The organism is Planococcus sp. ISL-109 (assembly GCF_018613655.1).
GTDB lineage: Bacteria > Bacillota > Bacilli > Bacillales_A > Planococcaceae > Planococcus.
Genome location: NZ_JAGGPW010000005.1, coordinates 1 through 57,671, shown reverse-complemented (window position 1 = coordinate 57,671; position 57,671 = coordinate 1). Strand labels below are relative to the sequence as shown.

The 57,671-nt window shown below is 44.2% G+C and carries 48 protein-coding genes and 1 pseudogene; 39 read left to right on the top strand and 10 right to left on the bottom strand.

The features are described from left to right. Positions 1 to 21 precede the first annotated feature (21 nt). The 3 genes from J7E21_RS07575 to J7E21_RS07565 are packed head-to-tail and all read left to right on the top strand — an operon-like array spanning position 22 to position 2,889. A complete protein-coding gene (locus J7E21_RS07575; RefSeq protein ID WP_215106271.1) occupies positions 22 to 756 on the top strand; it encodes a (Fe-S)-binding protein in 735 nt (244 codons plus the stop codon). Positions 757 to 758: 2 nt separating this feature from the next. Then, on the top strand, positions 759 to 2,195 hold the full coding sequence (locus J7E21_RS07570) for a LutB/LldF family L-lactate oxidation iron-sulfur protein (protein ID WP_215106269.1): 1,437 nt from the start codon (positions 759 to 761) through the stop codon (positions 2,193 to 2,195). Then, positions 2,188 to 2,889, top strand: a complete 702-nt coding sequence (locus J7E21_RS07565) for a LutC/YkgG family protein (RefSeq protein WP_215106267.1) — start codon at positions 2,188 to 2,190, stop codon at positions 2,887 to 2,889. The genes J7E21_RS07570 and J7E21_RS07565 overlap by 8 nt, the downstream gene beginning before the upstream one ends. Before the next feature lie 104 nt (positions 2,890 to 2,993). Here the strand turns inward: J7E21_RS07565 and J7E21_RS07560 are convergent, their stop codons facing one another. Continuing rightward, positions 2,994 to 3,866, bottom strand: a complete 873-nt coding sequence (locus tag J7E21_RS07560; protein WP_215106265.1) for a CPBP family intramembrane glutamic endopeptidase — start codon at positions 3,864 to 3,866, stop codon at positions 2,994 to 2,996. A gap of 442 nt (positions 3,867 to 4,308) precedes the next feature. Here J7E21_RS07560 and J7E21_RS07555 point away from each other — a divergent pair, with 442 nt between their 5' ends. The 3 genes from J7E21_RS07555 (at position 4,309) to J7E21_RS07545 (ending at position 7,418) form a co-directional block, all read left to right on the top strand. Beyond that, positions 4,309 to 5,292, top strand: coding sequence for a ketoacyl-ACP synthase III (locus tag J7E21_RS07555; protein ID WP_215106263.1), 984 nt, complete (start codon positions 4,309 to 4,311; stop codon positions 5,290 to 5,292). A gap of 286 nt (positions 5,293 to 5,578) precedes the next feature. Further along, positions 5,579 to 6,598 (top strand): ATP-binding cassette domain-containing protein, encoded by a 1,020-nt coding sequence (locus J7E21_RS07550; RefSeq protein ID WP_215106261.1) that lies wholly within the window; start codon positions 5,579 to 5,581, stop codon positions 6,596 to 6,598. Continuing rightward, positions 6,576 to 7,418 carry an ABC transporter permease gene (locus J7E21_RS07545; RefSeq protein WP_215106259.1) on the top strand — a complete coding sequence of 281 codons (843 nt, stop codon included), beginning with the start codon at positions 6,576 to 6,578 and terminating at the stop codon, positions 7,416 to 7,418. The genes J7E21_RS07550 and J7E21_RS07545 overlap by 23 nt, the downstream gene beginning before the upstream one ends. Positions 7,419 to 7,625: 207 nt before the next feature. Here the strand turns inward: J7E21_RS07545 and J7E21_RS07540 are convergent, their stop codons facing one another. Next, complete coding sequence (locus tag J7E21_RS07540; RefSeq protein WP_215106257.1) at positions 7,626 to 8,471, bottom strand: SDR family oxidoreductase; 846 nt, start codon at positions 8,469 to 8,471, stop codon at positions 7,626 to 7,628. 217 nt (positions 8,472 to 8,688) lie between these two features. Between J7E21_RS07540 and J7E21_RS07535 the strand changes: the two genes are divergently transcribed. From J7E21_RS07535 to J7E21_RS07515, 7 genes are all read left to right on the top strand, one after another. Further along, complete coding sequence (locus J7E21_RS07535; RefSeq protein ID WP_215106255.1) at positions 8,689 to 9,222, top strand: AAA family ATPase; 534 nt, start codon at positions 8,689 to 8,691, stop codon at positions 9,220 to 9,222. A 287-nt stretch (positions 9,223 to 9,509) separates the two neighbouring features. Next, complete coding sequence (locus J7E21_RS16240; protein WP_251047888.1) at positions 9,510 to 9,884, top strand: DUF5996 family protein; 375 nt, start codon at positions 9,510 to 9,512, stop codon at positions 9,882 to 9,884. Beyond that, positions 9,862 to 10,032 (top strand): hypothetical protein, encoded by a 171-nt coding sequence (locus J7E21_RS16235; protein ID WP_251047887.1) that lies wholly within the window; start codon positions 9,862 to 9,864, stop codon positions 10,030 to 10,032. Before J7E21_RS16240 ends, J7E21_RS16235 begins: the two co-directional genes overlap by 23 nt. A gap of 17 nt (positions 10,033 to 10,049) precedes the next feature. Continuing rightward, positions 10,050 to 10,310, top strand: coding sequence for a DUF5996 family protein (locus J7E21_RS16230; RefSeq protein WP_353047745.1), 261 nt, complete (start codon positions 10,050 to 10,052; stop codon positions 10,308 to 10,310). A gap of 290 nt (positions 10,311 to 10,600) precedes the next feature. Then, positions 10,601 to 13,627: a cell wall-binding repeat-containing protein gene (locus tag J7E21_RS07525; protein WP_215106253.1), complete on the top strand. Its 3,027-nt coding sequence runs from the start codon at positions 10,601 to 10,603 to the stop codon at positions 13,625 to 13,627. A gap of 81 nt (positions 13,628 to 13,708) precedes the next feature. Continuing rightward, positions 13,709 to 13,924, top strand: coding sequence for a hypothetical protein (locus J7E21_RS07520; RefSeq protein ID WP_215106251.1), 216 nt, complete (start codon positions 13,709 to 13,711; stop codon positions 13,922 to 13,924). A gap of 110 nt (positions 13,925 to 14,034) precedes the next feature. Next, positions 14,035 to 14,574 carry a GNAT family N-acetyltransferase gene (locus J7E21_RS07515; protein WP_215106249.1) on the top strand — a complete coding sequence of 180 codons (540 nt, stop codon included), beginning with the start codon at positions 14,035 to 14,037 and terminating at the stop codon, positions 14,572 to 14,574. Positions 14,575 to 14,618: 44 nt separating this feature from the next. Here J7E21_RS07515 and J7E21_RS07510 read toward each other — a convergent pair whose 3' ends face one another. Together J7E21_RS07510 and J7E21_RS07505 are read right to left on the bottom strand one after the other, a co-directional pair. Further along, complete coding sequence (locus J7E21_RS07510; RefSeq protein ID WP_215106247.1) at positions 14,619 to 16,232, bottom strand: sensor domain-containing protein; 1,614 nt, start codon at positions 16,230 to 16,232, stop codon at positions 14,619 to 14,621. 108 nt (positions 16,233 to 16,340) lie between these two features. Continuing rightward, positions 16,341 to 18,395 carry an EAL domain-containing protein gene (locus J7E21_RS07505; protein WP_251047886.1) on the bottom strand — a complete coding sequence of 685 codons (2,055 nt, stop codon included), beginning with the start codon at positions 18,393 to 18,395 and terminating at the stop codon, positions 16,341 to 16,343. Positions 18,396 to 19,522: 1,127 nt separating this feature from the next. Here J7E21_RS07505 and J7E21_RS16225 point away from each other — a divergent pair. The 8 genes and pseudogenes from J7E21_RS16225 to J7E21_RS07470 all read left to right on the top strand — a co-directional run. Further along, positions 19,523 to 19,935: pseudogene (locus J7E21_RS16225) on the top strand (helix-turn-helix domain-containing protein); the annotation flags it as partial. A gap of 104 nt (positions 19,936 to 20,039) precedes the next feature. Continuing rightward, on the top strand, positions 20,040 to 20,144 hold the full coding sequence (cydS, locus tag J7E21_RS16645; protein ID WP_483313487.1) for a cytochrome bd oxidase small subunit CydS family protein: 105 nt from the start codon (positions 20,040 to 20,042) through the stop codon (positions 20,142 to 20,144). Between the two features lie 108 nt (positions 20,145 to 20,252). Next, complete coding sequence (locus tag J7E21_RS07495) at positions 20,253 to 21,656, top strand: MBL fold metallo-hydrolase (protein WP_215106243.1); 1,404 nt, start codon at positions 20,253 to 20,255, stop codon at positions 21,654 to 21,656. A gap of 52 nt (positions 21,657 to 21,708) precedes the next feature. Continuing rightward, positions 21,709 to 22,902, top strand: coding sequence for an NAD(P)/FAD-dependent oxidoreductase (locus J7E21_RS07490; RefSeq protein WP_215106241.1), 1,194 nt, complete (start codon positions 21,709 to 21,711; stop codon positions 22,900 to 22,902). A gap of 22 nt (positions 22,903 to 22,924) precedes the next feature. Then, positions 22,925 to 23,491, top strand: a complete 567-nt coding sequence (locus J7E21_RS07485) for a hypothetical protein (protein ID WP_215106239.1) — start codon at positions 22,925 to 22,927, stop codon at positions 23,489 to 23,491. A gap of 121 nt (positions 23,492 to 23,612) precedes the next feature. Beyond that, positions 23,613 to 24,647: a sensor histidine kinase gene (locus J7E21_RS07480; RefSeq protein ID WP_215106237.1), complete on the top strand. Its 1,035-nt coding sequence runs from the start codon at positions 23,613 to 23,615 to the stop codon at positions 24,645 to 24,647. Continuing rightward, positions 24,644 to 25,285, top strand: coding sequence for a response regulator (locus tag J7E21_RS07475; RefSeq protein WP_215106235.1), 642 nt, complete (start codon positions 24,644 to 24,646; stop codon positions 25,283 to 25,285). The genes J7E21_RS07480 and J7E21_RS07475 overlap by 4 nt, the downstream gene beginning before the upstream one ends. A gap of 93 nt (positions 25,286 to 25,378) precedes the next feature. Beyond that, positions 25,379 to 26,038 carry a peroxiredoxin gene (locus tag J7E21_RS07470; protein ID WP_215106233.1) on the top strand — a complete coding sequence of 220 codons (660 nt, stop codon included), beginning with the start codon at positions 25,379 to 25,381 and terminating at the stop codon, positions 26,036 to 26,038. 265 nt (positions 26,039 to 26,303) lie between these two features. On the opposite strand, the gene J7E21_RS16220 is transcribed toward J7E21_RS07470, so the two are convergent. From J7E21_RS16220 to J7E21_RS07455, 4 genes are all read right to left on the bottom strand, one after another. Next, entirely contained in the window at positions 26,304 to 26,504 is a 201-nt protein-coding gene (locus J7E21_RS16220) for a type 1 glutamine amidotransferase family protein (RefSeq protein WP_251047885.1), read from the bottom strand. Further along, positions 26,494 to 26,913, bottom strand: a complete 420-nt coding sequence (locus J7E21_RS07465; RefSeq protein ID WP_251047884.1) for a DJ-1/PfpI family protein — start codon at positions 26,911 to 26,913, stop codon at positions 26,494 to 26,496. The genes J7E21_RS16220 and J7E21_RS07465 overlap by 11 nt, the downstream gene beginning before the upstream one ends. Before the next feature lie 63 nt (positions 26,914 to 26,976). Beyond that, on the bottom strand, positions 26,977 to 27,270 hold the full coding sequence (locus tag J7E21_RS07460; protein ID WP_251047883.1) for a hypothetical protein: 294 nt from the start codon (positions 27,268 to 27,270) through the stop codon (positions 26,977 to 26,979). 411 nt (positions 27,271 to 27,681) lie between these two features. Continuing rightward, complete coding sequence (locus J7E21_RS07455; protein WP_215106229.1) at positions 27,682 to 28,053, bottom strand: hypothetical protein; 372 nt, start codon at positions 28,051 to 28,053, stop codon at positions 27,682 to 27,684. Positions 28,054 to 28,220: 167 nt separating this feature from the next. Here J7E21_RS07455 and J7E21_RS07450 point away from each other — a divergent pair, with 167 nt between their 5' ends. From J7E21_RS07450 to J7E21_RS07440, 3 genes are all read left to right on the top strand, one after another. Beyond that, a complete protein-coding gene (locus J7E21_RS07450) occupies positions 28,221 to 28,511 on the top strand; it encodes an RNA polymerase alpha subunit C-terminal domain-containing protein (RefSeq protein ID WP_215106228.1) in 291 nt (96 codons plus the stop codon). Between the two features lie 377 nt (positions 28,512 to 28,888). After that, positions 28,889 to 29,356, top strand: a complete 468-nt coding sequence (locus J7E21_RS07445) for a hypothetical protein (protein ID WP_215106226.1) — start codon at positions 28,889 to 28,891, stop codon at positions 29,354 to 29,356. A 167-nt stretch (positions 29,357 to 29,523) separates the two neighbouring features. Then, positions 29,524 to 29,910, top strand: a complete 387-nt coding sequence (locus J7E21_RS07440; protein WP_215106224.1) for an iron chaperone — start codon at positions 29,524 to 29,526, stop codon at positions 29,908 to 29,910. Positions 29,911 to 29,989: 79 nt separating this feature from the next. Here J7E21_RS07440 and J7E21_RS07435 read toward each other — a convergent pair whose 3' ends face one another. After that, positions 29,990 to 31,168 carry a macrolide family glycosyltransferase gene (locus tag J7E21_RS07435; protein WP_215106222.1) on the bottom strand — a complete coding sequence of 393 codons (1,179 nt, stop codon included), beginning with the start codon at positions 31,166 to 31,168 and terminating at the stop codon, positions 29,990 to 29,992. Positions 31,169 to 31,927: 759 nt separating this feature from the next. On the opposite strand from J7E21_RS07435, the gene J7E21_RS07430 reads away from it, so the two are divergent. The 3 genes from J7E21_RS07430 to J7E21_RS16535 all read left to right on the top strand — a co-directional run bounded on the left by J7E21_RS07430 (position 31,928) and on the right by J7E21_RS16535 (position 36,456). Further along, positions 31,928 to 33,745, top strand: a complete 1,818-nt coding sequence (locus J7E21_RS07430; protein WP_215106220.1) for an AAA family ATPase — start codon at positions 31,928 to 31,930, stop codon at positions 33,743 to 33,745. Next, positions 33,738 to 35,003 (top strand): hypothetical protein, encoded by a 1,266-nt coding sequence (locus J7E21_RS07425; RefSeq protein ID WP_215106218.1) that lies wholly within the window; start codon positions 33,738 to 33,740, stop codon positions 35,001 to 35,003. Before J7E21_RS07430 ends, J7E21_RS07425 begins: the two co-directional genes overlap by 8 nt. A 232-nt stretch (positions 35,004 to 35,235) precedes the next feature. Further along, on the top strand, positions 35,236 to 36,456 hold the full coding sequence (locus tag J7E21_RS16535; RefSeq protein WP_353047744.1) for a thermonuclease family protein: 1,221 nt from the start codon (positions 35,236 to 35,238) through the stop codon (positions 36,454 to 36,456). Positions 36,457 to 36,668: 212 nt separating this feature from the next. On the opposite strand, the gene J7E21_RS07415 is transcribed toward J7E21_RS16535, so the two are convergent. Beyond that, positions 36,669 to 37,559: a hypothetical protein gene (locus tag J7E21_RS07415; RefSeq protein WP_215106216.1), complete on the bottom strand. Its 891-nt coding sequence runs from the start codon at positions 37,557 to 37,559 to the stop codon at positions 36,669 to 36,671. Between the two features lie 422 nt (positions 37,560 to 37,981). Here J7E21_RS07415 and J7E21_RS07410 point away from each other — a divergent pair, with 422 nt between their 5' ends. From J7E21_RS07410 to J7E21_RS07355, 12 genes are all read left to right on the top strand, one after another. Continuing rightward, positions 37,982 to 38,380, top strand: a complete 399-nt coding sequence (locus J7E21_RS07410) for a (deoxy)nucleoside triphosphate pyrophosphohydrolase (RefSeq protein ID WP_215106214.1) — start codon at positions 37,982 to 37,984, stop codon at positions 38,378 to 38,380. Between the two features lie 25 nt (positions 38,381 to 38,405). After that, positions 38,406 to 41,297, top strand: a complete 2,892-nt coding sequence (locus J7E21_RS07405) for a DEAD/DEAH box helicase (RefSeq protein ID WP_215106212.1) — start codon at positions 38,406 to 38,408, stop codon at positions 41,295 to 41,297. A 211-nt stretch (positions 41,298 to 41,508) separates the two neighbouring features. Continuing rightward, the gene (locus J7E21_RS07400) at positions 41,509 to 41,793 is read left to right on the top strand and encodes a hypothetical protein (RefSeq protein ID WP_215106210.1); all 285 of its coding nucleotides are present in this window, start codon (positions 41,509 to 41,511) and stop codon (positions 41,791 to 41,793) included. A gap of 141 nt (positions 41,794 to 41,934) precedes the next feature. Continuing rightward, a complete protein-coding gene (locus J7E21_RS07395; protein ID WP_215106208.1) occupies positions 41,935 to 42,648 on the top strand; it encodes a DUF211 domain-containing protein in 714 nt (237 codons plus the stop codon). 675 nt (positions 42,649 to 43,323) lie between these two features. After that, positions 43,324 to 43,539: a hypothetical protein gene (locus tag J7E21_RS07390; RefSeq protein WP_215106206.1), complete on the top strand. Its 216-nt coding sequence runs from the start codon at positions 43,324 to 43,326 to the stop codon at positions 43,537 to 43,539. Positions 43,540 to 43,580: 41 nt separating this feature from the next. Continuing rightward, positions 43,581 to 44,033 (top strand): BREX-3 system P-loop-containing protein BrxF, encoded by a 453-nt coding sequence (gene brxF, locus J7E21_RS07385; RefSeq protein ID WP_215106204.1) that lies wholly within the window; start codon positions 43,581 to 43,583, stop codon positions 44,031 to 44,033. 5 nt (positions 44,034 to 44,038) lie between these two features. After that, positions 44,039 to 47,749: a DUF6079 family protein gene (locus J7E21_RS07380; protein WP_353047743.1), complete on the top strand. Its 3,711-nt coding sequence runs from the start codon at positions 44,039 to 44,041 to the stop codon at positions 47,747 to 47,749. A 10-nt stretch (positions 47,750 to 47,759) separates the two neighbouring features. Next, positions 47,760 to 50,522 (top strand): DNA methyltransferase, encoded by a 2,763-nt coding sequence (locus J7E21_RS07375; RefSeq protein ID WP_215106200.1) that lies wholly within the window; start codon positions 47,760 to 47,762, stop codon positions 50,520 to 50,522. A gap of 12 nt (positions 50,523 to 50,534) precedes the next feature. Next, entirely contained in the window at positions 50,535 to 52,439 is a 1,905-nt protein-coding gene (gene pglZ / locus J7E21_RS07370) for a BREX-3 system phosphatase PglZ (RefSeq protein WP_353047742.1), read from the top strand. Positions 52,440 to 52,455: 16 nt separating this feature from the next. Beyond that, complete coding sequence (locus tag J7E21_RS07365) at positions 52,456 to 53,187, top strand: hypothetical protein (protein WP_215106198.1); 732 nt, start codon at positions 52,456 to 52,458, stop codon at positions 53,185 to 53,187. Positions 53,188 to 53,209: 22 nt separating this feature from the next. Further along, positions 53,210 to 56,401 carry a DEAD/DEAH box helicase gene (locus J7E21_RS07360; RefSeq protein ID WP_215106196.1) on the top strand — a complete coding sequence of 1,064 codons (3,192 nt, stop codon included), beginning with the start codon at positions 53,210 to 53,212 and terminating at the stop codon, positions 56,399 to 56,401. 184 nt (positions 56,402 to 56,585) lie between these two features. Then, positions 56,586 to 57,473 carry a tyrosine-type recombinase/integrase gene (locus tag J7E21_RS07355; protein WP_215106194.1) on the top strand — a complete coding sequence of 296 codons (888 nt, stop codon included), beginning with the start codon at positions 56,586 to 56,588 and terminating at the stop codon, positions 57,471 to 57,473. The last annotated feature ends 198 nt before the right edge of the window (positions 57,474 to 57,671 follow it).

The window sequence follows — 57,671 nt, the reverse complement described above, 5'->3', positions numbered from 1 at the left end:
TTAAGAAAAGAGTGGATGAGCATGAAAGTATCCTTATTTGTCACTTGCCTCTCAGAGATGTTTTATCAGAACGTGGCGAAAGACGTAGTGGAAGTGTTGGAACGGCTCGGCTGCGACATCGATTTTCCAAAAGGGCAAATATGCTGCGGGCAGCCCGCCTATAACAGCGGCTACCGGAAAGACGCCCAAAAAGCAGCCAAACAGATGATCGACAGCTTCGAGAACTCGGAATACATCGTCACGCCGTCCGGTTCCTGTGCAGCGATGTTCAAGGAGTACCCGGAACTGCTCAAAGACGACCCGAAATGGCATGCGCGTGCACAGGCGACAGCGGATAAAACTTATGAATTCACCCAGTTTATCGTCCATGTGCTGAAAATCGAAGACGTCGGGGCGGAGTATCCGGCTAGGGCGACCTATCACACCTCCTGCCATATGACGCGGTTGTTGAAAGAGACGGATGCGCCGTCCCTGCTATTGGCGAATGTCAAAGGGCTCTATATGCTGCCGCTTGCGAATAATTATGATTGCTGCGGATTCGGCGGCACATTCGCCGTGAAGATGGCACCGATTTCTGAGCAGATGGTCGATGAAAAAGTACGCCACATCGAAGAGTCGACGGCTGATCTGCTGATTGCGGCGGATAACGGCTGCATGATGAATATCAAAGGGCGCATCGACCGAACAGGCAAACCAATTGAAGTAAAGCACATTGCACAGATCCTGAATTCGCAAACAGCAGAAGGGGGGAATTAACGATGGCGATGAAAATTGGAGACAAGTCGTTTTTCGGACGTGTAGACGACGCCCTGCAGGATGATTTCATGAGGCAGGCGATGAGTTCCGCACAGGACCGCCTGCGCGGCAAAAAACAGGCGGCGACGGTCGAGGATGAACTGGTCGGGGACTGGGAAGAGTGGCGCAGTGCAGGCGAGGAAATCCGCCAGCACACGCTCGATAACTTGGATTTCTATTTGGAGCAGCTGAGCGAAAACTTCACGAAGCGCGGCGGCCATGTCTATTTCGCCAAAACCGCAGAAGACGCTACACGCTACGTACAGGAAGTGGCGAAGCGGAAAAACGCCAAAAACGTCACGAAAGCGAAGTCGATGGTGACGGAAGAAATCGGCCTCAACGAAGCGCTCGAAGAAATCGACTGCAATGTTTACGAGACGGATCTCGCGGAGTATATCCTGCAAATCGACGACCACGACCGGCCGTCCCATATCGTCGTGCCCTCTTTGCATAAAAACAAAGAGCAGATCCGCGACACGTTCCGCGACAAAGCCAATTACACCGGCACGGAAGAACCGAAGCAATTGGCGGCCTTTGCGCGCGCCCAGCTGCGGGAGACGTTCATGCAGGCAGATATCGGTGTGACCGGCTGCAATTTCGCGGTCGCACAATCAGGCTCGATTTCGCTGGTGACCAATGAAGGAAACGCCAATATGGTCACCACCTTCCCGGAGACGCAGATCAGCATCATGGGGATGGAGCGACTCGTCCCGACATGGGAAGAGCTTGACGTCATGACCAACCTGCTCAGCAGAAGTGCAGTCGGGCAGAAAATCACGACTTACGTGACGAACTTGACGCCGCAATTAGTCGAAGACAGTGTCGATGCGCCGAAGGAATTCCATCTGGTCATTTTGGATGCCGGCCGCTCGAATGCACTCGGCACCGAGTTCCAATCGGCGCTCCAGTGCATCCGCTGCGCCGCTTGCGTCAATGTCTGTCCCGTATACCGACATATCGGCGGCCATGCGTACGGCTCGATCTACCAGGGGCCGATCGGGGCGGTATTGTCCCCGATACTCGGCGGCTATGAAGAATACGGCGAACTTCCGTATGCATCGAGCCTGTGCGCGGCCTGCACGGAAGCCTGCCCGGTCAAAATCCCGCTCCACGAACTGTTGATCCGCCACCGGGAAAATTACGTGAAAGACTACGGGAAAACGGCTGAGAAGATGGCGATGAAGACTTTCGGCGTCGGAGCGAGCTCCCCGCTGCTGTTCAAAATGGCCGTCAAAGGCATGCCGGCAGCGATGAAGCCATTCGTTAAAGACGACCATATCGAAAACGGGCCGGGCCCGATGAAACTGTGGACAGAAGTCCGCGATTTCCCGGCACCCGGCAAAGGCAATTTCCGCAACTGGTTCGACAACCGTAAAAAGGGGGGCGGAGCACATGACTGAAGGTTTGGTCCATAACCAGGAAGAGTTTTTGAACAATATTTCCGCGCGACTCGGCAGGGAGCGGAAACAGCAAGTGGTGAAACCCGTCTGGAAACACCGCCCGCAATGGGAAATCCTGAAAGATGCGGCGCCGGAGGAACTGGCTGCGCAATTTAAAAAGAATAGCCTCGAAAAAACGACGGCAGTCATCGAAACGACGGCCGCCGGGCTTGCAGAAACCGTACGTGGCGCCATCAGCCAATACGGCGGCGGACGCGTCGTCACGACAAAAGACGCGCGCTTCGGCGATTACGGCCTGGAGCCGGTTCTTGTGGAAAGCGAAGCGCACGTATGGAACGCGGAGCTGGGTGAAGAAAACATCGACATCGCCAAACGCGCCGCGGTCGGCGTCTTCTTCAGCGACATCAGCCTGGCTGAATCCGGCACGGTCGTTCAGTTCAACGGCAAAGATATTGCGCGCTCGGTCAGCTTGTTGCCGCTCGCGTATCTCGCAATCGTGCCACAGTCGACCATCGTGCCGCGCATGACGCAAGCGACACATCAGATCCAGCAATCCGTCGAAGCAGGCCAAGAGCTCTCGACCTGCATCAACTTCATCTCAGGACCGAGCAACAGCGCCGACATCGAGATGAACATCGTCATCGGCGTCCACGGCCCGGTCGAAGCGTTGCATGTTATCGTGACGGACCGGTGATGGTTGAAGTTGTGTAAGGGAAATAATGAAAACCACAAAAACCGCTGCTTCGAGGGATCGATTCCTCGAAGCAGCGGTTTTTTTGAATATAATACTCTCGCCAGTCAGCTTGTTTGAGTGCTCAGCTTTTCCTTGCCGTATTTTTTCACCAAATAGTCGGCGAGGAGCCACGTGCCGATCGCGACGGCGATGGGTGTCAGGAGCGGAACCGGTGACGCTGCGAGCAAATAGGCGGATACCGTGTTGGCCCAAGCGTGCAGGATGACGCATAGCCAGACATTTTTCGTACTATTGTAAAGCCAGCCGAGGATATAAGCTTGCGGAATGGTCAGTAAGGTGAATCCGACCAGCGACAGCAGTGCCACTGGAATTCCATTCGCGTAGTTCATGTAAATGATGATGGGATAATGCCAGATGCTCCACAGCACCCCCACCCGGAAACAGGCTTTTTCTGCTGTGTATTTGGTCTGCAGCAATGGCTGCAAATATCCGCGCCAACCGAACTCCTCCATGCCGCTCGTCAAACACTGGAACAGGAAAAATACCGGGATGAACCAGAGAGGCAGCGCCGGCCAGTTGAACTCCGCAGTGAATCCCGACACAATCCACGTAACGAGCAGCGCCGCTGAAAAGAGAATGATGGGATAGAGAAAGATGAACAATAGCCAGCCGCCGACTCTGGTTTGCCGGATTTTTTTGGCAGGCTTCGTGGGCATTCGTGCTTTTTCGTTCTTCATCAACAGGCCTACTGCAAACACACCGAAGAGTGGGCCGTAAACTGCAGCCGTAAAAAAGAGAAAAACGATCAGCTGCGGCAGGCTTTCCACGCCTTCTGTCAGAATGGTATAGACCCCTTCATTATAGAGAATCTCCACACCGCTAAGCATGGAAAATAGCATGATCCCGATCCACAAAGTCCAGGAAAACAAAATAGCACCACTATAGTAAATCGTGACTTTCTTCGCTATGCTTTCCATCACAATTACCCCCACTCATTTTTAGTTTCGGCAATTAGTGCTGGCGACTATCAATCCTGACTGCTTCATCAGCTCATCTCAGCGGGCACAGGCTGCAGTTTCAATATCCATCAAGTATTCATGTATATAATTTAACTGAAAATTCAGCAAACAATCAAGAGAGACTTTTTTCATTGGAATATCTATAAGGCCATCAGTGCCCGAAAATGAAGAAAAGCCAGGAATTACTGAAAGAGCTGTGTCCTGATAGGGGAGCAGAGCTGTTTAAAGTTATCATTAAGAAGTGGACCGTGAAAAGCGACTATAAGCAAAACGAAAGATGACTTGTTTTGTAGCAGGACGCTGAATCTTTTGAACTGAAATCACCTTAAACCTAAAAATTAGTACCTAATAATAAAACAAGGTGCTAAAATGGAAAGAGTACCGTAAAAGGGGTGTATGAATGACCAAATCAACAGCAAGAATTACAGCCATCGGATCATATGTTCCTGAAAAGAGGCTGACGAATCGTCACTTGGAAGAATTAGTGGACACTAACGATGAATGGATCCTACAGCGCACCGGCATCAGAGAGCGCCGCATTGCGGGAGACCATGAATTTACGAGCGATATCAGCGCGAACGCCGCGCTAGATTTGGCGGAGCGCTACGGCAAGACGTTTGAAGACGTCGATTTGATAATCGTCTGCACGATGACGCCCGATTTTAAAACGCCGGGCGTGGCGGCACTGGTCCAAGCAAAACTCGGCATCCAAAATACCGGCGCGATCGACTTGAACGCTGCCTGTGCCGGCTTTTCCTACGGTTTGCAGATGGCGAACGGCTTGATCACCTCCGGATTGCATAAAAAGATCCTCGTCATCGGTGCGGAAACTTTCTCAAAGATACTCGATTACACCGATCGCTCAACGTGCATCCTGTTCGGCGACGGCGGGGGCGCGGTCTTGGTCGAATATGACGAACAGCAGCCGAGTTTTATCGAATCTCATATGGGAACGAACGGCGGCTTGGCGAATAATTTGTACTGCACGGACCTGGCGGGTGAAATGTTCGGTCAGGAACTGGCCGCTCGCAACGTTGTCGCACAAAACGGCCGCGAAGTGTATAAATGGGCGGTCAATACCGTGCCAAAAGGTGTCACGGCTTTAATGGACAAAGCAGGCATTTCCGCAGCGGATATCGATTGGTTCGTGCCGCACAGCGCCAATTTGCGGATCATCGAATCGATTTGCACAAGAAGCGGGTTGCCGCTCGACAAGACGATCTACTCACTTGAATATTACGGCAACACATCTGCAGGGTCGATTCCGCTATCGCTCGCAGAAGGCGTGAAAGACGGCCGCATCAAAGCAGGCGATCAATTGCTGCTGTATGGATTCGGCGGCGGGTTGACGCATGCTGGCATGCTGGTTAATTGGTCGATCTGATTCATAATAAAACCGCTTTTACAACTCCTGCTGCTGCGGGAGTTTTTTTCTTTTCTAGGAATTAACTTGTGGAAAAATTAGAACATTTGTTCTATAATAGAAGAACAGCTAGAACTCAGGCTTTTTCTTTAATACATATTTTTTGTTTCATTTGCTAGCCAATGAGGCGTCCATCCATTCTGGGATTAGATGTTCGAATATTTCGTTAATTTTAACCAATCAGTTATAATGAAAAACATAATTAAGCACTCGTTTGTGCATCCTTCAATAGAAAAAGGTGAGGATCATGGATAATGAAAAGCTGAATCGACAGTCAAACGGCGTGGCTGTGGAAGCGACCGGGCTTGTCAAAGTATACGGCAAAGAACGTGCTGTGGATGGTGTAGATTTGGTGATCCCAAAAGGAACGGTGTACGGTTTTTTGGGACCGAACGGTGCAGGGAAAACGACGACGATCCGCATGCTGGCTACACTCATTCAGCCGGACAGCGGAACTGCGTCTATTTTCGGCCATGATTTGAAGACGGAGAGCGCGACAATCAAAAGTCGCATCAGCTTGACTGGCCAGTATGCTTCCATCGATGAAGATTTGACCGGCACGGAGAACTTGATTCTGATCTCGAGGCTAATGGGCTATACGACCAAGCAGGCGAAACAAAGGGCCTCAGAATTGCTTTTGGCATTCGGCTTGCAAGATGCAGCAAAACGTCAAGTGAAAAAGTATTCGGGTGGCATGAGGCGGCGGATCGATATTGCGGCGAGCATCGTCGTGACACCGGATCTGCTGTTTCTGGATGAACCGACGACCGGATTGGATCCACGGAGCCGCAACCAAGTGTGGGATATTATCCGCGCGCTCGTGCATAACGGGACGACCGTGTTGCTGACGACTCAAAACTTGGAAGAAGCAGACCAGCTGGCCGACCGGATTGCGGTTATTAACCGCGGCAAAATCATCGCGGAAGGCACGAGCAGTGAATTGAAGGCATCGGTCGGTAGTGGGACCTTGAACGTACAACTACTGGATGCATCAGACACAAAGCGTGCGACAGCCATTCTGGAACGCAAGCTTGGCACGTCGGTTCACATCGCTACGGACGGACTATCATTGAGCATGCAGGCGCAAGACTCATCTCTTGTCGCTGAAGCACTCGGGGAGCTCGCACGCGAGAAGATCGCCATCAGTGATTTTTCGCTCGGGCGCCCGAGCCTCGATGAAGTATTCCTGACATTGACCGGACAATCCGCAGACGAACAAGCGAACGTGGAGGAGGGGGGAACTCATGAGCGTGCAGGTAGAACATGATAAGTCGACTTTGGAAGAGGTCCATCCCTTGAGTGCCATCGCGACCGGTAGAAGGCCCGATCCGCCGAATGCTTTCGCTTCGACGATGGCATTCGCGCACCGGGCGCTGTTGCGGATTAAGCATGTTCCGGAGCAGATGTTTGATGTCACGGTGTTTCCGATTATCTTTTTGCTGATGTTTACCTATTTGTTCGGGGGCGCCATCGCGGGATCTACAGGGGAGTATCTGCAATTTCTGTTGCCTGGGATTTTGGTCATGACCGTCTCGCAAATCACGATGTACACAGGGATCGATTTGAACAATGATATCCGAAAAGGCATATTCGATCGCTTCCGCACATTACCGATCTGGCTGCCTTCTGCGCTGATCGGCGCGTTGCTTGTCGATGTCATCCGCTATTCACTGGCGTCCGCCATTATGATCGGTTTGGGGCTGGCGCTCGGATTTCGGCCGGAAGGCGGGGCCATCGGCGTATTCGGTGCCGTCCTTGTCATCTTGCTGTTTTCGTTCAGCTTTTCCTGGATTTGGACAGCCGCCGGCATCGTTATGCGTTCAGAAAAATCCTTGATGATGGTCAGTTTTTTGGTGATTTTCCCGCTGACTTTCGTCAGCAATGTGTTCGTCGATCCAGCCACGTTGCCGTCCTGGCTTCAGGGCTTCGTCAACATCAACCCCATTTCCATTCTCGCGACCGCTGTCCGCGGATTGATGCACGGCAACGGCACGTGGGAGCAAATCGGCTGGGTGTTCGTCGTCTCCGCTGGTTTTGTGGTGATCTTCGCGCCGCTGACGATGTACTTGTACCGGAAGAAAGAATAGCGAATAGCTCATCTACCGGATTTCTAACATTGAGCAATCAAGCTACCAGCGCACACAGCAAACCCCGAACGAGGACGCTTGAGAAAAGTGAACTCGTTCGGGGTTTTGTTGAGAAGTTTTTTTAAGAACGCGAGCGCCTATAGCTCTTGGGTGATAGCTGCTCCTGATATATGAATGAAGGTTCCTGACGCAGAGTGAAGCGCTGCATCATTCCCAAAAACGCCGATAATCGTGAAGGTATGCTTCGATGTTACGAGGCTTGTGGCCGGTCAGTTTCTGGTAATCAGTGGTTACGCCTTTGGCCAAGCCCAATTTGGTCGGGAAGTGGATGCCGATGACGACGTTGATGAACCCTTTGTCTTTTCCTCGGCCAACCATATACTGTTTAAACTCTTTTGCCGATGGATTCGCATAGGCAATCGGTTTGCCGAGAACCTCGCTCATCTTTTCTGCTACTTGATAGAAGTCCAGCGCTTCCTCGCCCGTGATGACGTAAGCTTTCTGTTGATGCAACTGCGGATATTGGAACGATAAAGCCACGATTTCCGCCAAATCACGGACGTCGACAAAGCTGGTTTTGCCCTTGCCGGCTGGAACATAAATGCGTTGGTGCTGTTTGATTTCCTCGCACAGAAAATCGTTCAGATTCTGCATGAAATAGCCGGCGCGGACAAACGTAAAGGGAAGTCCCAGTTTCTTGATGAGCTTTTCGTTTTTGAAATGATGGATAAACGGCAAAAACTGTGCGTCTTTTACAGACAAGTAAGTGATATGCTCGACGCCCTGCTTTTTGGCTTGCTCCAGGAACTTCGCAAATTGCAGATCGCCGCCTGGCGGGTACATGAGGAAAAGTTGAGTGATTCCTTGTAAGGCCGACGCAAAAGTCGCTGGATCCGCAAAATCCAAGCGGATATAATCATATGCATCGCCAGAGCGCTTGGTGGCTTTTCCCACATTGCGGACAGCGCATTTGAACGGAATGCCTTTGCTTTTTAAACTTTGGGCCACTTCATAGCCTGCATTGCCGGTAAATCCGGTCACCAGAACAGTCATTATCTTCACCGCTTTCTCTCGAAATGTTCAAGCTTTTTCAGTATACCACGTGAAAATGCGCAAGTTCCGGGCGTCCTTTTTAGTTTGTTAATGTTAAGGCTCATCTTTTGATGTGCAATGAGTAACATCCTCTTCCGGGTTCTCGTTCGCGTATACTGATATTACAAGTTTTGGAGTCTTTGATATGAAATAGTTAGGGAGACAAGAGGTGAATTCAATGAAAATCCAAATCATCGGCGGGTCAGGAACGGGCAAGAGCACTCTCGCGAAATACATCAGCGAACAGCAAGCGATCAAATGGATCGATACCGACAACTATCTATGGAAAGACAACACGTTCACAGAAAACCGTCCCGTAGAAGAGCGGAAGAAGATGTACGCGCAGGATATGGAATCAACAGACAGTTACGCAGCGTCAGGGTCTGTTTTTTCATGGCTACCGGAAGGCTTAAATGCTCGTAATCTGCTCGTATTCCTCTATCTCACTGAACCCGTGCGGATGGACAGGCTGCGGAAACGGGAAAAGGAGCGGAATAGCAGGTTATGGAAGGACACAAACGGGGAAGACATGAACGATTTCCTGGAATGGTACAAAACTTATTTAACAGAAAAAGATAAAAACATGGCGGGCACCTACGCTGAGCATGCCCATCAAATGGAGATATCGAAGAGTCCCGTGTTGAAGCTCGACAGTTCACAAACTGTGGAAAGGTTGTACGGGGAGATTTTGAATAGCTTCACAGTTCATTAGATCAACATTCATCCATGATCGGAGGAGAAAAATGAAGAAATGGACAAGTTGTTTAGCGATCATGTAAAAGCCGCTCCGGCAAAACTAGCTGGAGCGGCTTTTTCTATTAAGACCCGATTCCCTATTCGCTGACCTCGGACTTCTCTTGCACAATTGGATAGGAAAGTATGGAAGCATGTCGAATAGAGAGAGAGATGGAGTTTTCCGAATGTTTCCTCTATTCCCCGGAAGTCTCAGTCGCTGCATCTGCTCGCGTATTTCGAAAGACAGTTAATGAGGAGAACGCAATGAAGATTGACGTGATCAGGCATTCTGAATGGGCGCATGTCACGCTCGCCGTGACGCCGAACGGTTTTTCGACAGGCTTGTTGTTTCACCGAGATAAGGCTTTTCAGGTTGACTTGGATGTTTATGAAAGCCGGATCCTCTTGAACGTAGAAGGGAATCTTCACGCTGTGCCGCTGGAAAATTCCAAGTCGATCAAAACTTATTTCGAAGAGATATTCGAAGGCCTGGCATCGAAAGGAATCGATGTGACGATCAATCCGAAACCGCAGGAGATGACTTATAAGACCAATTTGAACGAAGGACGACACGCCGCTTATGTTCAACTGGAAAGACGCAGTAAGAGGATTGAAGTTGTTCCAGTTTGCGCTGCGTGAACAATTGAAGTTCGTCGGGCCGCTGCGCTGCCGGAAAATGAAACCGGCGCTTTTCTGGGGAACGTTTGACGTGTCGCTGCTCATTCTGCATGGCATCCGCGAGCCGTTTCCGCAAGACAAAGTCATCGAGAAGGCGGCTTTTGGCTAGGCGATGACAAAGTCGACGTGCCGTCATTTTTCGTTTTGCCTTATCCCTTTATCAACAGAGCGCTCGACAGCGCCCATCTAAAACCAGTCGAAGCCTATTTCGATGCCTCGCTGAGCGAATATTTCCTGAAGCTCGAAAGCGTCGCAGCATCCGAAAACCCGAGTAATGCGATGCAAGGGTTTTTCCGCTCCACCTTCGACATCTTGAGCGAAGAGCTGAAATGGCAAGGCTGTGCATACTACTTCACTCCGTTGGATATGCCAAAGCAGAAAGCTTAAGTCTATGGAGATTCACTTTTCAACGGAGAAAAAAGAGCTACTCTGCGTTTCCACTAAAAGAGATATGGAGCAAAACCGCGAAGACTCCCGTGGAATATCGCCCACCACTATGAGAAAAATTAAGTATGCCGACTCAAACAAATTGTTCACACATCACTTTTCTGACAACGTAAAATGGCGTTCCGAAACGGCAACGAAAGACCTAGGGGAATATTTTCAAAACAATCTATTTTTATGTAATAGGATGTGTTTTAATAGAATTGTAAATAACTTGAAATGGGGATGGTAGGATGGATCGCGCGTTCAAGATTGCGACGAGTTTTTTGATGGGTATATCGCTTTTAGGGGTTTTACCGGCAACACAAACGGCAAATGCCGAAGATTTGGTAGATGCAGATCTATTAGAAGAAGGGGTGGACGTGACCGAAACGTTTTCTGCAGATGATGCGGAACACTGGTACCGGATCGACGTCGAGCCTGGACAAGTCGCTGCACATTCACATTTTGAAGTGTCACTTCAGTCGGACCAAGAACTGACGTTCACGGTCTACCCGGACGCAGAACGCGCGACCGTCGACAAGCCCTTTGACCCTTTCAGCAATTATTCATTTTTGGAAAGAAAATCAGTGGTGAAATTCCCAATCGCCTGGGAAGGACCATTTTATATCAAGGTCTCTTCATTTGCAGAAGAGCTCCCGATTGAAGTGGGAGATGGCGAAGAAGCAAGCTACACACTCGGTTTTGACGGCACGACAGTGAAAGCGTCGAAACCGACAAACAACGAGCAATGCCCGGCAGAACTCGTGTTGGATAACCAGAACCTGCTCGACCAATTGCGGATGATCCGCGGTGACGTGCTGGCACAAACCGAAAGTGGCCGAGAGCTGACAAAGCTTTACTACAAGCTTGCACCGTTCATCGGCTACCAGGCCGTGACGGAGGCAACGGTTCGCGACTCGCTCAAGAAAAATCTTAAGCAGCTCGACGGCTTGATTGACAGCATCGCGAAAAATGGACTTCAAAGTTCAAAAACAATCACTGCAGCTGACCAAAAAGCCATCAATGAACTATATGCCTTGGCTTTGAAGACGGCGCCTGAGAAATTGAAAGGTGAAGTAGAAAAAGCAGGGAAATCAATCGGCATCAGCAAGCTTACAGGCAAATCAGTCCTGCTCGCGATGAAATCGACCGATTATATGATCAAAGACGCATCAGCGAACAAAGTCATCGTCAAAGTGAAAGACGGCGTGACGTTGAGCAAGGCAAAAACTTCAGGAGCCGGCATCCAGTCAGTTTCTGAATTCGAAGTCGAAGCACCGAAATTCGACTCATTCTACGTCGTCGACTTGAAATCAGGTATGTCTACCTCAGCGGCGAATCAGACGCTGCAGACGCTTGAAGCGCTGCCGGAAGTGGAATTCGTCGAACCCGTGCAGCAGTATTCTCTGCATTCAGAAGACATCTACTATAACGAGCAATGGTCACTTGAAAATGCCGGAGAAGGTTTCGGCATTGAAAACGCGGACATCGATTTTGAACAAATGAAGGCACTCGCCGCACAGAAAGATCAGGCGGAAACCATCACAGCGGTCATTGATACGGGCGTCGATTACAGGCTTGCAGACCTCAAGAACCAGATGGTCAGCACAGGTTATGACTTCGTCAATGATGACGATAAAGCGCTCGATGACCAAGGGCACGGTACGCATGTCTCGGGCATCATCGCCGCACAAGGCGGCAATGACTATTCGATGACCGGCATCAATCAGTCGACGAAGATCCTGCCGATTAAAGTGCTCGACGCCTCAGGATTCGGCGACACCGAACAGATCGCATACGGCATCATCTATGCGGCGAACGAAGGCGTAGATGTCATCAACATGAGCCTTGGCGGCGGCTACAGCCGAGTGCTCGAATACGCCATGAAATACGCCAGTGAGCGCGGCGTGACGATTGTCGCCGCTTCCGGCAACGACGGCTGGGAAGAATTGTCCTACCCGGCATCATCGAAATACGCCATTGCTGTCGGCGCGACAAACCGGCTCGATCTCGTATCGGATTATTCCAGCTACGGTGAAGGCCTTGACCTTGTTGCACCGGGAACGGATATCCCAAGTCTCTTGCCGGACGGCAATGTGACGCTCATGTCCGGAACGTCGATGGCGGCTCCGCACGTAGCAGCCGTTGCAGGCGTACTGAAATCGATCAACCCGTCATTGTCGCCGGAACAGCTCCGGTCTCTGCTGACGGTATCGGCCGATGACATCGCCTTTACGGAGGAAGACCGTCCGATTTTCGAAGATCCATTTTTTGAGGAAGAATTCCCGTATGAAGTGGAAGAATTGGCACCAGGTTACGACCAGATCTCCGGCTGGGGACGTTTGAACGGTGCGGAAGCCATTTTGGCCATGTCCGATAAATGGAATCTGGCCGAGCGCATCAGCGGGGCGAGCCGCTACGACACGGCAGTTGAAGTGTCGAAAAAAGGCTGGATCACTTCCGGCAAAGCGGTACTGGCAACCGGCGGCGATTTCCCGGATGCTTTGAGTGCAGCACCGCTCGCAGCGTATCATAACGCACCACTGCTTTTGACGAAAACCGATTCGATCCCGAAAGCGGTGCAAGATGAACTGAAACGCCTGAAAGTGACAGATGTCACCTTGATCGGCGGACAAGGCGCCATCAGCCCGCTCGTCGAAAAAGAATTGACAGCTCTTGGCATCAAACAAACGGGCATCAAGCGCATCAGCGGCAAAAATCGCTATGAAACGTCTGTCAACATCGCCAAAGAAATGAAGACTTCGACACAAGCAGTCGTCGCAACAGGCACGACATTTGCGGATGCCTTATCGATTGCACCGGTCGCAGGCAACCAGAAAATGCCAATCCTTCTGACGAAGCCTAACGCTTTGTCACCGGAAGTGAAAGCGCATTTAGGCTCGAAAACCTACACGAAAACCTTCATCATCGGTGGTAAAGGCGCTGTTTCAGACAGTGCCGCAAAAGAAATCAAAAACCCGGTCCGCCTAGCGGGTGCATCGCGATACGACACGAACAGTGCCGTCATCACATATTTTAAAGCATCGTTCGATCCAAAGAGCATGTACTTGGCGACCGGCACCAACTATCCGGACGCTCTAGCGGGATCCGTCTTGGCTGCGAAAAATAAGGCGCCGCTCGTCCTCACATCACCGAAATCGCCGAACGCGGCAACGGTGAAAACAGTTCAGACTCAGCTGAAGACCGTCAGCAGCATTTACATCCTCGGCGGTGAAGGCGCATTGCCGACTGACAGCATCAAGCAATTGTTCGAGTAAACACACAGAAAACAGGCGTTTCGAATATTTCGGACGCCTGTTTTTTCATACCTAAATGGCTAGCGAAAGGATGGAATCGGAATGAAACATATTATTGCAGGCGGTATTGGGGTTATATCGGGTATCGTGCTGTTCGGGTTCACATTGGTTGCAGCCGCGATTTACGCGCTGGAGTTATCGTCGATCGGCTATTCGGGGAAATGGGGGCTGTACGGTTCGGCGCTCATCGAAATCGGGATCGTGCCGCTGCTTATCAGCGCCAGTCTGTTCCATCGCCGGGCTCGTGTTTCTCTATAAGGCCGTGGACAAGGAATGGAAAGTGAAATATTTTCTAGTCGACGGCACACCGAACGAACTGGTACAGGACAAAGAAAACAACTAGCAGTCCAAGCAGAAGGGAAGTTCTTATGACTAACGACTATGTATTTGAAACCGAACGACTCGGCTTCAGAAGGTGGAAACCGTCGGACCGGGTAGCGTTTGCATTGATGAACGCCAACCCTGACGTTATGGAGTTCTTTCCGAAAACCTTGACGCGGGAGGAGTCGGATGAGCTGGTTGACCGGATTGAAGACCATATCGAGCGAACAGGCTACGGGCTATGGGCGGTTGAAGTAAAGGGAAACCGCACATTCATCGGTCTGATCGGCTTGCTCAAAGTGGATTTCGACGCCGGATTCCAAGGCGCAATTGAAATCGGCTGGCGTTTAGGCAAAGAGCATTGGCATCATGGCTACGCCACAGAAGGCGCGACAGCGTGTCTCGTCTATGGTGCTGGCGTGCTGAAGTTGAATGAGATTTATTCGTTCACTTTGCTCACCAATACGCCGTCCGAGGCGGTCATGAAGCGGATCGGCATGAAAAAAGTGAAGGAATTCGACCATCCGCGCGTGGAAGACGAAAGCCCGCTGAAGCGGCATGTGCTGTATAAGTGGGAGGGAAAATAGAAGAGGCCGAACTGATTTTCTCAGTTCGGCCTCTTTTTACCTGCTTAAAAACGGGAAATCCGGTAGGTGTTGCGGCCGGCTTGCTTGGATTCATACATCGCCAAATCGGCATTCTTCAAGACGGACGAAACGGTCGCGCCGGCCTTTTTGATCAGCGCGATGCCCATGCTGGCGGTGATGTTGACAGGGCCGTCTTCCAAGTCCCAAGGCATATTCATCGCGAGTTTGACGGATTGTGCGATGGACACGGCTTGCTCTACCGTTTTCACTTCCGGCAACAGCAGCACAAACTCATCACCGCCGAGCCTGGCCGCTACATCGTGGCTCTGAATGCTTGCCTGCAGCCGTTTCCCGAACTCTGCGATGACCGCATCACCAGTTTCGTGCCCGAACTCGTCGTTGATTGTTTTAAAGTGATCGATGTCGAGCATAATGACCGCCAACATATCGTTTTCGTCTTGGGGGCTGCATAGTTCTTCCAAGATCCGGTCTTTCAAAAAACGCCGGTTGGATAAGCCTGTCAGCGAATCGTGGTACGCGTAATGGTGCAATTGGTTTTCCTTTTCTTTGTACAAAGTGATATCTTGTGTGATCGTCAGCATATGGACAAACTGGCCTTGGTCATCAAACACCGGCGTGCCTTGTATTTCGGTCCAGATCCAGCCTTTCGTTTTGTGTTTCAGTTGCACTTCCAAAATATACGTTTTGGCTTCTTCAATGGCCATCGAAAAGGCCTTCTTAAGCTCCGGTACATTGTCGGGGTGGACCGCATCAAAAGGCGGCGTCCCCATATACTCTTCGGGGTCCACGCCATACACCCGCTTGCTCGAAGGGGAGACGTACAGCGGCTCGCCTTGATGGTCCATCAAAACGATGACGTCATGAGCGTTTTCCGCAATGATCCGGAAGCGGTTTTCACTTTCGACATACTGGGCGATCATCTGGTCAAGTTCCCGCATATCCCTCAGCGTGGCATAGACGCCGACGATCTCGTTTTTGACTTCTACGGGAGCGAAGTGGATCAGGATGCCGAACGGTTTTCCGGACGCCCCGATGAACTTGGTCCGAAAATCATGTGAAACCCCTTCAAGAGCCAATTGGAAATAGACCCTCACCAATTCGCAGTCTTTCGACAGGATATGCTCGCTCAGCCCCTGGTCGACCAAGTCGGCGAGCCGGTATCCGGTCAACTGCTCGACGACGGAATTGCCGGCCAAAATCCGCCCGTTCAAATCCAGCGAGAAAATGGCGTCCGCGTTGTTGTCATACAAGGAGCGGTAGCGCGAGCGGCTTTTTTTCAGCTGTTCCCATGCTTCATTGCTGGCTTCTCTGGCCAGTCGCTCGTTGGTGATGTCAGTGGTCAGGGCGATGATGAAATTGCAGTTGCCGTCCTCGCCGAACAGCGGCGTCAACGTAGTTTCCGAATAATAAGGCTCCCCCGAAGGCGTGGTGTGCAGATCCTTATAGGTAGTGGCTTCTTGTGTCAGCAACACTTGCTTGTACTGCTCATTCAAAAGCTTGGCGGCATGCGGATTGTGGGTTTCGCTGAAGGTTTTTCCCAGGTCATCTTGAGTCAGGTGCGTTTTTTTCAATGCGGCCTGATTAAAAAATTGGTAGGTAAACACGGTGTTTTCCCCGACACTCACGATAAGTATCATATCTTTAATGGCTTCCATCAATACTAAATCTAAAGGGAGTGTGCTTGTATTATTCACGTGTCCATTTCCTCTCTTGGGTAAATGTGGTTAACGGATAACATAGCAATTTCAGTAGGAGCGGGTAGAACGGGAGGTGCTAGAGAACCGGCTTTCTGCACCGTGCAGATATTTCGCTTCAAAATCGGCGACTTTCATCGGTCTGTCGTAAAGGTATCCTTGGTAAATGTTGCAGCCGTTCGCCTTGAGGAATTCAGCTTCCTCAGGCTTTTCCACCCCTTCGGCCACGAGTTCGCATTCAATGCTGGTGGCCAAGTTGATCAGCGATTTCAACACAGCTTCAGATTTCGCATCCTGGCCAATCTTCTGGATAAAGGAGCGGTCGATTTTAATTTTATTGATCGGGAAATTGGTCAAATAGGAAATCATCGAAAAGCCGGTGCCGAAATCGTCGATGGCGATCGACATCCCTTTGTTCTTGCAGATCAGCAAATTTTTCAGTGTCTTAGGTGAATAGGTCAGTTCGGCTTGCTCGGTGATTTCGATTTCAATCAAGCTCGGATGAACTCCGTAAAAATCAAGCAACGCGAAAAAATCATCGAAGAACTTGCTGTTGCTGATAAGTGATGGGGTCATATTGATCGCTGTCCGCACATTCCACCCAAAGCGCTGTTCCCAATCTTTGATCTGAGTCAGCACTTCCCGCGTCAAATGGATCATCAGCGGCACGATGTTCTCCGTTTCTTCGGCGACTTCTATAAACTCCAGCGGCGACAACTCACCGAATTCCGGGTGCGCCCAGCGCGACAACACTTCCGCGCCGACGATTTCTCCCGTTGCCCCGTCTATTTGAGGCTGCAACGCATAGTAAAAGCCGCTTTCCTGTAGATCTCCACGGAGCCCTTTTTCGATGACCGAATTGCGATTACGCTCCATTTTCATGTTGGGGAGGAAAAAAGTATAGCAAGAGCCGCGCAGGTTTTTCGCTTCGCACATGGCGATTTCCGCATAGGAGAGCAGTTCTTCCAAGATTTTGGCGTCAAAAGGATAACAGGCAATGCCGATGCTGGCACTGACGCTTACTTTATGGGCCGTATCCAGCGTAATCGGCATGTAGAAAATATCTTCAATCTGTTCCGCGCACACTTCCAAGTTTTCACCTTTTTGGGGTTTCCGAACAATGATGAACTCGTTGCCGTCCAAACGGCCGACGTGGCATGTGTCACTGGCGAGCGCTTTCAGCTGTTGGGCGATTTTGATCATGATCGTTTCGCCGGCATGATGGCTGTGCACAGCGTTGATGAAGTTCAAGTTATCGATATGGATATGGAATACCGAAAACGCGATATTTTGCTCGATTTGGGATTGCATCGTTTGAACGAGGGACCGCCGATTCGGAAGTCCGGTCAAGTAATCATAATTGGCGTATTCCATCAGCTGGGCTTCGGTTTTTTTCTTTTCGCTGATGTCTTGGAAGTACAAGGCCAAGCCGCCTTTTTTCAACGGGCACGCCTTCACTTGGTACCAGGTGTCCATTCCGGTATAGTAATCGACCAGTTCCACGACCGTCTGCTCGCTCAACGCCCGCTTAAAAGCGGTATGAAAGGACGGATTGGATTCTTCAGGAAACCACTGCGCAAGTTGCGATCCGACGATGTCTTTTCGTGTGCAGTTCAACAGCTTCCCGCCGATTTCATTCATGTAGATGATTTGGAATTCATCGCTCAACAAAATAAATCCGTCGGTCATGCTCTCGAGTACAACTTCTGCCGTGATCTCCTGTGTGGAATGGTGCGGCGTGGCCTTATGGTAGATGATGGCGCCATACGAAAAGTCCGAAGTCAATTGGATCCGCCTGACCTTCACCTGCATCCACTGCGTCGCGCCGCTGCTCAGGTGAAAAGGGTACATCTGTTTATGCTCATGGATTTCGTTTGCCAGCACTTGTTGGATGGCGAGCACTTCTTGTTGTTTTCCACGAGCTTCCATGTCCTCGAAGTAATTGCTTCCGGACTGCCATAAGGATTGCTGGACTTCGTTGATCACACAAAAATCAATCCAAGCTTGGTTGACTCGTTGGATAATGCCGTTTTCATCGATGACGATCAACAACTCGTCCACGGTGTTCATTAATTCCTGCACTTGTTTTTTCTCGTTCTCCAACATTGAGCCCTCCTTGCCTTGTTTCTGAATTTCAGTTCCACAAACGGTATCCAGGTGGAAAGCCAAGTGCATGCATTGACCTTGCTGTAGTTTTTTAATCATTCTGAAATAGTTTTAGAATTTTTTTGTGAAATGATCGCTTGAAACGGGGGTTGACGGGTGAATTGAAAATGGAGCAAACTCTCACTTCCACATGCACTGGCCTTCAGTGGAAGGGCGCCTATGGATATGGATGGAGGAGTCGCTCGGGTATTTGGTGGCGGTAATCCAGGCGGAATGTGGAACAAAAAAGCATCGTTTTGCCTTTTTGATGGAATTTCGGTCTGTTTTCTGTGTCATTTGGATTAAAAATGGGAAATGATTCCTTTTAATTAATCATTTTTACTGTCAAAGAGTATTATAGGGGCAGTAGTGAGGGGTATTATATAGTCCCATATACTCAACTCGGTTCTATTGATAATGTTCCAATATACAGATTCCTTTTAGATAAGTTTTAGTGGGCAATTATAAATAATGATTTCGAATCCTTGTAGTTTCAAGAAAAATAACATGGAAGCCAATGTGAATAGGAAAGGACAGCTGCTGAGTGATTTGAACATCCGTTGTCCTATTGTTGGCGGTTCCCGCATTCCTGCTGTTCGGAGCGGCGCCGGGAGACGTGTTCAATATTTCCCTGGCGACAATATATAGCGATTAATACTCGGGGGCAATACCCGCCGATTACCGTTATGATAATTACGGCGTTAGAGGTTGAGAGTCTGAAAGAAGGTCCGGTACCTGGTGAAGGGGTGTCGGAGCATCATCACTAAAATTCGGGTGCGAAAAAAAGCCAAGTCCATTCAACAAAATGGATTGGGCCTTTTTTAATTTAGCGGGATTTCTCTAGCCCTGCTTAGAGCTTAGGTGGGGAGTAGATCCTTTTTGGGTTCTTTCTTCATATATTCTCCTTCTTTTGCTAATGGATAAAATGCATCGCCATGACTCCGTCATCCTGCAATTTTTATCATCACTAGCGAGAAGACCCCTGCTTCAATGCATTGGGTAGGTGGGGGATGAATCGCTTTTTTTTCGTTTTCACGGTTAAAAGAACATCTGTTCCGGGTGTGGTGCTTGTAAGGAGGTGACCCATCGTGATGGTCCACAAAGCCTACAGGTTTCGACTCTATCCCAACAAGAAACAGCAAGTGCTCATCGCCAAAACGATCGGCTGTAGCCGCTTTGTGTTCAATCACTTTCTGGATTACAGGAATACCACTTTTGAAGAGACCGGAAAGGCTTAGGCTACCTCCACTGTTCTGCACAGCTCACTCAACTGAAGAAAGAGCTGCTTTGGCTGAGGGAAGTCGACAGTATCGCCTTGCAGTCTGCCCTCCGTCATCTGGATGAGGGGTCCAAGCGATTGTGGAACAAGCAAAACCACCAGCCGCGCTTCAAGTCGAAAAAGAATCCGATCCAGTCCTATACCACCAAGTTCACGAACGGCAATATCGCGCTTGATGGACAGAAGGTCAAGTTGCCGAAACTGGGCTGGGTCCGTGTGGCCAACTGCTTTTGCCGTCCTTGTATCTGTTGTTCCGCCTGTTCCTGTTCGACAAGGATTATGTCAAAGGGAAATCGGATTACCACGCCTAAAGGAGGCCCACAAGCATGAGTGGTTTTTTCATTTTCTATGCCCCGTTTCTGGTGATCATTCTGGCGATTGCCGTCGGTTTTTGGGTATCGCTGATTGATTCTCCTATTGTCAAAAAATAGATAGGGGAATCACCCTATAGAACGGTGGATAGTTTCACGTTAGGGTTGAGTGGAACCAGCAAGGCTGCTGAAACGGCGATTTTATTAACAGAATAGGGAGGGTTTTAGATGTTACTGAAATATTTTTATGATTCCAATTTAGCTCAAGCTTCATATATGGTGGGTTGCCAGCAATCCAACGAAGCGGTGATTATCGATCCGGCGAGAGACATTGCCCAATACGTGGATGCTGCAAACCGGGAAGGGTTGAAGATCATCGGTTCACTAGAAACCCATATCCATGCCGATTTTGTGACAGGATCCAGAGAACTCGCCGCACAAGAAGGCGCTAAGATGTATCTGTCAGACGAGGGCTCGGCCGAATGGAAATATCAAAACTTGGAAAACACTCCGCATCAGCTAGTGAAAGACGGGGATCAAATCAAAGTCGGCAATTTAATATTTACCGTGCTGCATACGCCGGGCCATACACCGGAAAGCATCTCCTTCACATTGATTGACGGCGGCATACCGGCGGACGAACCGATGGGCATCTTCACAGGCGATTTTGTTTTTGTCGGAGATGTGGGGCGGCCGGATTTATTGGAGAAGGCCGCGAAAATGGAAGGCACTGCAGCGGTTGGCGCGAAACAAATGTTTGAGTCCTTAAAAAAATTCAAGCAACTTCCGGATCATTTGCAGCTATGGCCTGGGCACGGAGCAGGAAGCGCTTGCGGCAAAGCTTTGGGAGCCGTTCCTTCTTCAACAGTCGGTTATGAAAAAAAGTATAACTGGGCGTTGCAATTCGAGGATGAAAACGACTTCTCGAAAGAACTGCTGGCCGGACAGCCCGAACCGCCGACTTATTTTGCGGTAATGAAGCACGTCAATAAAGTGGGGCAACAGCTGGTTAAAGAGCTGCCGCCAGTCAAAAAACTGAAGTCCCTGTCGGAAATGGAAGCCCTGATTGAAAAAGGGGTTCAGGTGATTGATACTCGAACGGCTGATATGTTTGCCGAAAAGCATATCCCTGGCACCATCAATATTCCGTTTAATTCTTCTTTCACCAATTGGGCCGGATGGCTTGTGGACTATAACCGCCCGCTTAGCTTGATCACCGGCTCCACAGAAATAGCAGAAGTGGAAAAAGCGCTGCAATCTGTAGGAATTGACCAGTTGGCTGCCTATCTGGACGCGCAATCGATTGAGCAATCCGAAGGGGATTTCGGTTCGTATCCGTCGATCAAACCAGCAGAAGCCAAGCGATTGCTCGACGATGAAAAGGTGAATATTATCGACGTTCGCAGTGCAAGCGAATGGAACGAAGGCCATATTGAAGGCGCCCAGCATATTATGCTCGGCACTTTAATGGAACATTTGGAAGAGGTGCCAACGGACAAGCCGGTCGCGGTGCAATGCGGATCCGGTGTCAGGTCGGCAATCGGCGTTACTGTCCTGAAGAGCAACGGTTTTGAAGAAGTGCTGAATTTGACAGGCGGCTATGCCCAATGGGTCAAGGAAGTCGGAAATTGATCCGCATTCACCAGATGGATATTGGACAAAATCATCATATGGAGGGGTTAGATTGAACACGAATAACGAAATTGTCATTGTAGGCGGAGGCTCAGGCGGCATTTCTGTCGCTTCGAGGCTGCTGAGAATATCTCCGGAACTGAAAAACCATATCACTATCATTGATCCGGCACAATTCCATTATTACCAGCCGTTGTGGACATTAGTAGGGGCAGGGGTTGCCCGTAAAGAGTCGAGCGAGCGCACGATGGCTTCTGTCATTCCGGAAGGAGTCAAGTGGCTTCAGGAGAAAGTAGTGCGTTTCATGCCGAAAGAGAACTTAGTGAAACTCGGCAATAATGAAACGATCCCTTACGATTTCCTTGTGGTGGCTGGGGGCATTGAAATCAATTGGGACGGCGTCAAAGGCTTAAAGGAAACCATCGGAAAAAACGGCGTTTGCAGCAATTATTCCTATGAACACGTGGATTACACATGGCAGCTCATCCGGACGTTCCAAGGCGGCAATGCGGTGTTTACACATCCTGCCACACCCGTGAAATGCGGAGGCGCCCCGCAAAAAATCATGTACCTTGCGGAAGATTCGTTTAACCGGACAGGCGTGCGGGATAAATCCAATGTGATCTTCGGTTCCGCCAACCCGGCGATCTTCGATGTGCAAAAGTACCGGGAAGCACTGGAGAAAGTCGTGGAACGAAAGAAAATCGATGCGCGCTTCCGCACCAATTTGATCGAAGTAAGAGGCGAAGAAAAACAGGCCGTATTCGAGAATTTGGATACGCATGAGAAAGAAGTCGTTTCTTACGACATGCTGCATGTGACGCCGCCGATGCAATCGCCTGAATTTATCCGTGAAAGCCCACTAGCGAACGAGGCGGGCTGGGTAGACGTCCATAAATATACATTGCAGCATAATAGTTATGAAAATGTTTTCGGATTAGGCGACAGCAGCGGACTGCCTACTTCAAAAACAGGCGCAGCAATCCGCAAGCAGGCACCTGTCGTGGCGAAGAACCTGGCAGCGGCGCTGAAGCAACAGCCTCTCGCCGCTATTTACAACGGCTATAGTTCATGCCCATTAGTGACAGGCTACAATAAACTGATTCTTGCCGAGTTTGACTATGACAAAAACCCCGATGAATCAATGCCGTTCAACCAGGCGGTAGAGCGCAGAAGCATGTATGTCATGAAAAAAGATTTGCTGCCAGTCATGTATTGGGACGGCATGCTAAAAGGAACGATGTAACAGAAAAAAGGAGGACCCGTTCATGACAAGTTCATATGAACACATAGAATCCGTTGATAGTTTGTCAGCGGCATTGGCCGACCCGGAAGTAAAGCAATCGATCGCCAATTTACTGCACCGCTTGCCTGAGCTCGAAAAAGGGATCGGCTCGCTTGAAGACGTCGTTGATTTCGGGCAAACGCTGCTGGACGATCAGCCTTTCATCGACGGTGTGGAAAGCAAGCTGGCGATTCAGCAGCTGGACATGGAAACCTTGGCTGCTTTGCTTGCCCTATTGGAAAAACTGCCTTCACTTATTGCGGCCATCAATAAAGTTGAAGAGTCGTTGGCTTTTGTGACCGCCATCAGCCAGGATTCCGAATCTCTCGATTACCTGACCGAGCAAGCAAATGCCTACGCAGCACCGGTCATGGAAGAAGGCAGAAAAGGGCTGACTTTTATCGCTGCTGTCAAAAACAAAGCGGAGCAGGACCACCAGCGGTATTCGATCTTTTCCATTTTTAAATGGCTGAAAGATCCGGCAGTCCAAAAAGGATTTCGTTATATAAACGCCACCTTGGAGACGCTGAACGAAAAGCAAGCCAGATGAGCGTGTTGCGCGTTAAGCTTCCGTCAAGGACGATAAGTCCAATAGCTGTTAAAATAATGAAGAAAGACTGATTCTATAGGGTCGGTCTTTCTTCATTATTGACTGTAAAGTGGTGAAACTAATGAGCGATCAATTTATTGAAAATAAATACTCCCACCAGGTTTTCCAACACATACACGATGGCATTATTGTCATGAACAATGAACGTTCCATCGTTCTGATGAACCCGGCTGCTGAAGCTTTGACGGGCTGGAAACAGGACGGGAAAGTTCCATACTGCAGCTATTGTGAAAACCGCAATAAGGCAGAAGGCGAAAACAAATGCTACCTCATCCAAAACGATGAAGTGCCGTATTTTTTATCGGAAATGCCCACCTACCACGGCAACCAAATCAAAGTGGAGATGAGCACGGCTTTAATGTTCAACGATGAGCATTCCGGCGAAAAAGAATACCTATTAGTATTGCGCGACCAAAAGCTGAAAGAAAAAGAAGAAGAAGCCCGCATCGCGAAGCTGATATTAAAACAAGTGATCGAAGCCCAGGAAAATGAACACAAGCGGCTCGCCCAGGAATTGCATGATGGGATCGGCCAATCCTTGTACACGATTTCACTGGCTTTGCAATCGATCGAATCCAGAGTGGAAGATACAAAGCTATTGGATTATATGAACGATGTCCGGGCAGAGCTGGATCATGCCATGAATGATGTCAAATCCTATTCGCAGCGGCTGAGGCCCCAAAGCCTTGACCGTTTGGGTTTGGTCGCCAGCGTCCAAAGCCTGGCGACTTCCTTCCATGCCGTCCATCCCACTCTGGACATAAACCTGGAAATCAATCAAGTGGACCGCTTGCCCTCACTAGTTGAGATCAATGTCTACCGCGTCATCCAGGAAGCTTTGCACAACGCCATCAAATATTCCCTTGCCAGTTCCTTGTGGATCAGAATGGAAGTAGAATACGGATATTTTCTATTGTCTATAGAAGACAATGGCGTCGGCTTCGATGCAGGAAAGTTGGCTAATGAAGGGCTTGGGCTGCGGCATATGAAAGAAAGAATCGAACAATTGGGCGGGGAATTCGCATTGAGCAGCCAAGTGAATAAAGGCACCCGCATTCGCGTGAAAATTCCATTGAGGGATGGGGAACAACAGTGATTAAAGTATTGGTAGTAGATGATCATGTCCTGATTAGAAAAGGATTGGTTCTTTTATTGGAATCCTATCCCGACATCTCGATCATCGGAGAAGCCGGTGAAGGGGAAGAGGCAGTCAGACTGGCGTTAAAAGAAGAACCGGATGTCATTTTGATGGACATCTCTATGCCGAATGGGATCGATGGGATTGTGGCTACGCAGGAGATTTTGAGGCATTCAAAAAACATCAAAGTGATTTTGCTGTCGATGCATGACGAGGAAGGGTATATCCAGGAAGCGATTGAAATCGATGCGGACGGATATGTTTTGAAAAACAGCCAAGGCGGGGAATTGTACCACGCGATTAAACAAGTCCATAAAGGCGAAAAATACTATAAAGTCGGGCTGCCGCCTGAACAGATCGACAGGCTGTTTGAGAATAAAGGCAACAAGCAAGCTTCCATCTTGACCTTAAGGGAACAGGAAGTGCTGCGGCTGGTGGTGTACGGATATACCAACAAGCAAATTTCAGAAAAGCTGTCCATCAGCCCGAAAACGGTGGAAAACCATAAATCCAATATCATGGCAAAGCTCGAACTCAAGCAAAAATCAGAGTTGATCCAATACGCCATCGCTAACCATTATATTGATTCGCAATAGCGGGCGCTTAGGATAGGGGAAAACCCCTATAGGATTGCACTCCCTAAAATGTAATAATTACAATATAATAATAATTCTAAGGAGTTGTTCAAAATGGAAATGCAAAATCGAGAAGTCGAATCAACGTCTATTCCGCGGATCGGCGAACCGGCACCGAGCTTTGAAATTGAAACAACGCACGGCATGATTTCGAGTGAGTCTTATAAAGGGAAATGGTTTATCTTGTTCTCCCATCCATCAGACTTCACCCCTGTATGTACGACAGAGTTTATCGGATTCCAACGGATCTACCCTGAACTGAAACAGCTGAATACGGAGCTGATCGGGTTGAGCATTGACAGTGTCCATTCACACATTGCCTGGGTAAGAAATATCGAAGAAAAATTCAATGTGAAAATCGAATTTCCGATTATCGCGGATCTCAACAAAGAAGTCGCGATCAAATATGGGATGCTGATGGCTGGAAACCAAAGCACCGAAGCATCAAGAGCGGTGTTTGTGGTCGACGAAAAACAAGTGATCCGTGCAATGATCTACTACCCGCTGAGCACAGGAAGAAATATGGACGAAATCCTGCGCTTAGTGAAAGCTCTTCAAACGGCAGATGAATACGCAGTGGCGACACCGGCCGACTGGCTCCCTGGCGAAAAAGTGATCGTTAAGCCGCCAAGAACGCAGCAGGAAGCCGAAGAGCGTGCGAACAGCAGTGAGTACGAATACGTCGACTGGTATTTCAGCAAGAAAGACCTTTAATAATAGAACCGCAGTTGCAATCTGCGTGTGTTGAATCTCGGGTGTGGACATTTCAACGTGTTCACATTCGAGGTTTTTTAATGGAGTTGCTGAACCGAGATTTGGAAGCAGGCCGAAAGTGCAAGGATGATGGTTGAGTGCTTGAGGAGGCTTTCTCTTTGCAGAGGGGGAGTCGGCCGATCATTTGGTCTATTAGTTGAATACAATATAGAACATAAAAATGCTGTCCCCTAGTCTAGAAGAGGACAGCATTTTTTAAGCTAACTTAGTGTTTGGAGTTCATATAGTCGTGGAATCCTTGCTTGTAGAAACTATACCATTCGTCGATTTCAGGCTGCGGCGCCGCCTGGAGCGCCTCTAGCACTCTTTTTCCGAAATCGAGAAATGCCGAGCCGTTGGCGGTGATGATCTGTCCGCTTCGTACGGCCTGCTGGTGGACATAGCCGGTTTCATTGCTAGCTGTCACCCGCAGTTTCCTTCAAGTCTTCCAGGTCATTGCTCGTATGCGGAATGTCGTTTAATAGGCCGTTCATTCCTAAAAATACCGTCGCATCGCAAATTGCCCCGAGTACAGCCTGTTTTTCCATGGCTTTGTCGACCAATTCCATGACCCGCTTGCTGTCTTCTTTACGCCAGGAGTTGCCGCCGATCAGGATCAAACCGGCAAAATCCTCCGGTGCATCGTCCAGGCCGTAATCCGGCAACACCGTAAAGCCGCCGATCGATTTGATCGGATCCTTCGTCAAGGACACTGTCTGCACATCAAATTTTTGCCCCTGTCCTTCCGGCTCTTCGTTCAGTGCCGCCGCGAGGGATCCGGCTTCCCAATCCGCATAGTCATCCAACAGCACAAAAAGAACTTTTTGGTAGCTCATGTTCCTCACACCCTTCATTTGAATACTCACTAATCTTTAGGTGGATTAATGGTAATGGCCTGCCTATGCAAGGTAAAACACCATGCACAGACTAGTTAGCGCGACGAGGCTCATCGCAATATAGACCCGGCTTCTCCAAGTATCACCTTTAAAATAGAAGTTCACCATGAGGAAATACAGCATCCCGGTAATCAGGACGAACGACATGAATCCGCTGATGTCTTCGATGCCGTGGGTGAAAATCGACAGCAGCAGCCCCGAGAACAGCAAGACGCCGTAAAGGTACATGACGTTTTGGACGGATGCTTCACGCTTAGTTTCCGTTTTCGTGCTTTGCAGCGTGTATGAATTGGTCAAAACGTGTTCACCTCCTGACTGATCAGTCCTATTCATCGCGATGTCATTTCACTTTCTTTTTTCTCAACAAGTAGATCACCAGCAAAATCGCCAGGATCGGCACACCGTAAACAAAGACAGTAACCAGCGCATCAACAATATTGATATTCGTTTCGTTCATAACCCGTCAGCTCCTTTTGAGGTTCTGTGTTGCTTGTATATACTTGCTTAGTTCCGCTATGGTTTCATTATTCTGTGAATTAACGAAACTATTCCCGATCAATCAAGATTGTATGCATTCTTTCCGGCGAAAATTCTCTATGTGCCCATCGCAGAGAACGCATGGAAAGCGAGGTCAATAACAGGGGGAAAACTATAGATGAAACACAAAAAGGCCCTTCCGCTTGGAAGAGCCTTTTTCAATACTGCGAGTTATGCGCTTTCCGCATCCTGTGACGCTTTCCGGTACGTGCGGCGGAATGTGGCGAGCGTCACGAGCACGCCGATCCACAAAATCGGGCTCGTCAGCGAGAAGCCGCTTTTGGACTCACCGCCGAGCGCCGTCAAAACGAACAGCAACAGCAGCGGGTAGACGACCGCGATAAGCGGGAACAGCACAAGGAAATGCTTATCCCGCTGCGGCTGCAGGCGCAGGGCGATGAGCACGATCATGGCGGCCATCACCGCAAACAGCATCAACGGCGGAATGCCAATCTCAGCGAGCGTGCCGGGGAAATAATCGTTGACCAGAAGCAGCGATACATTGGTGAGCAGGACAATCGAGATGAGCCAATAGGTTTTCAAAAAAAAAATCCTTTCCGTGATTGTGCGATTTGCTTTCTTCAGTGTAACAAAAACTGCCTATCGGTTAAGGGATGAAAACTTATTTAGGCGCAATCGTTTCAGGAAACTTAGTACTTAAAGGGTCCTCGGCTGTTTTATAATGGAAGAAAAAGACGGGAGCGATTTAAATGGAAGCGGAAAAGAATAGGAAGGTGTGCGTCAAAGGCCATGCGTATTACAAAAGCAGCGACTGCCCGACCTGCCCATTCTGCAACAAGGAAAACAAGCCAGCCAGCGGTTTTCTATCACAGCTCAGTTCACCGGCGAGAAACGCCCTGCTCCATGAAGAAATCGACACCTTGGACAAGCTGTCGGCCTACAGCGAAAAGGACATCCTCAAGCTCCACGGTGTCGGCTCGGCATCTTTGCCTGTGTTGAGGGCGGTGCTCGAACAAGCGGGGCTGTCGTTTAAGGCCTAACCGCGGGAGTTATGGAGATGAATGGATCAGGAAATTGAAGAAAAGGGAAAGGCTTTCCCCATTGGAAGAGCCTTTCCTTTTCAAGTTCACTCGCTTCCGGCTTTTTGTTGGAAAGGCATTTTTTCTATTATTAGAATGTGTCGCTATTTGAAGCTTGCGTGACTATCAAGTCCTTTTATTTTGCATCCAACACCTATACAATTAATTTACGGAATATTCCGAAATTTACTTGTAGAAGAGTGGTTCTCTCATGTCTTAAGTGGTTCTAAAAATTGGCATGGGTGGTTCTATTAAATCGCTGAATGTAGTTATTGAGTTGAGTAAAGGTTCTGCGTTTTTAAGTGATGCAAATACCTATAGGGAGAAGGAGGAAGGGAATGGTCTATATAAAATTTGTCCTTTTATTTACGATTGCACATGCACTATCATATGTAATTGCTGGAGCGATAGCATTGAAATTCAGTAAAGACATATATGAAACTAAGAATAGATTATGTAGCTTCATGAATGATATGTTTGATGACAAAGAAAGGGGACATGTTGAAAAGTACTTCTTGCCTGCCCAAATCATAAGGGGTATTTTAATGGGGATTGTTCTCTTACCCCTGGTAAGTGGAATAGGGGAACTTGCTTTATTAGTGCAATTTGTCTTTTTCGCTAGTTTGATGTTTATTTTCACGCATTTTTCATCCGCATCGCCATTTATGGACAATATCGAAGGACAAGTTTATTTCAAAAAAGAATATTTACACAGAAAATCTTTCTGGAAGTTTCAACTTGAAATGGTCATGTATAGCATTTTGTTTGGCCTTTTAATGACTATTAGCATGTACTTTTTTGTCTAAACTTTCTTATTAACATATTACTGTAATTCAACTTTCAAATGAGAGAGGCCCGAAATACTTGCGGCAAACAGAAGCTTGCATGAAGCACAGCAGCATCCGGAGAAAAGCGGTGGAATGAGGGGGAGAAGGATTCAAAAAATCCAGCGCGTGGAAAGGAGACGGATGGAATGGCGATTCAGACGATTGACGAGTATATCGAGCAAGCACCGGAAGACGTACGGGAGATTTTGCAGACGCTGCGGCGCGTCATTCAAGAAGAGGCGCCCGACGCTCAAGAGGCCATCAAATACCAACTGCCGACCTTTGTACTAAACGGTAACCTGGTCCATTTTGCGGCATTCAAACACCATATCGGATTCTACCTGGTGCCGAGCGGAATCACCGCGTTTCAGCAAGAGCTTGCCGCATACAAACAAGGAAAAGGATCGGTCCAGTTTCCACTCGACCAGCCGATGCCTTATGACTTGATCCGCCGAATTGTGCGGTTCCGTTTGGCAGAAAACCTTGAAAAAAAAGCGAATGACGGCGGCCTTGCAGGAATGAGATTGGACTAAAAAACAGACGTGATTCGACAGCTTTGGGTATTTGCCATTCTCTTTCCGCTGTGATGAAGAGATACGCCGGCAAATGCCGCTAACTGTTCTCCCTGCAGATCGCCAGGATGACACGGGCGGCTTCAGTAGCACCGCCGGCGAATTGAAAGCTGGCGGACAACTGCTGCGCCTGGTGCTGATAGGAAGGATGCGACAAAATTTGCGCTACAGCTGTTTCCAACTCTTTCGGTGTCGTGCCTTTGAGCAAGACCCCAGCACCCAACTCCGCCACCCGGTTAGCGATCATTTTTTGTTCGCTATGCTGCGGGAACAGCACCATCGGCACGCCGAAATACAGGCTTTCGCTGACGCTGTTCATGCCGCAGTGGGTGAGGAACACATCGGTATTGTGCAAAACGGCAATTTGGTCGACCGTCTGTTGGACGGTGAAATTGTCCGGAATGTCCGGTAGCAGCGAAAGATCCGTTTTTTCGCCGGCTGACAGGACGACTTCATAATCTTCGTGCGCAAATGCTTGGAAGCAGTTGCGGTAAAAAGCTGGATTCCGGTTCAAAATGGTGCCGAGGGAGATGTAGATCCGTTTTCGCTGTTCGCTCTTCGGTTGCGGAATATGTTCCGGAATCGAAGCCCCGACAAAAGCGTACCGTTTGGAAAAAGTGTCCGACATCGGCTGGAATTCCTTCGACGTGTAGACGATGGTGTCTGTTTCGTTATCATTTTGAATCAAGGCAATAAAGTTTTTCACCGGAAAGCCGTGGTCGTTCAGTTGCTTGATTTTTTTGCGGATGCGCCGCATGCCGCGCAGCAACAGCCAGATCTCCGCGGCACCCGGTCTGATCGACTTCGCGGTATATTCATTAAACGCAAATGTCGTCGTCGAACAGATATAGGGAATGCCGAGTTTTTTGGCGAACAGCTTGCCCCAAGCGGCTATGGAGTCGGAGACGATGCAGTCCGGCTGAATGTCCGCGAGTTTCTCTGAGGCGTAGGGTTCCAAGGCGATGGTCGTGTCGGCGACCATTTCGATCAAAGCCGCAAAATCCCTGCCGACTTTCTTCTCCAGCTCCTGTTCGGTAAACTTCGGCAGAAAGCGGTCGCAGCCGATAAACGTGGCACCGGCTCCTTCGATCTTTTCCCGGAATTCGTCGAACGAAAAATACCACACCTGATGGCCCCGTTTCGTCAGTTCCGCGACCACTGGAAGGGTCGGGTTCGTATGGCCATGGGCAGGAAGCGAAAAAAAGACGATTTTCTTCATTTACTCCAACTCCTTCAGTTCGGCTGTCTGGATCATTTCCGCCAGTTCCAGAAAGCCGTCACTTTTTAACACCGCAATTCACTTTGTCGCTGCTCCTGACTTAGCTTGTACTTTTTTCACAAGACACGAATATACCAATCGTATTTTCATCTTCCTTAGCTTCACTATATAGCGCATATCCAATGAAATCCATCAACGAATGCATGCATTTCCTGTTAAAAATTGTGGCATAAGCCTCTTGGGATATAAGCGGGAAATCTGCACAGTGACGGAAATCGCATGTGAAAGACAGGGGGAAGGGAAGTTGAGGTCCATCTGCGCTGTACAAGCGATGAATTTTTCATCGTCGTTTCGGAGTGCAATCCCAAAATTAGGATGGTGGAGGAATTGTTTTTGTTATTCCGACGATATCAAACAAGGTAGGGCCATTTTTCAATGGAGTGAAAATCAGCATAGTTAAATCCCCAAAAGCGGGCATTCCGCCTTTTGGGGATTTTTTTTGATTGGGGATAGCCTTCAATTGAAAATACTAATACTAAAGAATTAGTGATTCAAAACTTTAGAATAAGTAATAATTTGTAAAATGAGGAATATGTTATAATGCGTTTGAATAAGAAGTGAAAAAGCCAGGCGCACCATGGAAACAGAGGTACAACAACCTATTAAATCCACATACATACGATTCAGAACATCCAACCGCAAATTACATTAGTACTTGAAAATTGCTCAATAAACAAGCGGAAATCCAGGAGGTGCAAGATGGCGAAAGTTTTTTATGACGAAGTCGGTGATCGCGAAAGTATCTACCAAGCGGCAGTGAAGTGGAAAGAACAGTGCTTATTGCTAGACGGTTCATTGTTACATGACGATGCTGAGATCTGGACTTTAGAGAATTTAAAAGCATTAAAAACGCGGTTCAATGATAACCCGTCATATACGGAGAAGACGAGCTTCGACCAGAAGTTCGAGGCGCAGTTGAAGGGTGCACCACCATCTGTTTATCAACTGGCGATTGAAGTAATTTATATTTATTATTTGTTTCCTTATTACAAATCAATCAATTTTCGCACCAAGCAGCTGAAGCTGGAGAATATCGCGAGTTGGGGAGACATCCCTTACAACAATGAACATCCGATGCTTAAAAGTCTAGAGCTAGGTATCGGCGCGACGGGCACGTTTTTCAACGTGGCAAAATTCGAAGAGATTTCGTTTATCGTCCAATTTGCCATCATTCTCAAAGAGATGGAGGCGGAACAAGCGCAGGTCGTTTTGAACGATCCTTGGAAACTGAAAGATATCATAGTGGATGCGCGGCGGATTATCGGGAAGAATGTTCAGGTCCAGCACATCATCTCCCACCTGCTCGAGCCGGATTATTTCGAATGCATGGCGAGTGCAGAACATAAGCGGCAGATTGCCAAGAAATTCAACGACCGGGTGAACGACAAGAGCGACAACGATGTCGATAAGCAAATATACGAGATCCGCCAGTCGCTCGAAGCCGAAGGACGATACAATCCAGTGAACTTTTACCATACGAATGAGATTTACCAGATATGGCATTCGAAAGCTGTAAAAGCGAAGAAACCTATTATAGATGACGTGCCCCCGCAGCCTGTTCCGGACAAAACCGATAACCAGATCACCATAGCAGGTCTTGGGGATCTCGTTTTTGAAAACGGCAAAATCATTGAAAATCAAATCCAGACCGCACTCAATAGCGGCAAGCACATCATCCTGACTGGGCCTCCAGGAACCGGAAAGTCGAAGTTGGCAAATGAAATCTGCAGACAGGCGGGTGCCGGCAGCAAGCTCGTCACCGCGACATCCAACTGGACGACCTATGACACGATCGGCGGCTACAAACCGCAGAAAAACGGGGAATTGTATTTCGATCCCGGCTTGATCCTCCAATGCTTCAAAGACAAGTCCGGAACAAACTTGAACCAATGGCTGATCATCGACGAAATCAACCGGGCGGATATCGACAAAGCGTTCGGCCCGCTATTTTCCGTGTTGACGGGGGATGAAGTGACTTTGCCGTATGAAGCGGCAAACGGTCAGCAGATCGTCATCAAACCAGAAAACGGAGAAGACACGCTGGCTACTTCACAACACTACGTGATGCCGGATGGGTGGCGAATGATCGGTACGATGAACACCATTGATAAATCTTCCTTGTTCGAGATGAGCTATGCGTTCATGCGCCGTTTCGCCTTTATCCCAGTCGGTGTACCGAAGACCATCAGCACGCCGCTCATCGAAACCTATTTGGCGTCCTGGTTAATCGAAGATTATTTGCACGTCGAAACCTTGACGAATGTTTGGAAGCTCATCAACCAATACCGGAAAATCGGTCCCGCTATCGTCCATGATATTGCTCGCTACACTGTTGAAGATGAGGACTTTACGTCAGCCATTATCCTGTATGTCTTGCCACAATTCGAAGGCTTAAGCGACTACAAGATAAAAGATTTCGTCGTACAGTTGACTGAGCAGTTCGGGGATGTCATTGTCGCGGAGTTGTTGCAGGACTTTGTCGAAGACTTTTTCCAAATTGGTGTTCTGGATGACTGATGAATGGATGGTCGAGGAAGTCAGCACGCATCTCTACGGTTATTTGAAAGAAGGAACGGTTCATGTCGACTCCGTGTTTCATAAAGCGAGCCCATCGATCGACCGCTTGGAGGACTTGCTGAAGCTGCGGTTCATCAAAAGCCGACGGACGATCGCGTTCATGAAAGCATTGGAACACGAGCTGTCCTCTATCAAATCATCGACCGACTCTCGCACGAGCGAAAACTATTTCGAAGTGCGGGGTGAGGTCATGTGGCAGGAAACAATCCAGCGCCGGCTCGAGACCAACCCGAAAGACACGTTCCGCTTCGTCACGCGCGAAACCGAACGGACTTTCCAGACCGATGAAAACCTGGTGCTGAAAGAGCTGCTCATCAAACTCCATCATTATTGCTTTGAAGATCCATTCTTGGCGATTTTCCGGGTGCGGCCGTGGTATGAAGAAGTGATGGAGAGCCGTGGGTTTGTTGAGCAAGGGCTGTTTCACAATGTCTACGTTTCGCGGGTTGAGTGGCGGAACGTGTCGAACCGGACGATCGAAAAAACGAAATCCCACCGGAAGCGGATTTACCGGGAAGCCGCTCATTTACTTAGCAACATCCGCAAGACAGAACGCGGCGAATTTTCACCGGAAGAATTGCACGAAGTGCTGCATGAGTTTTTCATCGTCCCTTCCAATAAAGATGTCCTGTTCGAACTGTACTGGATTGTTCAACTCATCAAGCAGCAGCAACACGTGACCTACCATTTGATGGACCGCACAAGATCCAAAGTCGCCAGCTGGACGGACGGGGGTTATGATTTCCACCTCTACCATGACAGCACCGGTTCGAACCGTGTGAAATTCCATATCCATAGCGACGAACTGAAAGAAAGCACCAACCCGTACTTAATCCAGGAGACCAAATCGTTCCAGCAATATAACGATTTGGCGAAAACTTTCTTTAACCAGGACAAATCCTTAAGCTATTGGCGCGGCCGTCCGGACATCCTGGTCGAAAAAGTCGAAAGTGGGGCAAACCGATTAGTCGAAGTGACCATCGGAGAAATCAAGAACACACAATCGATTCAATACGCCTCAAAAGGGTTAAGCGAACTGTTGACCTATATCCATTTGATCAAAGAAGAGAACGGGCGTTATTTGATGGGAAAAGAAATACAGGTGAAGGGGCTTTTGTGTATTGGTGCTATCGAATTGCATCAAGTGGAGAAGGATAATATTAAGGTAGTGTCATTGTTGCAGAATCAGTTAGTTTAATTTCATAGAAAGGCTAGCAAAGTTCTCCTTTATATGGAGAGCTTTTTTGCTGTGAAAGAAGTTAAGGACTGGCTCGTTTTCTTTGCAATATCTTCCTCCCTTAACAAAGTAAGAATAAAAACATTGGTTTTTGTTAAATATATTTAATTTATATCTGATAATAATATAAAAATTTGATATAATCGAAATATAAATATCGCAACGGAAGAGAGAAACTAAAGGAGGAGGAGAAATGGAGTTCTTACTTGCTCTAATTAGCCTTTTATCAGTGTTTTTTGCAGCGGTGTTTCTGTTTGCGGTGGTTGTAATGTTTTTCCGGGAGAAGAATCAAGAGAAGAAATGGACGAAGCGCCTTTTACTTTATTTCGGGATTAGTGTTGCAACCTTTTTTCTGGCGATTATTTTCACTGGTGATTCAACAGAAGTAGATAGCGTCGACCAAGCATCTGTAGACAATGAGTCAGCCGAAGTCCAGCAACAGGAAGAAGATACAGAGGCAGCGAGGGAAGCTGAAGAACAAGCTCAGGCTGAGCGCGCCGCCGCCGAACAACAAGAAGCGGAAGAAAAGAAGCAGCAAGAAGAAGAACTGAAAAAGCAGGAAGCGGAAGAAGCGGAAAAATTAGCTGAACAAGAAGCCGAAGAGCAGCGGAAACAAGAAGAAGCCGCGAAGAAGAAAGCGGAAGAAGAGAAAGAAGAAGCGCGGTTAGTGGCTGAACAGGAAGCCACAGAAAAGGCCGAAGCGGAAAAAATTGCTACTGAGAAGGCGGCACAAGAAAAAGCGGAAGCCGAAAAGAATTCGATTGATACTGCTGGAACGACTGATCAGATCCCCGTTCAGCTTGTGAAAACGATTGATGGCGATACGATTAAAGTCATCTACGACGGACAAGAAATAAACATACGATACCTATTGATCGATACACCGGAGACGAGCCATCCGCAGCTCGGCAAGCAGCCATTCGGGGAAGAAGCGAAAGCCCGCAACTTGGCGCTCGTCAATAGCGGCCAGCTGACGATTGAATTTGACGTCGGGCAGCGGCTCGACCGCTATGACCGTCTTCTCGCTTATGTCTATGTGGATGGAAAGAGCGTTCAGGAAATACTCCTATCGGAAGGCTTGGCACGCGTCGCTTATGTCTATCCGCCGAATACGCGGCATCTGACACCTTACGAGGAAGCCCAAGCACAGGCGAAGGCGAAAGGCATCGGCATCTGGTCCATTGAAAATTATGTCAGCGCCGATGGCTTCGAAGGAACCGTTCCAAGTGGCGGGTCATCTGGAAGTAGTTCATCGGGCAGTACTGCATCTCCACCTGCTAGCTCTGAGGAAAAAGAAATCTTTCAGAATTGCACTGAGCTTAAAAAAGTATATCCCGACGGTGTACCCCAAGGGCATAAAGCATATTTACCGAAAATGGACCGGGATAAAGATGGTTGGGCATGTGAATCGTAAAGTTTTCTCATTCAAATAAAAAGACTCTCCAAAATTAGAGAGTCTTTTTGTATATCCCTATAATATAGTGAAGAAGCTCTTATTTCGTCTGTCTCAGTTTCTGTATTCCAAATCTTTTGTTGGAGTGATTTTAGTTTATCAGAAAAAGGAAGCGCCCATTGCAAATTAGTCTATGCATTGGGCGCTTCCTTCTTATCTTTGAATATAGATGTTTAGTTTTTGGCTTGCTGACCAAGCTCGATATTCATTGTATGTCTATCATACCAAGGGGGGAGGTCTTTAGAAAAGAGACTCCAAGGTCCATGTTTAAAGGGATATGCTTTAGTTGCTACATCAATTGTAACCTGTGTGGCTTCCTTAGGAACTTGCAAAATAACGATACACTCATGACTAGTGTTTTTAAGTTGTGTGTGAAACTTCCAAAGTACCTTATTATTCGCTTTTCCTTTTGCTTCAATCTGTGCCAATTGAAATGTTAATACGCCAAGATTCATAATAAGATCTGAAGAAAACTTAGTATTTAATTTTGCACCTGCTTCTACCCCGCCAACAGGAGTATTAATTTTAATAGAATTGACACCAATCTTAAAATTTGAATCAATACCTACTTCAAGTTTTCCATTAAAGTTAAATATATCTTGGTATTGGTTTTCTGGAAAAAAACTATCTGCTACAGTTAGTCTGGTTTTATCCTCAACATCATCCGTTATATTCAAAGCTAGTTCCACTTTTCTTAAAAATATAGATTCATTTTCTGGAATCCATATATCAAAAACGATTTTTAAAACGTGATAAGTGTATCCGTGAACATCTGTAGAAATTTCTATGTGAGGAGGAATTTCTTTCTTCTCCTTTTTAAATAGTGGGATTAGTGGATATGAATTAAACTTCTTTGCTATCTCAACACCCTTCTTGTAAGTATTAAGTATCTCTTCTACATTTTCCTTAATACTAATATCTGGCTCTTTTCCTAGAATTCCACGTACTGAATCAAGTTCTTCCGTTTGCGTTTGGGGGAAAGAATCCTCCAGTTGAGCTCTCAATTCATTTAGTTCTTGCTGGTTTAGATTCACATGATTTGTGAATTCTTTTTCAAATCCCATTTTATACCTCCTTTAATTTTAATTTTTGTGTAATTTGGTAAGTAGTTATCAAAATTATAATATAAATAATCAGAAAATTCAATTAACAATATAGAAATAAAATTTCAAGATTGAATAATTCATTTTGCTTTATTAGGCGAAGTGGATAAGAATTGAAAATAGAGGAATGCAAAAATCGGAATACCGATTGCCTCGAGTGTTCCTTGGAAGAAATTATTGACGAACAGCAATGAGGAATTAATCAACAAAGCGATATGGTAGATCTAGAATGTTCGCACAGTCAAATTCTTTTCGGCACGGCAAGAATAGAAAAGCTTTCCTCGAGTTCAACAAGAATTTACTCTTCAAAATTAAAAAATAGGGGATATTTTACATATGTTATGATATGTGAAAAATGATCACTGAGGGGAAGAGTTGGACCAATGAAAAAGGACATTCATGTCGTAGGAGCGGTCATTATCGATGGCGAACGCATACTTTGTGCAAAGCGCGGAATGGAAAAAAGTCTTCCCGGTTTGTGGGAATTCCCGGGCGGCAAAATCGAGCAAGGTGAAACGCCACAAGAAAGCTTAAAGCGCGAAATTCAAGAAGAAATGCATTGCGAAGTGGAAATTGGCGAAAAAGTAGAGCATACGCGTTATGAATACGACTTTGGAATTGTTCACTTACAAACTTTCTACTGCAAACTAACAAAAGGTACACCTGTGTTGACTGAGCATACCGAAATTAAATGGTTAGCAGCGAACGAATTGCCGACATTAGAGTGGGCACCAGCAGACATTCCAGCAATTGAGAAACTCGCTGTAACTTTCGCGAAATAAATTTTACGGGGGTAAGGGGATGGGCATGGATATCGCAAAAGAATTGAGTGCGTCCTTACATAGAGGCTTTATCGATCGCGAATTTCAAACGACGGATCGCTTTAAGCCGAAATTGCTGATTAACAATACAGCGTCTAATCACTATGTATTAAATACACTTCTAGAAGAGCTTGATCAATGTACATCGTTTTTGTTTTCTGTCGCGTTTGTGACCGAAAGCGGATTAGCAACCTTGAAATCTCATTTGGCGGACCTGAATCAAAAAGGAATAAAGGGGCGTATTCTAACCTCTACATTCCTAAGCTTTAACCATCCGAAAATTTTTAAAGAATTATTGAAAATTACCAATGTCGAAGTTCGGCTGTCGAATAAAAAAGGCTTCCACTCAAAAGGATATATTTTCACACATGACACCCACCAAACTTTGATCGTCGGCAGCTCGAATTTAACGGCGCAAGCCTTGAAAGTGAACTATGAGTGGAATGTCAAACTCACTTCTCACAGTAACGGCGAACTGATTCATCACTTCAACGATCAATTTGAGTCGGTGTGGGGAGAGGCAGAAACTTTAACGGAAGCTTGGATTCAGCGTTACGAACAACAATACGTGCCGATCGAATATCGTCGCGATGCCAAACAAATCGCGGAGTTTCCAGAAGTGTACACACCGAATCCACTAGAAGAAGCTATCCACGTCACTCCGAATAAGATGCAGCAAACAGCTCTTCACCAAATTCAAAACGTACGCGATGCGGGGCATCAAAAAGGCTTAGTCGTCTCCGCTACAGGGACAGGGAAAACTTATTTATCGGCCTTTGATGTACGCAGTGTAGCGCCAAAGCGCATGCTGTTTATCGTTCACCGCGAACAAATTTTGCAAAAAGCGAAAGAAGATTATATGAAGATTTTGGGTGGGATCGAAGAAGAGTTCGGTTTTTTATCCGGACATCGCCGTGATTTGAATGCACGCTATGTGTTCGCGACCATTCAAACCTTGTCGAGAGAAGACACGCTGCGGCAAATTGATCCGAAAAGCTTTGATTATATTCTCATCGACGAAGTACATAAAGCAGGAGCCCGTTCTTACCAGCGAGTCATCGATCATTTCGAACCGCAATTTTTACTCGGCATGACGGCAACACCTGAACGAACCGACGACTTCAATATTTTTGAGCTATTTGATTACAACATCGCCTACGAGATTCGGCTGCAGGAAGCGTTAGAAGAAGATATGCTCTGCCCGTTTCATTATTTCGGGGTGACAGAGCTTGAATACGAGGAAGGCGTCATTGACGAAGCGACCGCATTTTCCAAGCTTGTGGCTGAAGAGCGAGTCGATCACATTCTGAAAAAAGTGCATTATTACGGACATTCCGGCGAAAAAGTGAGAGGCTTGATGTTTTGCAGTCGCAAAGACGAGGCGCATCAATTGTCGGAAGCGTTTAACCAAAATGGGTTAAGAACGGTTGCGTTAACTGGCGATACCTCTCAAGAAGAGCGAATCCTCCAAGTGGAGCGACTCGAAAACGGCCGACTCGATTACATACTGACAGTAGATATTTTCAATGAAGGAATCGACATTCCAAGCGTTAACCAAGTAGTCATGCTGCGACAAACACAATCGAGCATTATTTTTATCCAGCAATTAGGACGAGGCTTGCGAAAGCACGGCTCGAAAGAATTCGTCACGATCATCGACTTTATCGGTAATTACAAAAACAATTATCTGATCCCGATGGCGTTATCCGGCGACCGTTCTCAAAACAAAGACAATATCCGCCGCTCGTTAAAAGACACCAATTACATCACCGGCGTCTCAACGGTCAATTTTGAAATGATCGCGAAAAACCGCGTCTTTCAAGCGATTTCCAACAGCAAGCTGACAGATCTAAAAGTGTTAAGAGAAGCTTATATCGCGTTGAAAAACCGTATCGGGCACATTCCGCAAATGCACGATTTTCTAGAGCACAATTCCATCGATCCGCTCGTCATCGTTCAAAAATACAATACCTATCATCAATTTCTCTTGAAGTTGAAAGAAGTAGATCTGTTATGGGGCGAATACGAAGAGCAAGTCATGACGATGTTGTCGCTTGAAATTTTAAACGGCAAACGAGTTCATGAAATTATTCTAGCGGAGATGCTGCTACGAAATGAGCGGGTGTTGATGGAAGACTATCAACAGCAGCTGATCGCTGAAGGAATTCCTTGGAGTGATAAAACCTTCCAATCAGTCATGCGAATTTTCAACTTAGATTTTTTTAATCAAAGCGCCAAAACCAAATATGGAAAAAAGCCATTAATCGAGCAACAAGCTAACGCATTTTTCTGGAATACACAAATTCAAAAGAGCTTACGAGACAATGCATCGTTCCGAAATGCATTAGGAGATCTACTCGCCACAGCAAGACAGCACAGTGCTCGCTATAACCAACAACAAGCGCTCACTTTGCATAAAAAATACACACGTAAAGACGTATGCCGCTTGTTGAACTGGGATAGTGACGAAAGCTCGACCATTTATGGCTATAAAACAAAGCATGGCACATGCCCGATCTTCGTTACGTATCACAAAAGTGATGAAGTCGATTCAAGCGTTGCCTATGGAGATGAACTGATTAACCAAGAGACGATGCACTGGTTCACTCGCAGCAACCGAACTTTATCCTCTGGTGAAGTTCAAAACATTATTCGCGCTGAAGAACTAGGGTTCGCCATTCATATCTTTGTAAAAAAAGACGATGACGAAGGCGGCGACTTCTATTATCTCGGAAAAGCCTCACCTGATCAGGCAACGATTCAACAATCGCTCATGAAAGACAAAAACCACCGGGACATCCCAGTGGTTCAGATGGATATGAAGTTGGAGAATTCGGTGGAGCAGAAGCTTTATCGGTATTTGGTTGAGTCTGTATAGCACTTATGTAAGTATTACAATGAAGTAATATCTGCTACAAGTTATGCGGAAAGAGAGATATATTATCTTGGTTTAATGTAATGTATTCAAAGGGATTTTTTCTCTTTTTTTCTGCTTATTATTCTTTTGGCAAGATACTATATTCTCTATGAAATTAATCAAGAATGAGTGTCGACAATAGAGGATTGTCAAAACTCATGTAACAAGTGAGTTGGCTGGTGCAATTGAAGAAAACGAAGTTCTAACTTTCAAAATAGCGTTAATGCAAAATCAATATCAAGTTATGATTGAAAACAGCGACATTTGTTTCAATGAAAGACGGGCTAAGAAGGTCGTTGAAGCCTTTGTTTTAACTAACCAAAGTAAAGCTCTTGGAACGTTGATAGATGCAAAAAAAAAAGAGAATCTAAAGAAAAACGTTGATATTTTAACAAAAGAATCTGAACAAATTAAAGCAAGAGCAAATGAAATTGAAGAATTCATTAAGGGGAGTTAAATCTTCTCTAGCTATAACGGCTATGATACAAGGAAAAAGTTATCACCCTTAGGGGTCAAGAAAAGGAGTCACCTTCGTGTGGCTCCTTTTTTATAGTATTTCTTATTCTATTAGACTAGGATTATTTTAAGGGGTGAATATATGAAAAAAAAGAAATACGAGGAAAATTTCAAACTTGAACATGGTGTGAAATTATACAAAGAAGATCTTCTCGAATTAAAAAAAATATTAGAATATGATTCTCTTGACTACGATAACACACTTGAAATTAAATTCTTTTATTACAAACCTGATATACCAATTCGATTATCTGCTGACATTGAGGATTTAAATGTTGGAATTGAAAACGAAGATATAGAGTATTTGCAAATAAAAAAAACAATCTCGGAAAAAGGGGCGGTGATAAAAAGTGTGGATATAGTTATTGGTATGAATTCGACAGAAATTGAGTTAACTGGTGACGAAGAATCTTGGCTGAATTGGCAAAGGAACTTGTTAGAACAATTCTTTGCTCGAAAAGAATCAAAATCAGGCAGATATAACAGATGGATTATTAATATATTGCATAGGTATAGCAGCATTTTAGCAGGTATTCTAGGCGGATTTGGAATAGGATTAGAAAATATAACAATGATTATTGCTGCTATAATAATCCTCATTACTACTGCGATCATTACGTATTCTAAACTAACTCATAAACTCCTCCCTTTGAATGAATTTACTTTTAGAACAGAAAATATAAGAGAGTTAATTGAGGGAAAAGGAAGTACTTTTCCAAAATGGATAACAGATGGATTAGCGACAGTATTTTGGGGCGTAGTTACTTATTTAATTATAAAATATAGTGGAATGTAAAACCACAAGTGGTTTAAATGCGAACTAGCAATTATTAAAATATAATAAAATAGGTGGAATGAAGATGAATAATGAAAATTATGTAGTTCCTGAATACGGCAATGCTGAATTTACTTTTCCAAATTGCGATGCTTACACTCACCATACTTAAAATGAAATTCAAAACTCAGGCGTAAATCAGATAGGGTTTGGTTTGTTTATGGGTTTGAGAAGACCTTATAAAGTAACGTCGGTATTTGATTACTCTAGTACTTATGGTGAAAATGATGAAGTTGTTGATGAATTTTTTGGGAATACAGCAGTTAATAAATATCTAAGAGAAGGAGACTATGTGACGGTTTGGACCGAAACAGAAGGTTCGAAGAAGAAAAAAACCTGATTAAATAATAAGTGAAAAGAGATATCCAATTATTGGATATCTCTTTTCATAGCTAGTGTCAACAGAGGATTATCTATACTTACCAAAAGAAATGAAATTTCATTGCGTTGTAATCACGCGTAGTTAATAAACTACTTTGTTTCTAATTCATCGGGCGTAAAGCTGTATTTCTGTAAATGCAGTTTTACGTCCAGTAAGTTTCTTGGTACAATTTTATAAGTACTCGAGATTCAAATAAGGTTTTTTTGAAAGATATAAATATTTAATAATTTAATTCGTTTAGGGGATGCTAAAATATGCCAACTAAAAATAATGACAGTAACAATTTAGAAGGGAAATATGGTTTTTCTGATCAAAAAGTTGACGAAGTCTCTCAAAAAAAAGCAACGAAAAAAGCAACCTTTATGTTGCCTACAGATTTGCATAAACGTTTGAAAACTGCTGCAGTTGAACAGGACAAGACAATGTTAGAGATAGTGGAAGAAGCTTTAAGAAATCATCTGAAAGTTTAATCATTTATCATCAAAAACATTCACTTGGGGGTTTTACTAAATTGAATATATCTGTATTAAACAACCTTAGCGTTAGGTTGCAGAATATTTCTCAACTTTATTATAAACAAGTTTATGTATATGAATATGAACGAGGTAATAGCGTAGAGTATTTTAGTCAGGCTAATCATTATCCCTTAATGAATATAAATTTATTATTATCCGAAAGAATTAAAACAGTAGCTCGGAATAGAAGACCTTATAAAGTAGCGGAAATTTTACATGAATTTATAAATAATGTAGATTCTGAAATTGTCTGTATAGATTTTTATGAAATGTTATTTGAACCATCTTTAGGAGTTAATCCATTTGATCTTTTTACCAATCTAAGTAGAAACAAAACGTTAATTATTACTTGGCGAGGCAGGATTGAAGGTGACTATTTTATTCACGCTGAACCTGGCCACCCAGAGTACACTAAGTACTCCACAAAAGATGCAATTGTTATCAAATAGAAGGAGTGACTATTTTGCAATATAAGGATCTATTACAATTTGAACCAATCGAATCAGTTATTCAATTAAAAGATGCTAATGACAAAGATCGCGCGTTTCAATTACTAGATACATATGTAATCTCTGAACGTATGGCTGAACAATTAAATGATATGATTATCAACCAACTTCAATTTGATCAATCTATTGATAATAAAGGATTACTCATTGTCGGTAACTACGGTACAGGTAAATCCCACTTAATGAGCGTCATTTCTACGATTGCAGAACGCGAAGGGGCCAGTACTCATATTTCAAATCCTTCTGTTGCAGAGAAATCTAAAGATATCGAAGGGAAATTCAAAGTAATTCGCTTGGAGATCGGAAGCGTCGGTACATCCTTACGTGATATTTTAGTATCCAATATTGAAGATGGACTTGCTGAAATGGATGTCAATTTCACCTTCCCTTCATTCGATCAAATTACAAATAACAAAGATGCGCTTGAAGAAATGATGGGGCTATTCAATGAAAAGTATCCCAAACATGGGCTACTCATCGTAGTAGATGAGTTACTCGATTATTTGCGCGGTAGAAAAGAACAAGAAATCACACTGGATTTAGGCTTCTTACGTGAATTAGGAGAGATTTGTAGTAAAACGCGTCTTCGCTTCATAGCTGGCATTCAGGAAATGCTCTTCGATAATCCTAGTTTCAGTTTTGTAGCTGAACCATTGCGTCGTGTAAAGGAACGCTTTGAGCAAGTTCGTATCGTCCGCGAAGATATCGCACATGTCGTATCAGAGCGACTATTAAAAAAGAACGAAGAGCAAAAAGCGTTAATTCGAGAACATCTATCTAAATTTACAACGCTATACGGACGATTAAATGAAGATATGGAAGCGTACGTAAATCTTTTCCCAATTCATCCTGCTTACTTAAGTGCATTTGAAAAAGTAAATGGTATTGAAAAACGTGTAGCACTAAAGACAATAAGCATTGAGATGAATAGCATTCTTGATAAAGAACTACCTGAAGAAGAGCCAGGGCTAATTTCGTATGATAGCTACTGGAAATTTATTGAGGAAGACCCTTCGTACAAATCAAATCCAGATGTTAAAGAAGTCATGGATAAAGCAAAAATATTGAAAGACCGTGTGCAGAATGCTCTGGAGAAGCGTGCTTATAAACCGATGTCTTTACGAATCATTAATGCATTGTCATTATATCGTCTATCAACATCCGATATCTATGACAAAGTCGGCTTAACCGCTGAAGAATTAAGAGATGAATTGCTATTAACGCCTCCAGGAGGAATGGATCTTTTAAGGGATTTAGATGATGCGTCGGACTTCTTGAAAACTAATGTCGATGCAGCAGTTAGAGAAATTCAAAAAACAGTCAGTTACCAGTATCTATCTGCAAACGAGTCAAATGGGCAATATTATTTGGACCTGAAAAAAGATATTGATATTGATAGTTTAATTCAACAAAAAGCCGAAAAAATTGAGGATGATAAGTTAGATCGCTTCTATTACGATATTTTAAAACAAGCGATTACACTTGATGATAATACGTATGTATCCGGATATAAAATTTGGCGTCACAATCTTCCTTGGGATGCACGTCGTATTACTCGTCAAGGGTACTTGTTTTTTGGTGCACCAAACGAACGGTCAACTGCGCAGCCTGAACGCGATTTTTATATCTACATGCTACGTCCTTATCTGAAAACACCTTTTAAAGATGAGCAAAAGTCTGATGAGCTCTTTTTTGAACTCAATCAAAAAGATGAACATTTTACACAATTGTTACGCTTATACGCAGCTGCCAACGATTTGAAAGCAGAATCTGCATCTGCAACAAGAAGTTTATACACAAGGAAAATAGAAAGTTACTTTAAAGAAATCAATAAGTGGTTAAATGATAACTTTGTACACTCATTTGAAATCACTTATAAAGGAAAAAAGGGAAGCGTGCTCGAATTCGGAATGTTTTTACCCGCAAACGTTACCATTCAAGAAATTATTAATATCATTTCAGAGGGAATTTTAACGGATTGGTTTGCGCAAAAGTATGAAGATTATCCTTCATTCAGAAAAATTCAAGGTTCTTATTTATCCAGAAATAACTTAGAAACTTATGTGCGTGATACACTCTATTATTTGAATGGAAAAGAAACGAAGCAAGGGGAAGCTATCTTAGATGGCTTAATTCTACTTGATTCAGCCGGTAAAGTATCAATTAAACAATCTGGATATGCTGCATGGGTATTAAACTTGTTAGAACAAAAAGGACATGGCCAGGTTGTTAATCATAATGAACTTATTGAAACTGTGTTTATTCGTGGAGTTGAAGATCTTCAATATACAAAACAGTTTCACCTAGAACCTGAGCTATTGGTCGTCCTACTTGGAGCAATGATCTATACAGGAACAGTCGAAGTGACGGTTGAAGGGAAGACATATAATGCTTCTAATTTACAAGAGTACATTCAACTTCCTTTATCAAAGCTCGCTCAATTCAGCCATATCAAAAAGCCGACTGGACTTCCTATTGCGGAATTAAATGCTGTAGCTGACCTCTTTGACGAGCGCATCGCTAACTATGAAGATGAGATGTTAAAGCGCACCATCACGACGATTTCAGGCAAAGCAAACAATGCGATTCTTGATACATTAAACACCATTCAAGTCGCAAAGAAAGGATTTCCTACATGGGATGGTCCTTTGCTAAATCCTGCCGAAATTCAAGAGAATGTGACAATACTCGAGGGATACAAAGAATTTTGTGAAGGCCTGAAACGATATGATACACCTGCAAAAATGCGTAATTTAAAGTATGATCTTGAGACAATTGAAAAGCAAAAAGAAGCCGTAAATAAGCTCACTTCATTTGCAAAGTTGGAACAACAAATTAAAGAAATTCAACAGCGCGTCAGTTACTTGCAAATTGCACAGCCAAACGTCGGAAGCCAGTCTGAATGGTCTTCGCGTGTAGATGATGCATTGGATGAATTACAATACGCGTTAAAACAACACCAAGATACTACTAAAGAGCTTACTGCTCTTGATACATTGAAAAAAGAATATATCCAGTTATATATTGAAGCACATGATCAATCCCGTTTAAATGCTTCAGAAAACATGCTAAAAAATGCATTATTAAACGATGCTCAGACTAAGGCACTAAAAGAATTAGCTGCCCATATTTCAATTTTACCTAAAGAGGAGCTGTTTAATTGGGAACGTACGTTATCTCAATTAAAGACTTGCTATCACGTAACGAAAGAGAAGTTAGACCATACCCCTATGTGTTCGGAGTGTAAGTTCCGTCCTACAGAAGTTGTGACAAATGAAAAAGCCACATTGAAGAAAATGCAAAACAAGCTTCCTGAAATGCTGACAAACTGGACAGAAACATTACTTACGAACTTCAACGATCCAGCTGTAAAAGAAAATATTTCACTACTTAAACCTGAACAACAGCAGCTCGTGGAAATACTCATTGCAAACCAAACATTCTCGTTGCCGTTAGACATTCGATTAATCCAGGCAATCAATGACTTATTAAAAGGCATCCATAAAATAGAGCTATCTATTTCAGATATAGAAGAGATGATGGCAAATGGACACCCGTTAGCAGTCGATGAGTTACGCAAACGATTCGAGGAACTCCTTACAAAAACAGTGGGTACCACACCAACGAACCAAGTACGTATTATGTTAAAGAAATGAGGAGACGCACATGTCACAACAAGACAATCAGCTTTCTTTCTTAGATGAAAAATCTGCCGCAGATAACGCACCCGTTGTCTGTCTAGGCATGACATTTGAAAGTGAAGAAGCACGTAGAAAATACTTCAGGGAAGAACTACAAAAGAAACTACCTGAATTAAAAAAAATTGAGGGATATCCGATCGGAGAAGATGAAGATATTATTGCTTTATCTGATCCACCTTACTACACTGCGTGTCCAAATCCATGGCTAGGTGAAGTTATAGCTAAAGAAATGAAGGTTGAAAAACAAAGTCCATACAATAAAACTCCTTATATTGGTGATATAGTTGAGGGGAAAAATGATGCTGTATATAATGCGCATAGTTATCATACAAAAGTGCCTTACAAAGCAATTATGCGATACATTCTTCACTATACCGAACCCGGAGATTTAGTATTTGACGGTTTTTCAGGTACAGGTATGACGGGTGTAGCCGCTAAAAGATGTGCGAATCCATCAGAAATTGAGAAACTTGGTTATAGTATCGATGAATTAGATGTTAAAGCAAGCGACGAATTAATTAGTAAACTTGGAGAAAGAAATATAATTTTATCAGATTTGTCACCAGCAGCAAGTCTAATCAGTCAAAACTACAATAGTGACTTTAATATAATTGAATTTGAGCAAGAAGCTAATAAAATTATTGATATTGTTGAGCAAGAATGTGCGTGGTTGTATAAAAACTCTGATCGTTCCAACTCTAAAGAAAATATTAATTATACAGTTTGGAGTGATGTATTCACTTGTCCTTCATGTTCTAGTGAAATTATTTATTGGGACGTTGCAGTCAATACTACTGAGAAAAAAATGTATAGTGAATTCCAATGTGACACTTGTTCTGTTCAGTTAGATAAAAAATCTTTAGATCGATCATGGCATCAAGTGTACGATGAATTTTTAAAAGAAAATATTTCAATGGCAAAGCAAGTTCCGGTAAATATTAACTATTCAATAGGTACAAAAAGATATGATCACAAAGTGGATGAAGAGCAAATGAAATTATTAAAAAAAATAGATCAATACAAATTAGAATCATGGATTCCCCTTATTAGGATGCCAGAGGGAGATGAGTCTAGAAGAAACGATAGAATTGGCATTACACATGTTCATCAGTATTTTACAAAAAGAAATTTAATAGTCTTATCGACATTTTATAAACACGCGGTTAAGTCCAAATACGTTAACCAACTCTTATTCTTCTTCCAAGCGTCTATTACAAGGGCAACAAAAACAAATCGTTTTAGATTCGGAGGAACTGGGGGGCTCAGTGGTACTTTATATATCCCTTCTTTAACATTTGAACGGAATGTAATTTTACTTCTAAAGAATAAGCTTCGTGATTTTTTGAAAATGATTAAAGAAACAGGCAGCACTGAAAAAAACAAATCCATAGTTACTACTCAATCTATTACTGAAGTAAATAGTATACCTAACAATTCTGTAGATTATATATTTACAGATCCTCCTTTCGGGAAAAACCTTATGTATTCTGAATTGAATTTTCTATGGGAAGCATGGCTGAAAGTTTTAACTAATAATAAGACCGAAGCCATTATGAACACCACTCAGAAAAAGACCTTATTTGAATATCAAAAACTGATGGAAAAAAGTTTTGCTCAATACTTTAGAGTATTAAAACCCGGAAGATGGATAACTATTGAATTTAGTAATTCACAAGCTAGTGTCTGGAACGCTATTCAGGAATCTCTACAAAAGGTTGGTTTTGTGATTGCTGACGTTTCTGCATTAGACAAAAAACAAGGTAGCTTTAAAGCTGTTACTTCAACTATTGCAGTTAAGCAAGATTTGGTTATAACTGCGTATAAACCTTCTAAACTTAATATTGATAAGATGCGTAAGCAAACAAATACAGAGGAATCTGCTTGGATATTTCTTAATCAACATTTGGAGAAATTGCCAGTATTTTCTGGTTCAAAAGGTGAAGCTTCAATTATTGCTGAACGAACAACGCGTATTTTATTTGATAGGATGATTGCTTTTCATGTACAACATGGATTACCGGTTCCCATCTCGTCAGCTGAATTTCAATTAGGTGTTACACAGCGTTTTCCTATGCGAGATGGTATGGCTTTCTTAGAATCACAAGTAGCCGATTATGATAAGAAGCGAACTATTGTGAAAGAGTTTTCTCAAATGAGTTTATTTGTTTCGGACGAGAATAGTGCGATTGAATGGATTCGTCAACAATTGATGAGGAAGCCGCAGACACGTCAAGACTTGCATCCACAATTTATGAAAGAAATTCAACATATTGCCAAACATGAGCAATTACCTGAATTAGATTCTCTATTAATACAAAACTTCTTGCGTTATGAAGGAGACGAAGTAGTTCCAGATCAAATTGGTAGCTATCTACGTCGAAATTATCATGATTTACGTGGGTTAGAGAATAGCGACACAAAGATGAAAAATAAAGCGATGAATCGGTGGTATGTTGCCGATCCAAATAAGCAAGCAGACCTTGAAAAACTACGTGAGAAGTCGTTATTACGTGAATTTGGTAGTTATGTAGAGGAATTGAGTACACATAAAAAGAAATTAAAGCAATTCCGTACAGAAGCCATCCGAGCAGGATTCAAAAAATCTTGGAGCGACAAAGATTACGCAAAAATTGTTACAGTTGGTGATCGTTTACCTGAAAGTGTCATCCAGGAAGATGATAAGCTGTTAATGTATTATGACAATGCACAAATCCGTTTAGATATGTAAGAAGAAAAGTGGGTGAAGAAATTGAATTGGTCTGAAAAAATAGCGTCTTATTTCACAGGAAAAGGGCTTCTGTATGTTGTGTCTGATGAACATAATCTGCTTAGCCAAACAGCAATACAAGATGTTTTAGCCCAACAAAATTGTATGCTTTATTTTTATGAAGACTCTGTTGTTTTCCGTGAGTATTATGAGCTTAATTTCCGACATGTAGATCGGACTGAACGTTCAAGCCTGCTGCTTGTTATTCCAGATAGCCAATTCACCCAAGTACCCTATGATGTATATGCACAAGCCGTTTGCGTAACATTGTCTATAAATAAGTTGTTTCCTAATTTAGAGCCTTCTATTGTACGGCAGTTTCCCGGTTGGCTGTACGAGCATATATATATATATCAGCATTCCAAAAGCCAGAGATTAAATAGTCGTGAAACCACAGATTTCTTACTTAATGACGTCTGTGGTATTCATGCATCAAGAATTTATAATTTAACGGATTTAGTAAAAGTGGGCTTGCACTATTACGATAAATTTGATGAGGGGTTGCCTGGTTTTTTATGGGAGCGTTTGAAAAACTTGCTCACAATGCCACCGAAACAACTTTCAGCAAATAGTGTGACACTTTTTCAATCTAAAGAAAAATTCATTCGTTTTTTCAATGAAAAGTGGCAACAATACATCCATCATTTTGTTCAACAGGCGAAGATGCAAGTTGCAGAAAGTCCCGAGTCCTATGCCCATAATTTATTCCAAGACTCTTTTGTACAGCAACATATTGATCCATACATTAGTCCCATTGAGGTGCCGAGCGATATTCAATTTCAGCAATGGATGTTGCCTGGGCTACTCATACAAGAAGAAAAGCCTTCTATTGAACATTCTCCATTCAAGGAGACCTATACAGGCTTCGAACGAAATGATTGGCTGCGTTTCGCTAATGAACTTGGAGAGCTTCAACAGCAACACCTAAATAGGGGGAATTACCAAGAAAGTTTTCAAGCCGAAGTAGCAAATGCAAACACTGCATTTAAAAAATGGATATTAGAAAACTTTCAGCAACTTCGCTCTTTACCTGTCTTGCCCAAACCTAAAATGGTTCATCAAATCCCTCATTATTTAGCACGGCAAGCTGATAAGAAAATTGCTCTTATTGTGTTGGATGGTATGAGTTTTACACAGTGGCATTTGATTAAGAAGCATCTAAATACTACTGCCTGGAAATTTGAAGAAGATGGTGTGTTTGCTTGGGTACCAAGTGTAACTTCCGTTTCTAGACAAGCATTATTTTCTGGCAAAGAACCTCGATTTTTCGCCGATACCATTACGAGTACGTATAAAGAAAAGTCATTATGGACAGCGTTTTGGAAAGAACAAGGATTTTCAAAACAAAATATTGTGTTTGAAAAGTCTTTAGGTTTGTCTGCCTATAATCAAAAGGATCTAGCTTATCAATTGTCACCTGCCATCCGCATATACGGTGCTGTCATTGATGTGGTTGATCAATTTATGCACGGGGCGGCACAAGGTCTCCAGTCCGTTCAGTCCGAATTGAACACTTGGCTACATTCAAATTATCTAACTGCATTTATAGAGGATTTGATGAACTCTGGTTTCGAAATCTACCTCACTGCAGATCACGGAAACGTTGAATGTATAGGAAGAGGGCACATTGCACAAGGGGTGACTGTTGAATCTAAAGGAGAACGTGCTCGAATATACAGTTCACTCAATATAAGAAACCAAACGACCAAGGAGCAACAAGATACAATCATCTGGGATGATACTAGCTTACCAAGTGATTATCACATCTTATTAGCAGATGGAAATGGAGCTTTTGTTCCTAAGCATCAAAAAATCGTGACGCATGGGGGGATTCATATAGAAGAAATGATTGTGCCATTCATCAAAGTTAGCAGATAGGAAGTAGGAATATATCATGAAAGCAGTAGGTTTTGATCAAAAAATTCAACTCGCACATCTAGACTCTACAGCAAATCTCCTGCGACATTATACAGACAGAAAAGACATGTACACACAGTTAGATGCAGAATTACTTGGCTCTATAAAAGGCGGAAAATCTAGAAAAAATGCCATTACCATGTTAATGAAAACCTGGAGTTTAGTAGAGCCTTCTATTCAAGACATCCATGAAAAATTGGTTATAGAGTACCCCTATTTAAATGCGGCAGAAAAGAAATTTGTTCATTATTGTTTAGTTAGCGTTGCCTACCCTTACTTTAGAGAACAAATGCTATATGTGGGAAAGAACTTGAAAATGGCAGATGAGGTCTATAGCCGAACAATTCTTTCACAAATGAAAAATCTCTATGGAGATCGCCGGCGTGTGGAAGTAGCAACTAGTGCAGTTTTTTCTTCAATAAAAGAGTGGGGTATATTAAATACGGTAAAATCAGGTGTCTATGAAAAAAAACAGCTTAAACTACCATTGGAGAATTCTTTATTATCGTCGTTATTGCTGGAAGTTTTAATGTCGCACCATGAAACGAACACAATTTCACTTGAAGTAATAAATACTAGTGCAATCTTCTTCCCATTCAATTACCATGTACGTACAGGGGATATAGACTGGGAACGGTTTACAATCATCAAAACCATCCGAGACACGATAATAGAAAGAAACATTACAATCCCTTGCTCTTTTGAGTGAGGGGCTTTTTTGGAGGTAGAGCATGAACATTGGAGATATTATAAATGGACCATTTTTTCCTGAGACGATTGAAATTAAAAAACTAGAAGCGTTTGGAGAAGACTATCATTTGTTAGAAGGTATCGGACGTCAATCCAATCAATATTATGAGCAATTATTAACGTCACATGATATTGAAAAACTAACAGTCGTTAGCACATCTAAAGATTTGAGTATTGATTTGTCAGGAGAGTCCATCCAACAAAGATTATTATATTTAATACTTGAATTGGAAGATAGATTTTCTAGAACACGTGCACTTGGAAATCAAGAAGTTATTCCATTGCCCCATCAAATCGAAGCTGTTTATAGTCGTATGTTGCCCTCTTCGAATATTCGGTATTTATTAGCAGACGATCCTGGTGCAGGTAAAACAATTATGTCCGGCATGTTAATAAAAGAATTGAAGGCTCGTGAAAGCGTCCAACGTATTTTAGTTCTCGTCCCACCGCTAGTGCTCCGTCAATGGCAAGAAGAGATGGATGAAAAGTTCCAGGAGTCTTTTAAAATTATTAATAGAGCCGTTTTGAATGAATATGGCAGTTTGAATCCTTTTATGGAAAACGACCATTGTCTAGCTTCTATTTACTGGTCTACACGAGATGAAATTAAAGAATTGATTTTAGAAGCCCAATTCGATTTAGTCATCGTAGATGAAGCGCATAAGATGGCAGCATATTCTTATGGGAAAATTAAAAAGAAAACATCTAAAACAAAACTTTACCAGCTTGGTGAAAAGTTGCTAGCTAAAACAGAACATTGTTTATTGTTAACAGCTACTCCTCATAAAGGAGATGCAGAAAATTTCCGGTTATTAATGAAACTGATAGAACCGGATATATTTCAGCATTTTTCAGCAAATCAGACACTTCAAGACAAGACCAATCCCTTTATTATTCGTAGATTAAAAGAGTCCATGGTCAACTTTGATGGTACCCCTATTTTTCCAAAACGGACGACCAAAACGATTCAATATAATTTAACAGAACCGGAATTGGAATTATATAATGCTGTAACAGAGTATGTAAAGACTCATTTTAATCGGGCATTAAATACTGGCCATAATAGTACTGCCTTTGCAATGATGCTCTTACAGCGTCGATTAAGTTCATCAATTGAAGCCATACATAAATCTCTTGGACGTCGTTATAAAAAATTACTAGCTATTTTAGCCAATACCGAATTGGAAAGAAAAGAATACACACAAAAAATTGAAAAGTTATATGAAAGTAATTTAGAAGAAGATGTAGTGGAATCCCCGGATGTACTTGAACGGGAATTTGAGCTTTCTATAGATACTATCGATATTGATTTGCTAAAGGAAGAGGTTTCCGAGCTTGAAAAGTTATTAATCATGACAACTTCTTTGAAAAAGCATGAGTTAGAGAAAAAATATTTAGAATTAGAAACGATGTTGTTTGGAGTAGATGGCTTAATTTACACGGGAGAGAAAATACTGATTTTTACAGAATCCGTAGATACTTTAAAATATTTAGATGCGAAATTAAGCACTAGAGTCAATCAAATTGCAAAAATTATGGGGAGCTACTCCATGGATGAACGGCGCAAACAAGTGGAATTGTTCCGTCAACATGCCCAAATTATGTTGGCTACAGACGCTGGTGGAGAGTCTATTAACCTTCAATTTTGTAATCAAATGATCAATTATGATATCCCTTGGAATCCCAATAGATTGGAGCAACGCATGGGACGAATTCATCGAATTGGGCAGAAAAACGAAGTGCTTATTTTTAACCTGGTAGCTGCGAATACACGAGAAGGTTATGTCTTGTCCCGCTTGTTAACAAAGTTGGATTCGATGAAAGAAGATCTTGGAAATGATTTAGTCTATAACATTATGGGAGATTTATTAGATGGCGAAATTAATCTGGCCGAGTTAATGAAAGAAGCTATTTTAACGCGTGAGAACTTAGATGATGTCATAAAGAAAATGGACAAAGGACTTAGTGACGAACATAGAGAATTGATGCAAACGATGAAAAAAATGCAGTTTGACTCTGATGCCATGGACATTTCTGCAATAAAGCAGTCTCAAATCGATATTGAAATTAATAAAGTTCCTAATCGAATGTACATAGAATTGATGGATCATGCCTTTATCAGCTCGAATGTAAAAGTATTCGATAGTCATGAAAACCACATAAAACGTATAGATAGATTTCCTAAACTTATTCGCGATCAATTCGCAAAAGAAACAAGCTTTACAGATTCTTATCGGTATACAGGTTATATTGAATATAGCAGCGATGAAATACCTTATATAACGAAATTGCATCCTTTATACGCACTGGCTAAGAAATTACTATTAAAAACAAGGGAACAATTTGTCTTTAAGCGCTATTTAATGACTTATAGTGTGCCTGAACATTTGGAAGTCGATGCTTATCGTCTTATTTACAAAGATGGAATCGGCAAAGAATTGAAAAATCATTTATTTTTCATTGCGAAGCGTATGGATGGTTCAGTTGTTCAATTAACGCCCTATTGGTTATCAATGGATAGATTTTCTCCTACTGTTACAGAACTTCCTTTTAGCGAACAACCCGTTTTGCGACAAAAAGTTTTGCAGCTAGCAATTGAGGAAAGAAATACACTTGAGAAAAAACGCACATCTCAATTAAATAAAATGCATGATTATTTAGTCGATACATTCCAGCAACAGTATAATGATGTATTAGATCGCCTAATATACTATCAGACCGACAATCAGGACAATAAAAATTCTGCATTAATCAATCAAATGAACGCTCAATTAATTGATATCGAAGAACAAAAAACTAAAAGACTTGGGGTCATTAATAAGCAGCGCACCATTACGCTACAGCCTCCAAAGAAAGTTGCACAATTTGAGCTGATTTCAAACGGTCTTTCCTATCGTTTGATTGCAACAGATTATACGGAATTGATCGAAACCCATGAAAGAAATAATGGTCGCAAATTATTAAAGGCATACGGTAATTTAGGGTTAGTTGATTTCTATAGTGAACGATTTAATGGGGAAGAACGATTTATTATTCTTGTAAATAACCGTGATTTTATATTAAGTGAAGAACATATCGAAGATTTGAACAGTATTATTGAAAAAACTTATGTCTATCTAATAAATGGAGAGAGTTTTATAGAAATGAAATTGACTGCATCACTTTTAATATGAATTCAAATATATCCAATAAGTGGATATATTATGCTTATCAAAAACGATGGTTTATAAGAGTCAGAGAAGAAGGCGTCAATTTTCTTCTCTGGCTTTTTTGCTTTGTCCCATTACTTTTTTCAAAATCAATCTATCATAAATGTTGTTTCACAATGATTTTGAAAAGAAATGGGGAGACAGAAAAATGACGGATTTCAAATTGGCAATTCACCAGGACACTCAGAAACGTTACCACCACAGAAAAATTCATATTGAAAAGAAAATGGAGGAAATCCCAAAACAATATGAGGGCGATATTCGGAGATACAAGAACTATTGCTGCAGCACAGCCCAAGTAATTGGCGCAGAGGCGATGCTTGATTATTTGTACATCTCACTGACTGAGCAGCAAGTTAAGAAAACAACGTGGGAACGCCGGCTGGCAGCTATTAGAAAGTACTTGAGTGTCATCCATAAAATAGATCTCAAAGGACAGGCTGGTGTGACATATGAGCTTTCGGGGATACGGAAAATGTACCAGGAAGATCAATATGCTCATTTGACACAAGTTCGAGGAAAGTCGGCCCTTGATAAGAAAGAGTTGATGGATATGCTCTATTGTCTCCCGATAAGAGCAAAGGCGATTTGTTTAGTCAATCTAGTAACCGCTAACAGACCTAGCGAAATGGTGCGGTTAAAAATAAGTGATTTCGATCTGAACAACAAATGCGTGCATGTTTATTTGAAAAAGCAAAAAAGATGGCATACGAAACGGCTCACGTCAGAAGTTACCCAGGCAATCGGCGTATACATAAGCGAATACCATCTGAAACCAGATAATTACTTTGTGGGAAGGGTGTATAAGAATGGACGCTACGAAAGTAGAGCAATCAGTGAAATCGGGTACTATAGTTTTTTGCAGCGTTGGACGGGGCTGACCGGGTACAACTTCAGGAAAAGCCAAGTGGTAGCGATGCACGCCGCCGGTGCAGATCTATCAACGATCGCGCAACAAACCGGCCATCAATCGCTGGAAACGTTAATGCAGCATTATCTTACCGTATCTGAAGGAACCATTGATAAATATTTATAAAGAAATGCATGATCAAATGAATTTTAGAAAGTAAAAACAGGAAAGGACTGTTGCTTTTTGTGGCAGTTCTTTTCTGTTAATGCTGTTTCATAATGTCCAAAAGTTGATGGTATTGTTTGTCCAGGAATTGACGGATATAATGTCCTTAATAACTCTGGAGAAAGGAAAAGACGCCTCTCTGTAAACGTTAAAATAGAT

Excerpts from the sequence above, each read along its gene's own strand:
- J7E21_RS07575 (WP_215106271.1), top strand. The coding sequence starts at position 22 with ATGAAAGTATCCTTATTTGTCACTTGCCTCTCAGAGATGTTTTATCAG.
- J7E21_RS07570 (WP_215106269.1), top strand. The coding sequence starts at position 759 with ATGGCGATGAAAATTGGAGACAAGTCGTTTTTCGGACGTGTAGACGAC.
- J7E21_RS07565 (WP_215106267.1), top strand. The coding sequence starts at position 2,188 with ATGACTGAAGGTTTGGTCCATAACCAGGAAGAGTTTTTGAACAATATT.
- J7E21_RS07560 (WP_215106265.1), bottom strand. The coding sequence starts at position 3,866 with ATGGAAAGCATAGCGAAGAAAGTCACGATTTACTATAGTGGTGCTATT.
- J7E21_RS07555 (WP_215106263.1), top strand. The coding sequence starts at position 4,309 with ATGACCAAATCAACAGCAAGAATTACAGCCATCGGATCATATGTTCCT.
- J7E21_RS07550 (WP_215106261.1), top strand. The coding sequence starts at position 5,579 with ATGGATAATGAAAAGCTGAATCGACAGTCAAACGGCGTGGCTGTGGAA.
- J7E21_RS07545 (WP_215106259.1), top strand. The coding sequence starts at position 6,576 with ATGAGCGTGCAGGTAGAACATGATAAGTCGACTTTGGAAGAGGTCCAT.
- J7E21_RS07540 (WP_215106257.1), bottom strand. The coding sequence starts at position 8,471 with ATGACTGTTCTGGTGACCGGATTTACCGGCAATGCAGGCTATGAAGTG.
- J7E21_RS07535 (WP_215106255.1), top strand. The coding sequence starts at position 8,689 with ATGAAAATCCAAATCATCGGCGGGTCAGGAACGGGCAAGAGCACTCTC.
- J7E21_RS16240 (WP_251047888.1), top strand. The coding sequence starts at position 9,510 with ATGAAGATTGACGTGATCAGGCATTCTGAATGGGCGCATGTCACGCTC.
- J7E21_RS07525 (WP_215106253.1), top strand. The coding sequence starts at position 10,601 with ATGGATCGCGCGTTCAAGATTGCGACGAGTTTTTTGATGGGTATATCG.
- J7E21_RS07520 (WP_215106251.1), top strand. The coding sequence starts at position 13,709 with ATGAAACATATTATTGCAGGCGGTATTGGGGTTATATCGGGTATCGTG.
- J7E21_RS07515 (WP_215106249.1), top strand. The coding sequence starts at position 14,035 with ATGACTAACGACTATGTATTTGAAACCGAACGACTCGGCTTCAGAAGG.
- J7E21_RS07510 (WP_215106247.1), bottom strand. The coding sequence starts at position 16,232 with ATGATACTTATCGTGAGTGTCGGGGAAAACACCGTGTTTACCTACCAA.
- J7E21_RS07505 (WP_251047886.1), bottom strand. The coding sequence starts at position 18,395 with ATGTTGGAGAACGAGAAAAAACAAGTGCAGGAATTAATGAACACCGTG.
- cydS (WP_483313487.1), top strand. The coding sequence starts at position 20,040 with ATGAGTGGTTTTTTCATTTTCTATGCCCCGTTTCTGGTGATCATTCTG.
- J7E21_RS07495 (WP_215106243.1), top strand. The coding sequence starts at position 20,253 with ATGTTACTGAAATATTTTTATGATTCCAATTTAGCTCAAGCTTCATAT.
- J7E21_RS07485 (WP_215106239.1), top strand. The coding sequence starts at position 22,925 with ATGACAAGTTCATATGAACACATAGAATCCGTTGATAGTTTGTCAGCG.
- J7E21_RS07480 (WP_215106237.1), top strand. The coding sequence starts at position 23,613 with ATGAGCGATCAATTTATTGAAAATAAATACTCCCACCAGGTTTTCCAA.
- J7E21_RS07470 (WP_215106233.1), top strand. The coding sequence starts at position 25,379 with ATGGAAATGCAAAATCGAGAAGTCGAATCAACGTCTATTCCGCGGATC.
- J7E21_RS07465 (WP_251047884.1), bottom strand. The coding sequence starts at position 26,913 with ATGAGCTACCAAAAAGTTCTTTTTGTGCTGTTGGATGACTATGCGGAT.
- J7E21_RS07450 (WP_215106228.1), top strand. The coding sequence starts at position 28,221 with ATGGAAGCGGAAAAGAATAGGAAGGTGTGCGTCAAAGGCCATGCGTAT.
- J7E21_RS07445 (WP_215106226.1), top strand. The coding sequence starts at position 28,889 with ATGGTCTATATAAAATTTGTCCTTTTATTTACGATTGCACATGCACTA.
- J7E21_RS07440 (WP_215106224.1), top strand. The coding sequence starts at position 29,524 with ATGGCGATTCAGACGATTGACGAGTATATCGAGCAAGCACCGGAAGAC.
- J7E21_RS07435 (WP_215106222.1), bottom strand. The coding sequence starts at position 31,168 with ATGAAGAAAATCGTCTTTTTTTCGCTTCCTGCCCATGGCCATACGAAC.
- J7E21_RS07430 (WP_215106220.1), top strand. The coding sequence starts at position 31,928 with ATGGCGAAAGTTTTTTATGACGAAGTCGGTGATCGCGAAAGTATCTAC.
- J7E21_RS07425 (WP_215106218.1), top strand. The coding sequence starts at position 33,738 with ATGACTGATGAATGGATGGTCGAGGAAGTCAGCACGCATCTCTACGGT.
- J7E21_RS16535 (WP_353047744.1), top strand. The coding sequence starts at position 35,236 with ATGGAGTTCTTACTTGCTCTAATTAGCCTTTTATCAGTGTTTTTTGCA.
- J7E21_RS07415 (WP_215106216.1), bottom strand. The coding sequence starts at position 37,559 with ATGGGATTTGAAAAAGAATTCACAAATCATGTGAATCTAAACCAGCAA.
- J7E21_RS07410 (WP_215106214.1), top strand. The coding sequence starts at position 37,982 with ATGAAAAAGGACATTCATGTCGTAGGAGCGGTCATTATCGATGGCGAA.
- J7E21_RS07405 (WP_215106212.1), top strand. The coding sequence starts at position 38,406 with ATGGATATCGCAAAAGAATTGAGTGCGTCCTTACATAGAGGCTTTATC.
- J7E21_RS07395 (WP_215106208.1), top strand. The coding sequence starts at position 41,935 with ATGAAAAAAAAGAAATACGAGGAAAATTTCAAACTTGAACATGGTGTG.
- J7E21_RS07390 (WP_215106206.1), top strand. The coding sequence starts at position 43,324 with ATGCCAACTAAAAATAATGACAGTAACAATTTAGAAGGGAAATATGGT.
- J7E21_RS07375 (WP_215106200.1), top strand. The coding sequence starts at position 47,760 with ATGTCACAACAAGACAATCAGCTTTCTTTCTTAGATGAAAAATCTGCC.
- J7E21_RS07365 (WP_215106198.1), top strand. The coding sequence starts at position 52,456 with ATGAAAGCAGTAGGTTTTGATCAAAAAATTCAACTCGCACATCTAGAC.
- J7E21_RS07360 (WP_215106196.1), top strand. The coding sequence starts at position 53,210 with ATGAACATTGGAGATATTATAAATGGACCATTTTTTCCTGAGACGATT.
- J7E21_RS07355 (WP_215106194.1), top strand. The coding sequence starts at position 56,586 with ATGACGGATTTCAAATTGGCAATTCACCAGGACACTCAGAAACGTTAC.